General features: G+C 56.1%; 71 protein-coding genes (2 of these 71 cut by a window edge). All 71 read right to left on the bottom strand.

Annotation, left to right across the window (positions count from 1 at the left end; all coding sequences use genetic code 11):
* On the bottom strand, positions 1–324 hold the 5' end (the start) of the coding sequence (locus tag ACZ5IU_RS14590; protein ID WP_464418597.1) for an aldo/keto reductase. The gene continues 597 nt to the left of window position 1, outside the view; the window shows 324 of its 921 coding nt (coding positions 1–324); it begins with the start codon at positions 322–324; its stop codon lies beyond the left edge, outside the window.
* 18 nt (positions 325–342) lie between these two features.
* A complete protein-coding gene (locus tag ACZ5IU_RS14585) occupies positions 343–1,635 on the bottom strand; it encodes a glutamate-1-semialdehyde 2,1-aminomutase (protein ID WP_464421936.1) in 1,293 nt (430 codons plus the stop codon).
* A gap of 78 nt (positions 1,636–1,713) precedes the next feature.
* The gene (locus ACZ5IU_RS14580) at positions 1,714–2,481 is read right to left on the bottom strand and encodes a cytidylyltransferase domain-containing protein (RefSeq protein ID WP_464418595.1); all 768 of its coding nucleotides are present in this window, start codon (positions 2,479–2,481) and stop codon (positions 1,714–1,716) included.
* 3 nt (positions 2,482–2,484) lie between these two features.
* On the bottom strand, positions 2,485–2,994 hold the full coding sequence (locus ACZ5IU_RS14575; RefSeq protein ID WP_464418593.1) for a GNAT family N-acetyltransferase: 510 nt from the start codon (positions 2,992–2,994) through the stop codon (positions 2,485–2,487).
* 20 nt (positions 2,995–3,014) lie between these two features.
* Positions 3,015–3,773, bottom strand: coding sequence for an imidazole glycerol phosphate synthase subunit HisF (gene hisF / locus ACZ5IU_RS14570; protein ID WP_464418591.1), 759 nt, complete (start codon positions 3,771–3,773; stop codon positions 3,015–3,017).
* Complete coding sequence (gene hisH, locus ACZ5IU_RS14565) at positions 3,764–4,387, bottom strand: imidazole glycerol phosphate synthase subunit HisH (protein ID WP_464418589.1); 624 nt, start codon at positions 4,385–4,387, stop codon at positions 3,764–3,766. Before hisH ends, hisF begins: the two co-directional genes overlap by 10 nt.
* A complete protein-coding gene (locus ACZ5IU_RS14560; protein WP_464418587.1) occupies positions 4,384–5,550 on the bottom strand; it encodes an N-acetyl sugar amidotransferase in 1,167 nt (388 codons plus the stop codon). Before ACZ5IU_RS14560 ends, hisH begins: the two co-directional genes overlap by 4 nt.
* Before the next feature lie 19 nt (positions 5,551–5,569).
* A complete protein-coding gene (pseB, locus tag ACZ5IU_RS14555) occupies positions 5,570–6,562 on the bottom strand; it encodes a UDP-N-acetylglucosamine 4,6-dehydratase (inverting) (RefSeq protein WP_464418585.1) in 993 nt (330 codons plus the stop codon).
* 119 nt (positions 6,563–6,681) lie between these two features.
* On the bottom strand, positions 6,682–7,029 hold the full coding sequence (locus tag ACZ5IU_RS14550; protein ID WP_464418583.1) for a flagellar protein FlaG: 348 nt from the start codon (positions 7,027–7,029) through the stop codon (positions 6,682–6,684).
* Positions 7,030–7,086: 57 nt separating this feature from the next.
* Positions 7,087–8,397: a DUF4910 domain-containing protein gene (locus tag ACZ5IU_RS14545; protein WP_464418581.1), complete on the bottom strand. Its 1,311-nt coding sequence runs from the start codon at positions 8,395–8,397 to the stop codon at positions 7,087–7,089.
* Positions 8,394–9,455: a hypothetical protein gene (locus ACZ5IU_RS14540; RefSeq protein WP_464418579.1), complete on the bottom strand. Its 1,062-nt coding sequence runs from the start codon at positions 9,453–9,455 to the stop codon at positions 8,394–8,396. The genes ACZ5IU_RS14545 and ACZ5IU_RS14540 overlap by 4 nt, the downstream gene beginning before the upstream one ends.
* Before the next feature lie 11 nt (positions 9,456–9,466).
* Positions 9,467–10,180, bottom strand: coding sequence for a hypothetical protein (locus ACZ5IU_RS14535; protein WP_464418577.1), 714 nt, complete (start codon positions 10,178–10,180; stop codon positions 9,467–9,469).
* A gap of 122 nt (positions 10,181–10,302) precedes the next feature.
* Complete coding sequence (locus ACZ5IU_RS14530; RefSeq protein WP_464418575.1) at positions 10,303–12,717, bottom strand: flagellin N-terminal helical domain-containing protein; 2,415 nt, start codon at positions 12,715–12,717, stop codon at positions 10,303–10,305.
* A gap of 144 nt (positions 12,718–12,861) precedes the next feature.
* Complete coding sequence (locus ACZ5IU_RS14525) at positions 12,862–15,441, bottom strand: 6-hydroxymethylpterin diphosphokinase MptE-like protein (RefSeq protein WP_464418573.1); 2,580 nt, start codon at positions 15,439–15,441, stop codon at positions 12,862–12,864.
* Between the two features lie 278 nt (positions 15,442–15,719).
* Positions 15,720–15,956, bottom strand: coding sequence for a carbon storage regulator CsrA (gene csrA / locus ACZ5IU_RS14520; RefSeq protein ID WP_464418571.1), 237 nt, complete (start codon positions 15,954–15,956; stop codon positions 15,720–15,722).
* Positions 15,957–16,454 carry a flagellar assembly protein FliW gene (gene fliW, locus ACZ5IU_RS14515; RefSeq protein ID WP_464418569.1) on the bottom strand — a complete coding sequence of 166 codons (498 nt, stop codon included), beginning with the start codon at positions 16,452–16,454 and terminating at the stop codon, positions 15,957–15,959. It abuts the gene before it with no gap.
* 25 nt (positions 16,455–16,479) lie between these two features.
* A complete protein-coding gene (locus ACZ5IU_RS14510; protein WP_464418567.1) occupies positions 16,480–18,870 on the bottom strand; it encodes a motility associated factor glycosyltransferase family protein in 2,391 nt (796 codons plus the stop codon).
* Positions 18,871–18,881: 11 nt separating this feature from the next.
* A complete protein-coding gene (flgL, locus tag ACZ5IU_RS14505) occupies positions 18,882–21,926 on the bottom strand; it encodes a flagellar hook-associated protein FlgL (RefSeq protein ID WP_464418565.1) in 3,045 nt (1,014 codons plus the stop codon).
* 14 nt (positions 21,927–21,940) lie between these two features.
* Positions 21,941–24,490 (bottom strand): flagellar hook-associated protein FlgK, encoded by a 2,550-nt coding sequence (flgK, locus tag ACZ5IU_RS14500; protein WP_464418563.1) that lies wholly within the window; start codon positions 24,488–24,490, stop codon positions 21,941–21,943.
* 12 nt (positions 24,491–24,502) lie between these two features.
* Complete coding sequence (gene flgN, locus ACZ5IU_RS14495) at positions 24,503–24,949, bottom strand: flagellar export chaperone FlgN (RefSeq protein WP_464418561.1); 447 nt, start codon at positions 24,947–24,949, stop codon at positions 24,503–24,505.
* Positions 24,950–24,955: 6 nt separating this feature from the next.
* Positions 24,956–25,243, bottom strand: a complete 288-nt coding sequence (gene flgM / locus ACZ5IU_RS14490) for a flagellar biosynthesis anti-sigma factor FlgM (protein WP_464418559.1) — start codon at positions 25,241–25,243, stop codon at positions 24,956–24,958.
* 59 nt (positions 25,244–25,302) lie between these two features.
* Positions 25,303–25,959, bottom strand: coding sequence for a ComF family protein (locus tag ACZ5IU_RS14485; protein ID WP_464418557.1), 657 nt, complete (start codon positions 25,957–25,959; stop codon positions 25,303–25,305).
* A gap of 5 nt (positions 25,960–25,964) precedes the next feature.
* The gene (locus ACZ5IU_RS14480) at positions 25,965–26,396 is read right to left on the bottom strand and encodes a GNAT family N-acetyltransferase (protein WP_464418555.1); all 432 of its coding nucleotides are present in this window, start codon (positions 26,394–26,396) and stop codon (positions 25,965–25,967) included.
* Complete coding sequence (locus ACZ5IU_RS14475) at positions 26,386–26,640, bottom strand: alcohol dehydrogenase (RefSeq protein WP_464418553.1); 255 nt, start codon at positions 26,638–26,640, stop codon at positions 26,386–26,388. Before ACZ5IU_RS14475 ends, ACZ5IU_RS14480 begins: the two co-directional genes overlap by 11 nt.
* A gap of 15 nt (positions 26,641–26,655) precedes the next feature.
* Complete coding sequence (locus ACZ5IU_RS14470; protein WP_464418551.1) at positions 26,656–27,840, bottom strand: DUF3084 domain-containing protein; 1,185 nt, start codon at positions 27,838–27,840, stop codon at positions 26,656–26,658.
* 103 nt (positions 27,841–27,943) lie between these two features.
* Positions 27,944–28,381 carry a YkgJ family cysteine cluster protein gene (locus ACZ5IU_RS14465; RefSeq protein ID WP_464418549.1) on the bottom strand — a complete coding sequence of 146 codons (438 nt, stop codon included), beginning with the start codon at positions 28,379–28,381 and terminating at the stop codon, positions 27,944–27,946.
* Positions 28,378–28,689: a hypothetical protein gene (locus tag ACZ5IU_RS14460; RefSeq protein ID WP_464418547.1), complete on the bottom strand. Its 312-nt coding sequence runs from the start codon at positions 28,687–28,689 to the stop codon at positions 28,378–28,380. Before ACZ5IU_RS14460 ends, ACZ5IU_RS14465 begins: the two co-directional genes overlap by 4 nt.
* Before the next feature lie 18 nt (positions 28,690–28,707).
* Positions 28,708–29,823, bottom strand: coding sequence for a flagellar basal body P-ring protein FlgI (locus ACZ5IU_RS14455; RefSeq protein WP_464418545.1), 1,116 nt, complete (start codon positions 29,821–29,823; stop codon positions 28,708–28,710).
* A complete protein-coding gene (locus ACZ5IU_RS14450) occupies positions 29,823–30,401 on the bottom strand; it encodes a flagellar basal body L-ring protein FlgH (protein WP_464418543.1) in 579 nt (192 codons plus the stop codon). Before ACZ5IU_RS14450 ends, ACZ5IU_RS14455 begins: the two co-directional genes overlap by 1 nt.
* Entirely contained in the window at positions 30,398–31,282 is an 885-nt protein-coding gene (gene flgA, locus ACZ5IU_RS14445) for a flagellar basal body P-ring formation chaperone FlgA (protein ID WP_464418541.1), read from the bottom strand. Before flgA ends, ACZ5IU_RS14450 begins: the two co-directional genes overlap by 4 nt.
* Before the next feature lie 7 nt (positions 31,283–31,289).
* Positions 31,290–32,081: a flagellar basal-body rod protein FlgG gene (flgG, locus tag ACZ5IU_RS14440; protein WP_464418539.1), complete on the bottom strand. Its 792-nt coding sequence runs from the start codon at positions 32,079–32,081 to the stop codon at positions 31,290–31,292.
* A 20-nt stretch (positions 32,082–32,101) separates the two neighbouring features.
* The gene (flgF, locus tag ACZ5IU_RS14435) at positions 32,102–32,902 is read right to left on the bottom strand and encodes a flagellar basal-body rod protein FlgF (protein WP_464418537.1); all 801 of its coding nucleotides are present in this window, start codon (positions 32,900–32,902) and stop codon (positions 32,102–32,104) included.
* Between the two features lie 35 nt (positions 32,903–32,937).
* Positions 32,938–33,984, bottom strand: a complete 1,047-nt coding sequence (gene mreB / locus ACZ5IU_RS14430) for a rod shape-determining protein MreB (protein ID WP_464418535.1) — start codon at positions 33,982–33,984, stop codon at positions 32,938–32,940.
* 14 nt (positions 33,985–33,998) lie between these two features.
* Positions 33,999–34,760 (bottom strand): tRNA pseudouridine(38-40) synthase TruA, encoded by a 762-nt coding sequence (gene truA / locus ACZ5IU_RS14425; RefSeq protein ID WP_464418533.1) that lies wholly within the window; start codon positions 34,758–34,760, stop codon positions 33,999–34,001.
* Entirely contained in the window at positions 34,736–35,566 is an 831-nt protein-coding gene (locus tag ACZ5IU_RS14420; RefSeq protein ID WP_464418531.1) for an energy-coupling factor transporter transmembrane component T family protein, read from the bottom strand. The genes truA and ACZ5IU_RS14420 overlap by 25 nt, the downstream gene beginning before the upstream one ends.
* The gene (locus tag ACZ5IU_RS14415) at positions 35,554–36,435 is read right to left on the bottom strand and encodes an ATP-binding cassette domain-containing protein (protein ID WP_464418529.1); all 882 of its coding nucleotides are present in this window, start codon (positions 36,433–36,435) and stop codon (positions 35,554–35,556) included. Before ACZ5IU_RS14415 ends, ACZ5IU_RS14420 begins: the two co-directional genes overlap by 13 nt.
* Positions 36,420–37,250: an ATP-binding cassette domain-containing protein gene (locus tag ACZ5IU_RS14410; RefSeq protein ID WP_464418527.1), complete on the bottom strand. Its 831-nt coding sequence runs from the start codon at positions 37,248–37,250 to the stop codon at positions 36,420–36,422. Before ACZ5IU_RS14410 ends, ACZ5IU_RS14415 begins: the two co-directional genes overlap by 16 nt.
* Before the next feature lie 2 nt (positions 37,251–37,252).
* Entirely contained in the window at positions 37,253–37,606 is a 354-nt protein-coding gene (gene rplQ, locus ACZ5IU_RS14405) for a 50S ribosomal protein L17 (RefSeq protein ID WP_464418525.1), read from the bottom strand.
* A 24-nt stretch (positions 37,607–37,630) separates the two neighbouring features.
* The gene (locus ACZ5IU_RS14400; RefSeq protein ID WP_464418523.1) at positions 37,631–38,629 is read right to left on the bottom strand and encodes a DNA-directed RNA polymerase subunit alpha; all 999 of its coding nucleotides are present in this window, start codon (positions 38,627–38,629) and stop codon (positions 37,631–37,633) included.
* 23 nt (positions 38,630–38,652) lie between these two features.
* Positions 38,653–39,288 (bottom strand): 30S ribosomal protein S4, encoded by a 636-nt coding sequence (gene rpsD / locus ACZ5IU_RS14395; protein ID WP_464418521.1) that lies wholly within the window; start codon positions 39,286–39,288, stop codon positions 38,653–38,655.
* A gap of 28 nt (positions 39,289–39,316) precedes the next feature.
* Positions 39,317–39,709, bottom strand: coding sequence for a 30S ribosomal protein S11 (gene rpsK / locus ACZ5IU_RS14390; protein ID WP_464418519.1), 393 nt, complete (start codon positions 39,707–39,709; stop codon positions 39,317–39,319).
* A gap of 49 nt (positions 39,710–39,758) precedes the next feature.
* The gene (rpsM, locus tag ACZ5IU_RS14385) at positions 39,759–40,136 is read right to left on the bottom strand and encodes a 30S ribosomal protein S13 (RefSeq protein ID WP_464418517.1); all 378 of its coding nucleotides are present in this window, start codon (positions 40,134–40,136) and stop codon (positions 39,759–39,761) included.
* 6 nt (positions 40,137–40,142) lie between these two features.
* Positions 40,143–40,268 carry a 50S ribosomal protein L36 gene (gene rpmJ, locus ACZ5IU_RS14380; RefSeq protein ID WP_464418515.1) on the bottom strand — a complete coding sequence of 42 codons (126 nt, stop codon included), beginning with the start codon at positions 40,266–40,268 and terminating at the stop codon, positions 40,143–40,145.
* Positions 40,269–40,394: 126 nt separating this feature from the next.
* Positions 40,395–40,616, bottom strand: a complete 222-nt coding sequence (gene infA, locus ACZ5IU_RS14375) for a translation initiation factor IF-1 (RefSeq protein WP_464418513.1) — start codon at positions 40,614–40,616, stop codon at positions 40,395–40,397.
* Positions 40,595–40,906, bottom strand: coding sequence for a KOW domain-containing RNA-binding protein (locus ACZ5IU_RS14370; RefSeq protein WP_464418511.1), 312 nt, complete (start codon positions 40,904–40,906; stop codon positions 40,595–40,597). Before ACZ5IU_RS14370 ends, infA begins: the two co-directional genes overlap by 22 nt.
* A gap of 6 nt (positions 40,907–40,912) precedes the next feature.
* Positions 40,913–41,689 (bottom strand): type I methionyl aminopeptidase, encoded by a 777-nt coding sequence (gene map, locus ACZ5IU_RS14365; protein WP_464418509.1) that lies wholly within the window; start codon positions 41,687–41,689, stop codon positions 40,913–40,915.
* A complete protein-coding gene (locus ACZ5IU_RS14360; protein WP_464418507.1) occupies positions 41,686–42,336 on the bottom strand; it encodes an adenylate kinase in 651 nt (216 codons plus the stop codon). Before ACZ5IU_RS14360 ends, map begins: the two co-directional genes overlap by 4 nt.
* Positions 42,337–42,356: 20 nt before the next feature.
* Positions 42,357–43,652 carry a preprotein translocase subunit SecY gene (secY, locus tag ACZ5IU_RS14355; RefSeq protein WP_464418505.1) on the bottom strand — a complete coding sequence of 432 codons (1,296 nt, stop codon included), beginning with the start codon at positions 43,650–43,652 and terminating at the stop codon, positions 42,357–42,359.
* Positions 43,653–44,099: a 50S ribosomal protein L15 gene (gene rplO / locus ACZ5IU_RS14350; RefSeq protein ID WP_464418503.1), complete on the bottom strand. Its 447-nt coding sequence runs from the start codon at positions 44,097–44,099 to the stop codon at positions 43,653–43,655.
* 9 nt (positions 44,100–44,108) lie between these two features.
* Complete coding sequence (gene rpmD, locus ACZ5IU_RS14345; RefSeq protein ID WP_464418501.1) at positions 44,109–44,294, bottom strand: 50S ribosomal protein L30; 186 nt, start codon at positions 44,292–44,294, stop codon at positions 44,109–44,111.
* 14 nt (positions 44,295–44,308) lie between these two features.
* A complete protein-coding gene (rpsE, locus tag ACZ5IU_RS14340) occupies positions 44,309–44,830 on the bottom strand; it encodes a 30S ribosomal protein S5 (RefSeq protein WP_464418499.1) in 522 nt (173 codons plus the stop codon).
* Positions 44,831–44,844: 14 nt separating this feature from the next.
* Positions 44,845–45,213, bottom strand: coding sequence for a 50S ribosomal protein L18 (rplR, locus tag ACZ5IU_RS14335; protein WP_464418497.1), 369 nt, complete (start codon positions 45,211–45,213; stop codon positions 44,845–44,847).
* A 16-nt stretch (positions 45,214–45,229) separates the two neighbouring features.
* Positions 45,230–45,769, bottom strand: a complete 540-nt coding sequence (rplF, locus tag ACZ5IU_RS14330; protein ID WP_464418495.1) for a 50S ribosomal protein L6 — start codon at positions 45,767–45,769, stop codon at positions 45,230–45,232.
* A 15-nt stretch (positions 45,770–45,784) separates the two neighbouring features.
* Positions 45,785–46,189, bottom strand: coding sequence for a 30S ribosomal protein S8 (gene rpsH / locus ACZ5IU_RS14325; protein ID WP_464418493.1), 405 nt, complete (start codon positions 46,187–46,189; stop codon positions 45,785–45,787).
* A gap of 29 nt (positions 46,190–46,218) precedes the next feature.
* Positions 46,219–46,404 carry a type Z 30S ribosomal protein S14 gene (locus tag ACZ5IU_RS14320; RefSeq protein ID WP_464418491.1) on the bottom strand — a complete coding sequence of 62 codons (186 nt, stop codon included), beginning with the start codon at positions 46,402–46,404 and terminating at the stop codon, positions 46,219–46,221.
* A 13-nt stretch (positions 46,405–46,417) separates the two neighbouring features.
* Positions 46,418–46,960 carry a 50S ribosomal protein L5 gene (gene rplE, locus ACZ5IU_RS14315; RefSeq protein ID WP_464418489.1) on the bottom strand — a complete coding sequence of 181 codons (543 nt, stop codon included), beginning with the start codon at positions 46,958–46,960 and terminating at the stop codon, positions 46,418–46,420.
* Positions 46,961–46,978: 18 nt separating this feature from the next.
* Positions 46,979–47,302 (bottom strand): 50S ribosomal protein L24, encoded by a 324-nt coding sequence (gene rplX, locus ACZ5IU_RS14310; protein ID WP_464418487.1) that lies wholly within the window; start codon positions 47,300–47,302, stop codon positions 46,979–46,981.
* A gap of 13 nt (positions 47,303–47,315) precedes the next feature.
* A complete protein-coding gene (rplN, locus tag ACZ5IU_RS14305; RefSeq protein ID WP_464418485.1) occupies positions 47,316–47,684 on the bottom strand; it encodes a 50S ribosomal protein L14 in 369 nt (122 codons plus the stop codon).
* A 3-nt stretch (positions 47,685–47,687) separates the two neighbouring features.
* Positions 47,688–47,984: a 30S ribosomal protein S17 gene (gene rpsQ / locus ACZ5IU_RS14300; protein WP_464418483.1), complete on the bottom strand. Its 297-nt coding sequence runs from the start codon at positions 47,982–47,984 to the stop codon at positions 47,688–47,690.
* A gap of 6 nt (positions 47,985–47,990) precedes the next feature.
* A complete protein-coding gene (gene rpmC, locus ACZ5IU_RS14295) occupies positions 47,991–48,233 on the bottom strand; it encodes a 50S ribosomal protein L29 (protein ID WP_464418481.1) in 243 nt (80 codons plus the stop codon).
* Positions 48,234–48,235: 2 nt separating this feature from the next.
* The gene (gene rplP / locus ACZ5IU_RS14290) at positions 48,236–48,658 is read right to left on the bottom strand and encodes a 50S ribosomal protein L16 (RefSeq protein ID WP_464418479.1); all 423 of its coding nucleotides are present in this window, start codon (positions 48,656–48,658) and stop codon (positions 48,236–48,238) included.
* A 6-nt stretch (positions 48,659–48,664) separates the two neighbouring features.
* Positions 48,665–49,333: a 30S ribosomal protein S3 gene (gene rpsC / locus ACZ5IU_RS14285; protein WP_464418477.1), complete on the bottom strand. Its 669-nt coding sequence runs from the start codon at positions 49,331–49,333 to the stop codon at positions 48,665–48,667.
* A gap of 13 nt (positions 49,334–49,346) precedes the next feature.
* Entirely contained in the window at positions 49,347–49,679 is a 333-nt protein-coding gene (gene rplV / locus ACZ5IU_RS14280; RefSeq protein ID WP_464418475.1) for a 50S ribosomal protein L22, read from the bottom strand.
* Positions 49,680–49,691: 12 nt separating this feature from the next.
* Positions 49,692–49,973 (bottom strand): 30S ribosomal protein S19, encoded by a 282-nt coding sequence (gene rpsS / locus ACZ5IU_RS14275; protein WP_464418473.1) that lies wholly within the window; start codon positions 49,971–49,973, stop codon positions 49,692–49,694.
* 19 nt (positions 49,974–49,992) lie between these two features.
* Positions 49,993–50,820, bottom strand: coding sequence for a 50S ribosomal protein L2 (rplB, locus tag ACZ5IU_RS14270; protein ID WP_464418471.1), 828 nt, complete (start codon positions 50,818–50,820; stop codon positions 49,993–49,995).
* A gap of 21 nt (positions 50,821–50,841) precedes the next feature.
* The gene (rplW, locus tag ACZ5IU_RS14265; RefSeq protein ID WP_464418469.1) at positions 50,842–51,138 is read right to left on the bottom strand and encodes a 50S ribosomal protein L23; all 297 of its coding nucleotides are present in this window, start codon (positions 51,136–51,138) and stop codon (positions 50,842–50,844) included.
* Complete coding sequence (gene rplD, locus ACZ5IU_RS14260) at positions 51,135–51,758, bottom strand: 50S ribosomal protein L4 (protein WP_464418467.1); 624 nt, start codon at positions 51,756–51,758, stop codon at positions 51,135–51,137. The genes rplW and rplD overlap by 4 nt, the downstream gene beginning before the upstream one ends.
* A gap of 26 nt (positions 51,759–51,784) precedes the next feature.
* Entirely contained in the window at positions 51,785–52,411 is a 627-nt protein-coding gene (gene rplC / locus ACZ5IU_RS14255) for a 50S ribosomal protein L3 (RefSeq protein WP_464418465.1), read from the bottom strand.
* Between the two features lie 30 nt (positions 52,412–52,441).
* Positions 52,442–52,747, bottom strand: coding sequence for a 30S ribosomal protein S10 (rpsJ, locus tag ACZ5IU_RS14250; RefSeq protein ID WP_464418463.1), 306 nt, complete (start codon positions 52,745–52,747; stop codon positions 52,442–52,444).
* 13 nt (positions 52,748–52,760) lie between these two features.
* The gene (gene tuf / locus ACZ5IU_RS14245; RefSeq protein ID WP_464418343.1) at positions 52,761–53,963 is read right to left on the bottom strand and encodes an elongation factor Tu; all 1,203 of its coding nucleotides are present in this window, start codon (positions 53,961–53,963) and stop codon (positions 52,761–52,763) included.
* Positions 53,964–53,990: 27 nt separating this feature from the next.
* On the bottom strand, positions 53,991–55,139 hold the 3' portion of the coding sequence (gene fusA, locus ACZ5IU_RS14240; protein WP_464418461.1) for an elongation factor G. Its footprint extends 915 nt past the window's final position; only the last 1,149 of its 2,064 coding nucleotides appear in the window; its start codon lies off the right edge, out of view; its stop codon occupies positions 53,991–53,993.

The raw sequence follows: 55,139 nt of genomic DNA, 5'->3' as shown, positions 1-55,139 counted from the left end.
GACTATCGGAATCTCGGAAAGCCCCAACCGCTCCGAGGAGATTTCAATAACGCGCAACACTTCGGAAACCGACTCCGCACCGGAAAGCATGATCTTCGTGGAGACTACGGCGCGATGTTTCTCATCCGAAGGAAGAGACGCGAAAAAATCCCCCAATCGCAACTCGCTCTCGCCATACGCCTGCGCCGTATCGAATCGCGCGATTCCCAGCGACCATGCCGTTTCCAGGAGTTCACGCGACTCTTTCGCCGTTGGAGAACGACCGAGACGGTTCGTCGCACCGTAGGGCATTCCAAGCTGAGCCGTACCAAGAGCGAGGTGCATCCCTGAGCCTGATTTCCGCTAGTCGTTGCGTGGTCGAAAAACCGGTTTCATCGGATTCCCCACGAGATAATTCCCGGTCCCTTCGTCCAACGCCTTTGCGTATATATCAAGAGCTTCGCCGGCAGCTTTGAATACCAGGTTCATGTCATCTTCCGACATGGACCACGACGGAGCGACCTGCGGAATGAGCACCCCACGGAATGACATTTCCTGCATGAACAACGTCCGCAAGGCGGCATCGTTCTCGCCGCTCCTGTTTCTGGTGACGAACAAAGGGCGGCATCCCCTCCCCGTGACAAAGAAGCAGTCGGCTATTCCCTTCGCGTTTGCCAGTTCGTTCATACGCGATCTGAATAGATTCCCAATCCTGTAAAGATGATCCTGCACGGGATTTTTTTCCATGAATTCAATGGTTGCAAGGGCGGCCGCTATCTCATGCACCTCGCCGCCATGAGTCGTTGACAACAGAAAAACTTTCGGACCCTTTTTCCGCGTTCCACCGAGCTCCATGATGTCGCGTCGTCCGACCAGCGCCGAAACCGAATAGCCATTCGCAATAGATTTCCCGAAGCAGCTCAGATCGGGTGTAACGCCAAACACATGTTGCGCCCCTCTGAGATGCCATCGGAAGCCGGAAATCACCTCATCGAAGATAAGGAGGGCGCCATTCTTTCTGCAGAGAGTCTGGACTCCTTCAAGATATCCCGGAGCCGGCTCGTCGAATTCCATCGGCTGAAGCATCACGCAGGCGATCTCCCCGGGATTCTCCGCAAACATCCTTTCGACGGATGCAAGATCGTTATATCGAAACTTGACGGTCAACGACTTGACCGCTTTCGGAATCCCCGTGTCGCAGGGTGTTGTGCCGATGAACCAATCGTTCGTGCTGAAGAATGGCTGATCCGCACACACGGCGATTTTATCGCGCCCCGTAAACGCGCGGGCCAGCTTGACGGCGCCCGTCGTCGCATCCGAGCCATGCTTTCCCAGTTTGACCATTTCGGCGCTTGGAATAAGGGAAATCAGCTTTTCGGCAAGTTCCATCTCGATGACGTGCGGAAGTGAAAAACCGGCCCCAAGTTCCAGCGCCTCCCGGATCTTCGCGAGGACGGGCCCGAATGCGAACCCCAGCACCCCGGACGTAAGCGCCATCCCCATATCGATGTACTCGTGTCCATCGACATCGGTAATCCGGCATCCACTTCCCCGAACGACGTAATGCGGCCCCATCCTAGGGAAGCAATCGTCACCCTTGCTATACGTATGCGCACCGGCCGGAATCAGAGTATGAGCTCTCTCGAGACATTCCATGTTTTTCGAAAATGATTGCGAAAGCGACTCCAATGAAAGGCAATGCATTTTTCCCCCGCTCCCTCCAGAAACAGACATCTACGGAACCAACCGGCCATCCTTCTCCAGAGACCGGAGATACCCTTCATTGCGACGATGCGATGCGTTGATCTCCTGAATCTCCGGATGAACTTCCAAAAGGCGAAGAACGTGATTCATTGAAAAAAAACTTTCTTGTGGTAACAACGAGGAATACACTCTCTCCACAAACTGCAGATCATCGGGCTCATCCACTGTCCAGCGAAGTTGCGACAAATCACGTCCGGACGCGACGTTGAAAGTCGAAAATCGTTCGGGGTGATTTCGTATAAACGATGTCACATGTTCCCGCTCCGAAGGAAGCGTCGCCTCTTTCCATGCGGTCTCCAGGCTTTCGAACCGCAGAACTTCCACATCGAGCCCATCGGGAAATGTCGGAGGATTGACGTTCGATGTGTAATCGAATCTTCCATCCAGATGCACGCCTATTACAGTGTCGATGACATCAGGATCCGCGAGGGGACAGTCTCCGGTGAGTCGAACGATATGTTGCGGTCTCACTGCCTTTGCGACACAATAGAATCTGTCGAGGACATCTTCAAGCGATCCTCTGAAGCATCTGATTCCGATCCGGCGGCAGAGCGATTCGACCGCATCGTCGGTCACATCTGTCGACGTCGCCACGACAACCTCAGTAATTTTCCCCGCCCTGAGAACCCGCTCGATCTGGCGGTGCAACATCGGTCGGCCAAGCAGCGGAACAAGGATTTTCCCGGGAAACCGGGATGACGACATCCTTGCCTGCAAAACCGCCAGAACCGGGAGCACGGTTCATTCCTCCCGGATCCGCTCGACGAGAATTTCGTCGACGTAGACACCCTCGCAGAACCTGTGCTTCTGCAAACGGCCGCATTCCCTGAAGCCCGCCTTCAGGAACGCTCTGTACGAACCGGTATTGCACGCGTATATTCCCGCGATGACCTTGTTGAGATTGAGATCTTCGAACGCATACCTGGATGCGAGGTCTATGGCGACGCTTCCGATTCCCTTCCCCCAGACCTCTTTGGCGCCTATCAGAAGGCCAATGTCTGCATACCGGTGGATACGTTCGACATTGCCTATCTTGATATTCCCGATATGTCTGTTCTCGTCGGAAAGAAAAATTCCCAAAAGAATATCGTCAGCGCTCTCGTTCACCGTTTTCACGTACGAACGCAACTCGTCGAGCGAATACGTCCTCCAGCGGCATTCAAGGTACCGGTTGACTTCCGGGTCTCTGAGCCATCGGACATAATTCTCCGACACATCGTCCGGAGCAAGAATCCGAAGAAACACGTCCATGCCGTCCACCTCTCGAGGCGTCACGCATCCCTGACCGGAACCATGCGTCCGGTCAGGTATGCCTTGATCTTCACGATATCATAATCCCTCAGGCAGAGCATCTTGCCAATGCAGCATCCGTCGCAGTTCGTCTCCCTGAAAAGGCTGACGATATGATCGTATGTTCCGGCCCCTCCCGAAGCTATTATCGGAATCGGCACCCTGGAAGCGTACGATTGATAGAGTTCGACATCAAACCCGCTCATCGATCCTTCACGATCGACGGAAGTCACAAGCAACTCTCCCGCACCTGCTGCAACAAGAGAAACGATGACATCGGACAGCGGATTGGCGACTTCCTTCGTACCGCTCTCCACGACAACGGAAAAACCGTCAGGCTTGCGAACGACGTCGACGGAGACAAGGACGGATTGGGAACCGAACTCGCGGGACAACTCTCCCACAAGCTCCGGACGACGTATCGCCTCAGTGTTGACGACGATTTTATCCGCTCCTGCGCGAAAACACTTCCGGGCGTCATGAACGGATCGGATCCCTCCTCCCGCCGCAATGGGAAGTCGACATGCCTGAATGATTCTGGTTATTATCTCCGTTTCGATACAACTTCCGCGTCGCGTGGCGTCAATATCGACCAGGACGATCTCTTCCGCTCCCTGGGCATCGCAGATCATCGCCTGAGAGACCGGATCTCCCACATCGACAAAATCGGAAAAGCGCGTCCCCTTTACAAGTCGTTTCCCTCTGAGAAGAAGCTGCGGGATCAGGCGTTTTATCTGCATACGAGTCCCTCCACGACATTTCTCAATATCCGCAACCCGTCCCCCTGACTCTTCTCTGGATGAAACTGCAATCCGACGACATTCTTATTGCGAACGCCGGCGACGAGAGTCATGTCGCCATACCCGGTCGTCGCGATGACATGATCCGGGTTTTCGGGAATGAAGTGGTACCCGTGCATGAAGTAGAAGAAACCGCTTCTGATTCCGCGGAAATAAACGTCATTTTTCGTCACGGGAGACACGCGGTTCCAGCCGATATGCGGCACTTTCACCATTGTGTCCGGGATTCTGACGACTTTGCCGGGAATCCATCCCCATCCCTGAGTGTGCCCATCTTCTTCACCCCACGAGGCCATGAGCTGCATCCCGAGACAGATGCCGAGAACGGGTTTATGCTCCAGGCAAACCGCGTTATCGAGATGTTTCCATAACATTCGCTTCCTCAACTGCTCCACGGCGGTACGGAAGGATCCCACTCCGGCAAGAATCAAAAGGTCGGCGCCGTCGATGTCGGCATACTCATGTATCAGTCGCACGTCGTAGCGATAGAATTCAAGAGCGCTCTTTACCGATCCCGTGTTTCCGAGACCATCGTCTATAATGGCAATTCTCATGCGTGGCCTTCCTTTTCCTTCAGGGAATCGTCACGAAACCATATATCCTGGTCCCAGAGTTTATCTCCGACCGGAAGAGAAGCCGGATCGATGCGTTCGGCGGGAGGAATGAGATGGAGCGAAACGATCTCGTAAAACTCTTTTTCCGTCATGCCGATGTACTCCAGAAAGATCCCGAGGCTTTCCGGCCTTCTGCCGTCGTACTTCCTGACGAGTTCCATTGCCTCCTCGCGTGACATCCTTCCGTGTCGGATATCCAGCGTAGTCAGATGCGTTATTCGGGAAAAACCGCGTTTGAGATATTTTACATAATCCCGGATTCCATCGAACATGCACTCTATTTTTTCGTACGTCAGGCCGGGGAGTCCGCTTTCAAGCTCGTCTTCCCTCCAGTCGAGCTCATCCCTGATAATCCGGACATGCTTCTGGACATCCCAGGACTCATATTTCCCCAGAGGCAGACTCTTCACTCCGACGCGCTCCAGGTCCTCCCGTCTCGGATAGACGAACGGCGAAAGATCGCGGACATCCTCTCCGATGAAACCGGCCATATCCTCGGCCCGCATTCCGAGGATGATACGCCGGTTGAATTTCCACTCGTCCGTCTCTTCGAGATCCGCGAATCTGAAATACGCCTCATACTCGCCGCCGCCTTCTCCCCAGATAATGAGCGGGATTCCGAATTTGACGGCGATCTGCATCGGATACGAGAAAACGCCGGCGTGACAATGCCAGCAGAAATCCCCCTTTCGGAGAAGAGATTCCCGCATGATCTTCCGAACGATCCTCCAGTTCGGCGTAAAGGTCAGAACGTCAACACCGAGGCGAAGAAACGTTCTCCTTCTGTTTTCGAGCATACGAGGACGATAGAACCAGTGATCGAACGAAACAACCAGCGGCTTCATCCCATATTTCCGCACGATGGCCCAGAGCGTATACGTCGAATCCTTTCCCCCGCTGAACGGAACGATGCAATCGTACTCTCCCTTTCGGGCCACCGCATCCGCGACTATTCCCCGAAACATGGTTTCGCGTTCGGGCCAGTTGATGTCCTTCTGCTTCACATCCCAGTTCTTGCAGATATTACAGACGCCCTCTTCATCGAAAAACACCGTCTCCCATGTTATCGGAAGGGTGCAGCGACTGCAGCGCTGAAGCTCCATGGTTGTCCCCGCTCCTCCTCTACACGTTTGCGAGCATTTCGCGAATGTCACGCACGCTCATAAAGACCGGATTCGTTCCCGAACTGTATTCGAATCCCGAAGAAACCGCACAGCCGGCTTCTCCGACAGGATTATTCAAATAGTCAACTGGCGTCTGGAACGTTATCGCGGGAGAGATGACGAAGTGGTCCCGATACTCGAGAACCAGATGCGAATCGTCCGCCGGGCACATGACTTCGTGAAGCTTCTCTCCCGGACGAATTCCGATGATTTTCACAGGAATGCCTGGGGCCACGGCCTCGGCGATGTCCGTGATCCGGGCGGAAGGGATCTTCGGCACGAAGATCTCTCCCGATTGCATCCGTTCAAAGGCTTTCAGAACAAAATCGACTCCCTGCGGCAACGTAATCCAGAAACGGGTCATCCGGGAATCGGTAACCGGAATTTCGGACGCATGTTCTCGCACGAGTCGCCGGAACAACGGGATGACGGATCCGCGTGACCCGGCGACATTCCCATATCGCACGACGGCAAACCGTGTTCTCAGATGTCCCGTTATGTTGTTCGCCGCTATGAAGAGCTTGTCGGAACAGAGCTTCGTCGCTCCATACAGGTTGATCGGATTCGCGGCCTTATCCGTCGAAAGTGCGACGACCTTGCGAACTCCGTTCTCGATCGCGGCGCCGATGACATTCGAAGCTCCAAGGACGTTCGTCTTGATACACTCCATCGGGTTGTATTCGGCCGCCGGCACCTGCTTCAGAGCGGCGGCGTGGACGACAAAATCAACATCGCGCATAGCGACGCGAAGTCTCTCCGCGTCACGGACGTCACCGATGAAATAACGCATGCATTCGCTGCGAAACTCCTGTTGCATCTCGTATTGCTTCAATTCGTCGCGGGAATACACAATCAGTCTTCTCGGGCGAAACCTCCGGAGCGTCTCCCGAATGAATTCCTTGCCGAACGACCCGGTTCCGCCGGTGATCAGTACCGAAGTTCCGTCGAACATATACGGTCCCCTCATCTCATCTTCAGTTAGACCTGCCTCTGTACTAATCGGCACAAACGGGAGAGAAAAAAAGCGACTTCCGGAAGGAAGTCGCTTTCTGGAGAAAAAACCGGATCGTTTCATAACGTCTTGTCAAACAATGCCCCCAGGAGTTCGCCGATATGTTCAATGAATCGTACGATTTCGTCAGGAGGAATCTTCCGTATGACTTCGTCTTTTCCTGAGTCGATGACCTCCACCTGGTAGATATCCGCATCCTTAAGATACCGGAATCGCAACGAACGATCGAAAATACGGGCCATCTCTCCGGCTTTCTCAACAGCCTTCGACACTTCATCGGCGTGAATGGAAGAATATGCAGTTTCCTTACCGGCACACATCAGCCCTGCGTCGCGTCCCTTTTCGGACAGATTCCCCTTCTCGCCCAACTGCAAAGCATCCACACTCGATACACCATACGCCTTCAATGGCCCTCACCTCACAATGGCTATTTCGGTTCTTCCGCTCGAGAAAAACCGCTCACTTTACGATGTACAAGGATATAGAATACGGATGAGTCCCTTCGACTCAAATCTGCCGACATATGATCGCAGCTTAAAATAATCAATTTTTAGTTTTTCAGCAATATCCAAAAAACTTGTCCGGCCATCAAAGTACCGCGGGAGGCAGGTCATCATGTAATGCCATTTCTTCTGGTCCTCGGAGACAGACACTCGAATGCTCGGATCCTCGGTGGAAATGTACAGATCGTATTTAGGGTTACTCAGCGCGATGAGCCCCGTGAAACATCGCTCCGCAACCCCGTTCGTCTCAAGAATCTCAATGGTCGAAAGGACCGCGTCCACGGCATCGTCGAGCATATCGGCATGAATGATGTCTTCCGTATCCATGCTCGAGTGATATTCCGGATACGGAAAGCGGGACAGGGAAACACAGGGGATTTCTATTCCGGGTGCTTCCCATACAGTCTCGTCATTCCCGACGATGGTCCTGAACGGACCTTCCACGGCATCAGGCCAACCGTGTCGCAACACATTGCCCATGGCGGTATCGATAATGGAATCGCCCGTAAAGGAATGCTGCAATGCCATCCTGTTCCTGTTTCCGAGCATTTCCAGAAAAATCGCGCCTTTGACGGAAGGCAGGAAAGACGACTGATTTTTCGTAAAGAAAACCGTTCCGAGATGTTCAGGCGCCACGACGAGCCGATACGTAAACCGTCTCCGCGCGAGTTTCGAAAGGCGTCTCATGACCTCTATGCCGACGACGACGCCGCTTATATCGTCGTTTGCCTGCGCGGCATGACAGTCATGCGCGTTCAGAAGATAGGATTCGTCCGATTCTCCCGGCAGTACGTATTCGAGCACTTTCATTGTCCCGGGGTATTCGCGGGTTACGATATCGACGTCGTACTCCCCGTCTTCGATTCCCCGATAGAAATTCAATGGGACGGAGAAACCCCAATCGCGCTTCCACGGTTTATAAAAGTAGTCGCAATGATATACGAAAGCGTTCGGGAAAGAAGCGTTATAGAAAAGATGTCTCTTCAGTTCTTCCGCGCCAACCCGCCCGGAAAACGAAACGCCATAACCGACAACGGCAAGCGGGTGTCGCATTCCGTCGAAGATAACGCGCCCGTCCCTTCGTATCTCGGCGCGTTCCGGTTGCCAGCTGAGCGGGACATTCCAGCCGTTATGCTCTTCGCCGGAAGCGTATTCATGCACACGAAAGGGCAACTCGCCGCACAATATCCGAACGGCTTCGTCGGTTTCCTCCGAAACCGGCGCCAGACGAAGAGGAGCGATTGCGCCGATGAGCTCCAGCATACGTTTCATGAAACCGATCCCCCTTGATGCCGGACATCTTGCGAAAGGCCGCGGGCATCGTAATTCGCCTCGAAGGACAGCGCCTCGTCAAGAAAAGACCGGGGAGTGACGAAACGGCTCCCCGGAAGGATCATTTCCGAAATGTGCGTTCCGCTTTCGTCCCTGACATCACGGACGACGAGCGCCTCGTCGCGACACGCGACGAAAACGCCGCGGGCGTCGATCCGATATACAAGTCCCGACATGAACGGATGGAATCTTCCCTCCGTGGGATCGCGCGACACGTTCTTGAAGAAGACTCTTTTGCCGTGAAGAAACGTCGACGCCCCCGGATAGGGATCGTCGAAAGCGCAGACGAAGCGCTCCAGCTCCTCCGCCGTCCAGCTCCAGTCGATCCACGCGTGCGCGGACGTATACAGCCTCGGGAAATAGAGCGAATAGCCGTTGTCTATTTTCCTCGGAAAGAACGCATCCTTCGAACGCAATCTGTCGAGAAAGCCGGAAAAAAGCTCCTCGCCCTCTCTGTCCGCGATCTCGAAAAAGTCCGCAGGAATTCTCGCTGAAGGAGGGATGAAATATTCTCTGGTCATCACGACGGACCCCTCATCCCGGACCCCGGGAATCATCCGTTCGTCGATCTCCTGTATATTCCACGCTCCGAGCCTCGAGCCCCGGAGTATCTGCCACGAGAAATGCGCGCCTCCCCGATACTGGGGCAAACGAATGACCATCATATCGAACAGGCGATGCTGAAAAACGGCCACCGTTTCACGCGAAAAGGTATACGTCTCTCCAAAACCGATTCCCGTCGCGCCCCGCGTCCCGAGCGAAAGAAAATCATCGCATCCGTTGATGTCTTCGACGACGTGGAAGGGAAGGCCACGCGACTCCAGCCAGTCACCGAAGCGTCCCGGCGAGTCCCCGGGAAACGGGGCGACGATTTCCGCGGAATGACGCGGAGCCGCAAAAACGGTTGCCGAATACCCGCGCGCCCTCGCGCGCTCGACACACCGAAGCAGGAGATTTCCTCCGCCGAAAAAAACAAGGGTTTCGCACTCCCGCGACATCGGGATACACCTCAATTCTCGCAGGACATTCGTTCGCAAAAAACGATGAGACGCCTGTATTCTTGTGTGGTCCCCCGTGCGGCGTCAAGTTTATTATAATATGTTCCGTCATTGAATATACTATAAAATGTAGTGAATTTAGGTATGTTTCTTAACTCGGCACATCCATCAGTATTATCATTTGGTTTTGACGAAAAGAAATCTCTATGGGTACGAAACATCTCGATGGTAGTCTCCGGATATCTGAAAAACAAAGGATATTCGTCATCCACGGTTTTTAAAATAAAACGTTTCTCATCCAGTTCAAACATCGGGAGGTCGACGGGATGAACGTTCCAGACGCCTTCGGAATCAAGAAAGGCCACGGAAAACGATACTCCGCACTCGATTGCGACCTTTATCGCACCGACGTCGGCACATCCGTCGGAGTCCCATAACACCCTGTTTACATAATTATTTATAATCCACTCGTGCTTCTTATATCTATATTTACTCATGAACATTACGGCAGAATCATATTTCGTAAAGCTACAAAACATATTCTCTATGTTTGTATAACAAAACATCGTTGTGTTGCACATCGGAGGTTCTCCGAAAATATGAGGGTAATGCGCCGTCCCCGAAAAAGCCCAGAACAGGGCGTCATGCGCGACCAGATGCGGAAGCCGGTATGTCTCGACATGCATCGGCCTGTTCGTCGGAATCGACGGATCGGGGATCATCACCGTGCGAAGAGAGCCTCCTGCCAGAACCTTCTCGACTATCGTCCTGTCGTCCTGGATAAACGTCGCTGCAACCTCCTTGAAAAAAGGGGAGAGGTTCCCCTCTCCCCTTCGTGGAAACGCAACTACCGGAGCAACTGGAGCACGGCCTGGGGCAGCTGGTTCGCCTGCCCGAGCATCGAGTTGCCCGCCTGCATGAGGATATTGAGTTTGGTGAAATTCATCATTTCCTTCGCCATGTCGAGGTCGCGGATCCGGCTCTCGGCAGCGGACAGGTTCTGGCTGGCGACGGTGAGGTTGTTGATCGTGTGGTCCAGCCGGTTCTGGTACGCGCCGAGGCTCGCCCGCTGCGACGAGACCCTGTTGATGGCGCTGTCGATGACCGTGATCGACCGGGCGGCCGACACCCTGTCGGTCAGCAGGACGCTCTGAAGCCCAAGCGCCCGGCTCCCCATGGCCCCGATGTCGATCCCCATGTCCTCGCCCTCGTTGGCGCCGATCTGGAAGACCGTCGTGTTGTCGGCAAGGTGGACGTACGTCTCGTAGGTCGACGTCTTTTCGGCGTACGTAAAGCGCTTGAGCCCTTCGTTCCACGTAACGTCGATATCCGCCATCGGATCGAACGATACGTCGACGTTCGAGTGAATCACGCCGATAAGCTCGTTGCCCGTGATCTTTTCGTTGATGACCTTGCTCGACCCGGTATGGGCGTCGTAGATATTGACCGTGAACTCGTTTTCCTTGGCGTTGCGGATGTTCGCGAGGCTGAACGCCTTGATGAGATCCTCGTCGCCGATGAAGTTGAGCTCCCCGGCCTTTCCGGAGATCGCTGTGCGGATGACGAACGTTCCTTCGACGGATTCGTCCGTGTCGTCGACCCCGGCTCCGCGCTCGACGTACGACACGAGCTCCTGGACATTGGTGCCGACATACTTCGCCTGTCCGAGATCGGTTCCGATCGCCGACACGAGCTTCTGACGCACCTGTTCGAGCGTATCCGTCCCGTAGAGCGTTATCGACGCCTTCGATCCGTCGCCCTGGACGATGCTGATCGTCTGGGGATCGGTCAGCATGAAATTGCCGTTCGCGTCCCAGAATTTGTCCAGATCGCGGAGCGCGACGTCATTGTACGCGCGCTCGCCGACAAAGGCGGCGTGGAAGGTGGCGGCGTTCGGGTTCGGCAGGGCGTCCGGGTCGCTGCCGAGCGTCACCTGGATCTGGCTGTCGTACAGCGTTCCGTTCGCGCTGTTGACGTAGAACTGCCGGAAGGTGACGACCTCGCTTCCCGTGAAGGCATCTCCCCTGAAGTTGAACTGCTGGTTGACGCTTCCGTTCCACCCGAGCTGCCAGTCGGTCGTGTTGACCGAAAGCCGGATGTTCCACTGCGTGGGGGACGAGCCATCGGTCACGTGCGCAGCAACAGCCGACGAACCCGCCTTGAGACCGAACACGAACTTGTCGCCCTTCTGCATCGCGACAAGCCCTGCCGTAGCCAAACCAAAAGCGGATCCCCGGAACGTAAGAGTACCTATCGTGAAAGTATCACCAAGAAAGGCCGATGTAGCACCTGCATGGGCATTGAGGACGAGGTTCTCGAGGACGTATTGTCCCGTTCCGCCGGTCCGCGTGATCTCGTAGCTCTGCACCCGGAGGGATACGGACCCGGCGGCGGTATCGACGCCCGTCACTTCGAAAAGAAGCGAAGCGTTCTGTCCGATAGCAGTGGCGGCGACCCCAAGAACAGCGCTGGCCGCGGCGAAGTTGAAATGCGCGAACGTCGCGGCGCTCTGGGCGTAAAGCGACAGCCCCGAAAGATTTCCGGAAGCAGCCGGATTAGTCGTAATCGCGGTCGTCCCGACGACATAGTTCCCCGACGGCAGGCCGTTCACCGTGACGTCCTTGAAGCCATTCGTCGTCGCGATCGAGACGTTCATGATCACGTTCTCGTGCTTGACCTTGAAGATATCGCTCTTCTGGACCTGGTTCTGCCCCGGATCCGCCTGGATCGTGATCCGGTAGTTCCCTTCGTTGACCGCCTTCTGGCCGAACTGGTCGATCTGACGCAGACCGCCGCGGATGTTCAGCCTCGTCTCCAGCTTGTCGGTGGACCACAGAATGGCGTTCGATCCGTCGAGAAGCTTCTTCTTGTTGAACTGCGTCGTGTTCGCGATGCGGTCGATTTCCGTCCGAAGCTGATCGACTTCGAGCTGGATATACTGCCTGTCGTTCGACGTGAGCGTATCGTTGGCCGCCTGAACGGACAACTCGCGCATTCGCTGAAGGATGGAGTGCGTCTCGTTGAGCGCGCCTTCCGCCGTCTGGATCATCGAAATGCCGTCCTGCGCGTTCGCGACGGCCTTGTCGAGGCCGTTGACCTGGGCGCGCATCTTTTCGGAAATCGCGAGCCCGGCGGCGTCGTCTGCGGCGCTGTTGATCCGTAGTCCGGTCGAGAGCTTGTTGATGGACTTCTGAAGGGCGCCGTTCGTATTCGAAAGTGCGTTGTACGCAAAAAGCGCGGGGATGTTGTGGTAGATTCTCATGGTGCAAACCTCCTCCTTGAGGTATCGTCGGGCTTTTCCGTCAGCCCGATCTCTTCATGATCATTCTCCGCGTATGACGTTTCGGAACGATGTATTTCGCAGTCCCCTGTCATCACCTCCATATTGTTTCTCTATTCGTTTTTTTTATCGGCCGTCGATCCCGACGTCTTGAGGACCAATATGTCCGACGTCTTCTTCGACCATCGCCCTGTGCCGCACCGCAAGGTCCTGAAGAGCAGGCAGCGCCGACATCCGTTCGAGCAGCGCGACGTAAGGCTCCCATCTCGCGTTCCTCGCGTAAAAACTGAGGAGATTCCAGATGGCGTACGGATACGCTTTGTTCCCCGCAAACAGGGTCCCATGCAAACGCTCCGCCCACCGCGACGCGCCGTCGATATCCCCTGATTGTTCGAGACACATGACGTAATTGACGAGACGTTCGGGGTCGTTCCGATTGCCGGCATCGCTCTTTTCAAAGACCCTTCCGTAGTACCCGACGGCTTTGTCGAATCGACGCAAAACGCCGTAACAGTCCGCGATGTTCAGATACATCGCGAGTTTCATGGAGTCTCCGATTCCCAGAGATTCTTTGGACTCGAGCGCGCTCTCGTAGAGATCCACGACGCGGCGCGCCAGAGCTTCCAGGGCATCCCGCGCACGCGCATTCGCCGGGTCTATGGAAAGCGCGGTGTAGAACGACTCCATGGATTTCTGGATCTCCAGATCCCTGAGAACGTCGTAATCTCCATACGCCACTCCGAGGTCGATCCACACGTCGGGGATATCGGGAATTTTCTCGGCCGCCTTCTGCAGAACCTGCACGGCAAGTTCGTATTGTCTCCATCGTAAAAAAGCCTTGCCGATCACATGGAGGCGATCTCCGTCTTCGACCCTTTTCCACCAATCCGGAGACAGATGCCTCGGTTCCTCGAAATAGGTTCTGTCTTCCTCATCGAAGGAACGCATGAGGGCACGCCAGAGGTCTTCGAGCGGAATCTCCGATCGTGGCGTCGTCCAGTCCCGCTTGTACTCGAGAGCTCGATACAACGCGGGATCCTTTTCTTCCCCGAGCAAAGCCTTCTCGCATGTCTCCGCCGTCCTGCGCATCCAGGAAACGTATTCCAGCAGGTACCGGACCGCTACGCGGGAGGTCGCCACAAACTCCCTGTTGAGACGGCCCCAACGCTCGCGAAATTCCGGATCGGAAAAATCGAAGTCCATCTTCGTGAACTCGACGAACATCGAAAAGACATACGATTGCACCAGCTGAAAAATATCCGGATACCGCTTCTGCAATTCATCAAGCGCTTGCCCGACGAACTCCGCAAGACTCCGACGCCGGTTTTCGCCGAGTCCGGGAGCCAACGCCTGTTCGACATGCGATTCCACGTCGTCGAAAAGGCGGTACGAGTCTTTCATGTTGTCTTCGAGTTCACGCACTCTGCTTGCGAGACGCTCGAGCCTGTTTCGCGCCATACGAACCGTTGGGGGCGAAAGGCGGTTCTTTATCGAAGAAAACGTCGACTCGGGCAGATACTGATCGAGAACATCCTTCAACGGACGAACCGAAGTTCCGTGGATCAGGGCGCCCCCTTCCGTAGCGTCGATGACTTCCGCCGGACAGTTGGCGACAAGCGCCTCGAGCTGCCTCAGAAACATGAGCCACCAGTGATTGGTCTTGACGACTCCTCCGAGGCTCCCCGGGATTTCGGTGATGTTCACATTGTCCCTGTACATGGAAGCGACTTCCTGTGTCGTCGTTCCGGTCACGTCGGTCGAATGCGTGAGTCCGTCCGTGCCGTACGCCAGATCCTGACCGATGAGGATTATCGGGTCGCATCCGAGCAGATGCGCTATATTGAAACACATGTGGGCAACCGATGACCCAGTATGCATCTTGTCCATATTGAAAAGATCCGCAAAACGTTCGTCCAGGGGAAGTCCTTTTTTTACCACGACAAATTTCGGCCCGAGGAATGTGCCGAAAATTTCCGGCGAAACGACGGCAGGGGCTACGAGGATAATATCCCGAGTCTTATCCCGCACTTTCGAAAACCAGTGCTCGTATACCATATACCCCCGTTCCAGGGCACAGACGATATCCGGGACGATCCCCCTCTCCAGCAATTTCGGCAGGACGACATCGTTGCAGACGATCGGCACTTTTCTCTGTGCATCGAGAAGCATGTCGATATTTTTATCAAGGCTTGGTCCCGCCGACACGACGATCCCCGGATTCCCAATCGCCGCATCCTTCAGGGATTCAAGCGGAGAAGAGATCGCGATATTCGCGGTGTTCACGGCGAACTGCTTGATTCCGAGCAGCGTATCTTCGACGCTGTTTCCGAGGTTTTTGAAGAACATATCGATTGCCTGTTTCGCGCTCTTAATCGTCTCGGCATACTCTTCGGCGAATGCCTCGAACGCCCCCTCGTGGGCGACGACGCCAAGGGCCCCGGCCAAAGCGAGCGTGCTCAACGGCATCGCCTCGCGAAATTGCATCGTGACCTCGACGGGAACTTTTCCGAGCACGAAGGAGAACCTGCCGTCCAGAAGGATTTCCTTCTGGTCACTCTCCGCCATGGCGAGAATGAAAATATCGATATCCGGTTCAAAAACGACGATGCGCCGCGCTTGCGCATACTTTCGTGGAAGTTCCGCAACGCCGGCTCCCAATCCATACCCCAGCGCCAGCAGAAGCCACGGAGAATCCGCTCCTCCCATAGGAACGTAATTTTTGCGTTCCGGGAATGCGTATTCCGTCCCCCTGATCCATTCATAGTTTCCAGACCGAACTTTATGGATCGAAGGCGCCCCGTTTTCTTCAAAACGTCGTAAAATGAGACGAAACTGGATCGGGCGCGAACGTTCAAGCACGGTCATATTGTCCAGAAAACGCCGGTTCTCGTTCCAGATTCCAAATATGGACAACGTATCACTCCGCTCTATCGTCGATAGTCCTCCGATGCACGATATTTTCAGGACCTCGCGGACTCAAACCTTTACTGGTTTTTTTTGATCTCCGACCACGGGTAGTCCGACGTCAGGGAAACACTCCTTGTCGCGGCACGAAGATTCTCTGCCGAGATTTCCTCGAAAAGCTCATTTCTCCAGATTGAAAGATTCTTTGGAGCCACGATCCCTATTTTTATAGTATCTCCCTTGATCTCAAGGATCTTGATCTCGACATCGCTTCCTATTCGAATACCTTCTCCGATTTTTCTGCTGAGGACAAGCATTCATCTATCCTCACACGAAGAATGCACTGCGGGATCATCCTTCCGTCGCCCAGTCAGATTCTTTTCCACTTCTTCACTCCATAAGCGCTGTCGCACCGCGTACTCTTCATTCTCTGCGATTATCTGTCGTCCTATGCGTTTTTTCCTGTGAATCACAAGAGGGGCGCGAAGATTCACCGTCATGTCCCGCGGAGAAGACGGTATGGAAACTACCAGAAGCAATACAAGATCATCAGGAGTTTCCATTCCGATGGACTCGAGTTCCTGCTTCGATATCCTTGCGTTGTATCCGTTCATGATAACATCCGGGGGTATCACCGGCAAAGCAATGGCGCCATCATGCAGACTCTGAAGCCATTTTATTGGATTTTCATCATTACCTATAAGAATCCATTCCTTGTGCCCTTCGAAAGCAGGGATACCTTCATTAAAAATAAAAATGTCGTTGTCGTCTATGTGCAAATCCCCAAAACGCGTTGTCGAAAAATCGCGAGTCATATTGCGCATCTCCTTTGATTTTCAACTAATTTTTAAAAATAACCCCTAAAACTTTATCCGGATGATGCGGCAGGCGACTTTCAAGAGATTTAAAAAATGTTATTTTTGCATAATCAGCTGAGGTTCCATAAGTCTCCAATATATTTAATTGCGTATGAATAAGTAAGGATGTCAACTCTAGGAGTTTTTTGTTTTCTGGGGAGAGACTGTATACCTCAGCCAACGTATCGTGAGCTTTCGACAGTTCAGGTTGCCTGCACAAATCGGGAGAAAGCAAACATTCCGCAGCGTCGAGATTCAACCGCACGTAATCTTCAGGTCCCATTTCAACAGATTTCGCGTTTTCAGTTGCGGTTTTTAGCATATCCGATGCTTCCGTGAAACGTTTTTCAACGATAAAGTGACTGGCAATTGACCATAAACCATCCACACTCCACGAATTCTCTATAATATCGGTTTTTGCGAAAAGAATATCCACAAGAATAGCATCTCGAAATGATTCGTTCGTTCCTGCACAATGTTTCACGATGTCAGCTTCAAGAACTTCCTCTTCTGAAAATAAAATCCTGAGAATTTGTTCTCTCATTTGCCTGACTCCATCTATATATATGAGCCATCCTTGCGCGGATTTGATAACCTTACGCGCATCTTCGAAAAATATCTTATATATATTGGCCCATTTTCGCACTTCAACAAGTCCGACAGGCAGAGCTTCAGAAAAGGTTTCGGCAATGATTTGTCCAATCCGAAACTGAAGAATAAATGCCAGATAAGGATTTTTAGCTATAATTTCGTTAAAATATTTATTAATCATATAAGCGCCATTAGTCAAACGCACATCTGAAACAAGTGACAAATTCAGATTATAAATATATTTTAAGCCATCTTCTACGCAATTCAGACTCTCAACAAAGTTGCCTTGGATATGATCATATACATCGTCATATTCGTCCAGATGAACCTTATCGGATTTATATCTTATCTTTTCTATAAAAAAAACCCTTAAATCAATGTTTGTATTCGATGGTATATGACTCTCTGCAAATGTCTGAAGCGGAAGGACATCGGTCTGGGGAATAAAAGCTCCTCCTTCAGTGCAATCAGAGACGGGTACACCCAACCTGGGAATCATTGCTGAAAAAACATCCCGAAAATACTTCCACCAGCGATTGGTGCTTACGGGGAAGCCTGCGATTCCTTCGACCACCAACCGCTCGCTTTCCGGAATTCCCGCCTCGTATGTCTCCTGTCCTAAAAACGTGTAGTCCCTCGCGTGACTCTCTCCCATATCGCCATAAGCCAAATCCTGCCCGACAAGAGCGGCAGAGGAGACTCCGAGATACCACGCAAGCCCCAAACACATGTGCGAAACCGAAGCCCCGGAAGGTATGACTGTTCCACCCAAAAGATGCCCCACTATCGCTTTCTCCAGATTGATGTCATCCTTGCCCACGACGACAACGGGGCCAGGCCATCGACCAACGATCTGAGGCGTGCATACTGATTGGGAGACTAAAATAACGTCACTGAGTTCTTTTCTCCAATCTTTAAAAAGCGGACGGAAACACTCCAGATACAGTGCATAAACTCGCTCCAAAACGCATACAAAATGAGGCTTTATTCCATTAATTAAAAGCTTCTCAACGATAGTATCGACAGCAATAATTATATATTTATCCTTATTTTTTTTCAATATATTTATATTTTTATCAAGCGAAGGACCCGCGGAGACAATAATCGCGGAAAACCCCGAACACGTGTCCCGAAGCGGTTGCAGACGAGCTCCAAAAAGCGTCCAAGGTGAAGACAAGGCCATTTGCCTCAATCCGAGAAGACTGTCGTCAGGAGAGTTTCCCATAAGGGAAATGTAGTATTCAAGTCGCTCTCCAAACAGGCGGAACAAGGAAGGAATTGCCTCTCCCGTTGCTTCATTCTCCTCTTTATGCAAAATTTTAAGTTGTTTTCTTCCAACCAGGAATCCCCTTGATGCAAAGGCAACTTTAATGGCTTCGTCTATAACAGACGCGCTGTCAAAGGCAATAAAAACCAACAAAACCCGAGATAAAATATCATGTAGCGAAATTTTTTTTAGCAAATTAACTATAAGAGATAGATGAGGATCAATTATAATAACAATTCGAATCCATTTAGGCAAATGCTTTAAAATATTGGAAAAATATGCGGAGCTACCAACCCCCTGAATTATTGCGACTGGCAGCCTGGGCTCAAATAAGCCAGATAAATCGGAAAGCTCCTCAGTAAAGGGGGGTATCGTAGCGCCAGCAATCCGCGTTTGTCCTTTTATTTGTACTTTTTCTATCGCACCGATGCAAGAAATTTTATTCCTAAGACATTTGACAAATTCAGGTTGATATCTTTCCAGAACCAAGAGATTCTTTTCCAGAAGATCGTCCATACGTACCTTCGTCAACGCAAAAAGTCCACAAGCGTGGGCTGGACGATCTTCGCGATCACGGCGAGGCTCGCCTGATAGACCGATTGCGCCATGGCGAACTGCGTCGCGGCGTCTGCGAGATCGACGTCGCCAACTTTGCTGTAGAGTTCCGTTATCGACGTGTTGTTCTGCTTCATCCGCGATTCGTCGGACTGGTACCTCTTGAGGAAGGCCCCTTCCTGTGTCCGTCGCTTGAGGAGATTGTCGAGGAAGTCGTCGACCTTCGCGAGCATCGAGTCGGACAGGCCTTTTCGGTCCTCCGCCCTGACCGCTCCCGCAAGATCGTTGAGAAGACCGAAGAAGTCCGTCTTTTCGCGGCTCGCGGCGGATCGCGTCACGACGTTCTGGTTGAAGGGAGAACCTGTTGTACCTCCACGCGAAGGAGAGTCCACCGGCCCGCCTGATCCGCCCGCGAAGAACGCTCCGCTTCCGGCGGCCGCTCGGGTTTCCTGCATCGTCACAACATTCCCCTTCGGCGACCACAGAACGAGACGTTTTTCCGCGCCGTCCTGTACGACTTCGGCCTGAACGTCGCCGCCCTGGAATCGCGCGTTGATCGCTTTCGCTACATCTTCGACGGATGTGCATCCGTCGATGTCGATCGTGTGGGAGTATCCTTCGACCGATATGACGATCTGGTCTCCGCCTCCCGCGCTCGGGCTCCAGGCGGCTGCGTTCGCGCCGCGCAGGGCCGTGTCGATCGTGAGCATCTGGGACGAATTTCCGGTCACGTCGTAGAGCGATACGGCGGAACCGTCCTTCGCGGAAACAGACATCAATACATCCGAGCCGGGTGTCGTGAGGTCGCCGTCGAAAAAGGTTATATCGAGCCACGACCCCGCAGCCGCGCGGATCTTGTCGGCGACGTCCTTCATCGTGTCGGTTGAAGCAAGATCCACATCGACCGTTTTTCCGGCGGATCGAATGCGGATTGTTCCGGCGGTCCCGCCGAGGGTATTGATCGTATCGGTATCCTGAATGGCGCCGCGTGTCGAAGATATTCCGGCCGCAATCCCCATCTGGAGCGCGACGCCGCCGCTGTAGGACGGACTCAGCGCGGGATCCGGGACGGGAAGGTCCGTGATCCGCAGGGCTTCGCCGGTCTTCGCGACGAGGACGGTCTCTCCGGTCGCCACGTTCACGACATCACTCGCGAGGAGTTTCTCTCCGGCCTGTTCGTTGACCTGCTTCACGATCTGCGCCATGACTTTCGCGCGGTCGACCGTGCCTCCCGCGTTCCGGACATCGTCGAGATAGAGCTTCACTTCGAATTTGTGTTCACCGACTTCGATCTTCATGAGAGACGGAACGTTCGGGTCGACACACGGAAGCGTCGGGAAGACGACATCGCCGACACCCGAACCGTTGCACCTGATCTCGGTGCTCATCCCGAGCTGCGACGCGTAGGTATTTTGATTGCGGTCGTAGATTACGAGCGGCGCGTTATCCTTCGGCCTGAGGAGGAGGCGCTTCGTCGCGTCCTCATGGTTGACTCCGGGTTCCCACGCGGTCGCTTCCGTCTCGTCGGTTTCGACGGTCACTTCGAGCCAGTCGCCGGCGACCTGCTTTATCCGGTTCGCGAGGTCGTCCGCGGTGAGCCCTGTGATGTCGCTGATCTTGAGGTCGACAACATGATCGCCGCTCTGGAGGCGCCACTGGAGTTCATTCGTCGCTCCGGGCGTCAGGATCGCTCCGCTCGTCGGCATCTGGACGCTCTTGACGGTCGTTTCCATTCCGAGGAATGACGCGAGGTCGATGTGGCTGTGGTCCACGGCCCGCTTGACGGGTGTCGACGCCGTGTTCTCTTCGGTGAAGAGATCCGTCAGTCCAGCGGAACGCGTCAGCGTGAATTTCTTTCCCTCAGTCGACGCCGAAATGACGAGGCGTTCGCTCGCGCCTTCCGTGTTCACTCGCGCATGAATCCCCTGGATGCCTGACAGCGCGTCGGCGACGTCCTGCAGCGTATTCCCGGCCGGGATAGCGACCGTCACGGGATCTCCGCCGTCGAACTGGATCGTGATCGTCTCGTCGGCGGCGCTCGTCCAGCCGGGCGCGACGTTGTTTCCGATAATACCCTGTTTCATGTCGGCGCGATCCGTTTCCGGCCAGCCGGTCACCTGGATCGGCTCTCCCGTTCTGCTCGTGAACACGAGCCGCTGGACGCCGCGTCCGGCGTCCTTCACGACCGAGACATCGACGATCCGGCTCACGTCCCCCATCGACATCGAGTCTCTGATCAGTTTCGCGATGTCGTCGATCGACAGTCCCTGCGATTCAGCGGGATCGCGGAAGCGGTTGAAGTCGGTGCCTTCGATGTTCCCGTCAAGGTTGTCGTCCTTCCACGTCTCCGGGATATGGACTTTGACCGCCCGGTCGCCGACCCTGATCTGCAGGATTTCGTCGCGTCCGGTCCATTCGAAATCGAGTGGGAGCTCGACGCTCCCGAGCGTATATCGCGTATAAGCCTCGGGGAATACCTCGCGTCCCGTGAACGACACCTGTCCGACGACGCCCTTGTCGATTTCGAATTCCATGTGTTCGTCGCCGCCGCGATAGCAGACCTTGCCCGAGGCGTCGCGGTAGAACGGAGCCTGACACACTTTCTTTCCGCCGAGAAGGTATCGTCCCTCGACGGAATAGTTCGCGATGTTCCTGAGTTCCTCCTGAAGTTCGGCGATCTCCGTGGCGATCGCGTCCACCTCGGCGTCGTCGAGAGCCCCGTCGCCGGCATATATCGTCAGTTCCCGGACCCGCTGGACGACGCTCGTCATCTGGTCGAACGCCGTGTCGGTGTTCGCGAGCCATGCCTGTGCGAAGTCGAGGTTCCTCGTGTACTGGACGTTTTCGACGAGCGACGTCTCGAGCGACATCTCCCGGGCGACATCGGCGGGCGCATCGCTCGGACGCGAATGCTTCTTCCCCGTCGCCATCTGGCTCTGCATTTCGAGCAGCCGCGAGAGGTTCGAATGGAGATCCGAAAGCAGGGTCTTTTGGATCGTCAGGTTGCTGACGCGCATCGGCTCTTCCCCCTTTAGCGTCCGACGACGCCCATTCCGTTGATGATCTTGTCGAGCATTTCGTCGATTGTCGTGATGTATCGGGACATTGCGTTGAAGGCCTGCTGGAACTTGACGATGTCCAGCATTTCCTCGTCGATGTTGACGCCCATCGTCGATTGTCTCTGCGTATCGATCTGTCCGGTGAGCGCCTTCTGGTTTGTGTTCATCTGTTTGGCACGTGACGCATCCGTCCCGAGACGCGCGGTGAAGGACTCGTAGAACTGGTTGAACGTCGCGCTGTCGCTCGTCATCACGCGAGCCTGCTTGAGTTGCGCCATGAGAAGGGCGTTCGACCCGTCGCCGCATCCGAGACTGTATCCCTTGCCGTCGTCCCGGGCCGCTCCGATCAGGCTGGGGTCGTTTGCGATCGCCGTATTGATGTCGAGCGAGCGTGAGGCGCCGTATCGCGTCGTGATGGGGGCAAAGAATGCGATGCCCGTCGTGGATGTGTTGTCGCCGATGCCGTGTCCGCCGTAGTGGATCGCGTTCATCTCGGTTACGAGCGTATAGGCGAGTTCATCGAACGAGTCGAGATAGCTCAAAATGAGGTCGTCCCGGGCCGTCATCGTTCCGGCGATGGCCCCTCCCTGAACGTGGTGCCGGATGGTGATGCCGGACTCCGCGCTCGCCTTTTTGAGCTTGAGCGTGATTCCCTCCTCGACGTCGCCCGTCCTGGTCGCCGTGTAGTCGTCGTAGGCCTGCGTGATTTCGTTCTTCGCCGGAACGAGCCGCGCTTCCCGGAACGTGTTGGACGATGAGAGATATCGTCTGTCGTCGAACGTGAACGAGGCGTCTTCCGACTGCTGCATATAACTCGTGCTCGTCCCTCCGGCCGCGTCCGTGGAAATGAGCCCGAGTCGCTGCACGACGTGCAGCGATCCGCTTTCCTCGCCCATGACGTTGATCCGCTGGGCTTCTCCCACGACGTTGCTTTCGAGGACGAGATAGAACGTGTCGTCCGTCGCCTTTTCGATGCTCGCGTGAAGCCACTGCTCGGGTTTGTCGAGGATCGCGTTCCCGTCGGCGTCCGTAATGCCGTACGTTCCGTTGATCTTGTTCCGGATCGTCTCGAGCGTGTCTTTTTCAGTGACTTCGATGGTCATCTTCGGCGAATCGTCCGTCATCCCGAGTTTCGAGATGATATTTCCCTTCACGTCGACGATCGAAAGGAGGTGGAAGTCGTTTGATGTCAGTGTCATCTGGTCTCCGGACGCCGTCGTCGCAAGCGTCGCGGAGACGTTCATCGACGTCAGGCTTGCGGAGAGAAAGTTTTGGATGTCGGCCGCCCCCAGAGTGGCGCCTGTCGTCGTATAGGTTGGCGTTCCCGCGTCATCGTTAATTTCCCAGTTGGCTCCGTTCCACGAGACCGATACGTCCCGTTCGTTGGTTCCGGCTGAGACCCTGAACGAATACGTATCTCCCGTCGCTCCGGCAGTCAACAACGGAGCGGAGAGCGATTTCGACATCGTCCGGACTCCCTGGCTCCCAACCTGAAGCGTGATGCTTCCCTTGAGGTTGAGCGCGTCGCTCACAGAGGTCGGACGGACACGCGGAGGACACGCCGGCAGAGTCGCATCTCCCTGTCCGACCTTCCATGTCGTTTCTGACGCGAGGCGGTCGATCTCGACGTTGTGAACCGCTTCCGAGGCCCCCTGTTCGGCGATGATCTCGAGAACTTCGGGTTTGTCGACGAGGTCGAAGAGATTGTCTTCGACCTGAACGTCGTGCATTCCGGCGTTCCCCTGGACTTCGACGGCCACGAGATGCCGGGTCTGGTCCCCCTGGACGAGGATCTTGCCGTGAAGGTCGATGATGAATTCGTCGGAGATGCTGCAGCTCGGGTTGACGTCGATGTCGATGAGCTTCGAAAGTTTTTCGACGAGCAGGTCGCGCCGGTCGTACAGGTCATTGGGGTTGGCGCCGACACCTTCGATTTCCTTGATCGTGACGTTGAGCGCGGCTATCTGGTCGATGCAGTCGTTCGCCTGCTTCACCTGCAGAACGAGATCCTTGTCGAGCGCCTTACGGTATTCGTCGTAGTTTTTGACGATCTGGTCGAGTTCCGCCGTGAATGTCTTGATCTGGCTCGCGACGACTTCCCGTACGCTCGTGCTGTTGGCCTGCGTGTGAAGGTCTTCGAGATTCGCCCAGAAAGCGTCGAGGCTTGCCTTCAGCCCCTTGCCGCCGGGTTCGTTGACGTAGAGTTCGACGGTGTTCAGCGCCGATGATATGGCGTCCCAATACCCCTGAACTGTCGTCTCCTCGCGGTATTGGATATCCAGAAATTCGTCTCGCAGGCGAACGATCGCGTCGATCTTGACGCCGGTTCCGATTTGACCGGGAAGGGCGGGGCGGTTCAGGCCGGGATCGGTGTACGGGTCGGTCGTCGAAGCTTCGACGCGCTGACGTGAATACCCCTCGACGTCCGCATTCGAAATGTTGTGGCCGGCGGTCTCGATGCCTCTCCGGAAGTAGTCGAGAGCTCGTTTCCCAAGTTCAAGGCCGAAAAAGCTGTTGATCATCGTCGTTCACTCCTATCCCTTGAGATCGAACCCGCCATCCGGGGAAAACGTGGATTCCAACCGGCGCCACTCGGAGAGCATCACTTCCCCGAGTCTTCTCGACTCATCGGCGAGTCGCGAAAGGATCTTCATCTCCGCCTGCAGCTTCCGGACCACGAGCCCGAAACTCCCCGCTACCGACGAGAGGGCTTCGCGCTCCCCTTCGTTCAGCTTTTCGAGAATTTCCGACAATCTCGGATGAACCCCGAGCGTTCGCGCCAGCGACTCTGCCTCGGCTTCCCGACGTCGGTCCAGCGCCTGGGCGCGAAATGAAGCGTCGTGAAGCTCCTTCATGAGCCCCTGTAACGAATCGAGGCGCCCCGTCCTGAGCGCCTCACGCTGCCGTACCGCAATATCCAACGTCTCCTGCAGTGCCTGCGTCTGCTGCAGGAGAACGTCGACGAGATTCCGGGACCTCACGGGATATCACTCCTCCTGGTCGAGGATACCGGCAACGATAAGACTTCGCGCAACCTTTTCGGGATCCGGCGAATACGTTCCGCTCTGGATTCGACGGCGAAAGTCTTCGACGAGTTCTTCCCGGACGTCAGGCAGTTTCCTGATCTCCTGCGACGCCTTCGCGAGCTCTTTCGCGAAACCGCTGAACTCGATGCCGTCGGACGCCGTTGATGAAGAAGTCTCGTTTCTGCCTTTCCTGGCGGTGACCTTGTTTATGGCGGACGCGCCGTAAACGCCGGAAATTTTATCGATCATCGGACTCACCCCTGTTGGTACTGCCTCTGGATTGTGTATCGGCCGGAAAGATCGCTACTTTAGACGCTTCGGCTCCATGTTATCGCTCCGACAACACGGCCGCCGGAGGAACGAATCGCTTCCGCGGCGCAGCGGAGCGTCGATCCGGTTGTACAGACGTCGTCGACGAGCGCGACGCGTCCCGGGCACGCGCTCACGCAGCGGATCGAGTCTGGCGAAAGACGGCGTCGCTGTTCCGACGATTTCTTCGTCTGGGCGCCGCACCCCGCGGACCATCGGAGCACCGGTGCCACCGGCAGATTCCATATGTCCCCCATCGCTTTCGCCAGAACGAACGCCTGGTTATAGAAACGTCTGCTGCTCACGTGGAGCGGTATCGGAACGAGTGCGTCGACATCCGGTCTCGGGAAAACCAATGCGAGCGCCCGCCCCATCTGAACGCCCAGCCGACGCGAGGCGCCGTACTTGAACCGGAGGACAAGTTCCCTGCGGAGATCTTCGTGAACGCCTCCGGTCCGCAGGAACGAGGCATTCGGATGATCGGGACAGGGGGTTCTTCCTCCGCATTCGAGGCACTCGTCGAGCGGCGGATCGAGCGTTTTGACGAGGCATTCGAGACACGCGACGACTCCGACCGCTCCGCAGACGGGACACGAAGATGGCCAGACGAGGTGGACGCAGGACGCGCCCAGGTCGCGAAGGAGTGCGGAGATCATCGCATTCAGGAATATTCGATCGGAACGCGGAGAAGCATCAGAGTCCCGTCCTGAGAAGCGAAGCCGAGCTGCGAGAGGAACGGAGCGAGTTCGCTCGTGTACGTGATGACGAGGGGGATCGGACGGACCGCAGGGTGTTCGAGCGCATACCTGAGAAGCGAGGTGCCAAGCCCCTTTCCCTGATGATCGGGATGGACCATGATATCCCACAGGGAGGCGCGAAAGACGAAATCGGTGAGGATGCGGCAGAAGGCAACCATCCGCCCGTTTTCGGCGTAACGGGCGGAAAAGCATAGCGACGTCCCTGCAATCATCCGCTCGATATCCTCGAGCGAACGACTGCGTCCCCAACGCGTGAATCGATACAGAGTCTGCAATTCACCTGCGCTGATACCGATCTTGTTGTCGTAGAACAGGTATTCGGAGTTAACCGGCATACCCGGCTCCGGGTTCCGCCTCCGTCATCGCTCCTTCCTCCGGAGCGCACGCGTGAACGAGAGCCATCCCGTGGACGATCTTTCTGAGGTCCGAATTCCTGGCGTCGGACGATACCGGAAGCTGGATGATCTGTCCTGTGCCGCACCGCGGGCAGACCCACCACGCCCGCGCCATTCCGTCCGAATCGGGAGCTCCGGCCAAAACTTTCGACTCGCCGCAAATCTGACACGCAACAATCAACATGAACGGATCTTCCCCCTATGGTGCAGGCGCGCCTTCGGAGCGCACCGTGATGACGATCTGAACGGGCCCCTCCGTGTAGAGATCGTCCGCGGCGGATATGACGATCCGGAGCGTTCCCCTGCTTTTTCTGACCTGCTCGACGGCGTTGAAAAACTCGGTCGCACCGAGCGCTCCGACTTTTCCCGTCGCTGGATTCGGCATGATACCGTCCTTGACGGCCTTCTGATTCACTTTTTGGAGTATAGTATACAACAAAGCCTCGCCATCGGGGCCGTTTTCTCCTACATTCACGGTTTCGTCGTGGAGAACGGTGTCTTTCGCATAGACGAGTGCGCTGTCGGCGATCTCGTAACGGATTCGGACATCCTCACCCGCGACGACGTTCGAATCGGCGAGCGCCCGTACGATTTTTCTCTTCGAAGCTCCGGCGCACTCCGCTATCTTCTCCTGCTCGTCCCGGATATCGACCGCAAGGATGACATTTTCGACACGGACGCCAAGCCGCGTCGCGAGAACGAATTCGGTCCGCCGACGCAGTTCCGAGAAGGCTCGCTCGACCGTATCGCGGGCACTTTCCGGCAGAACTTCCTTCTGCGCGAGGAGTTCGTCCGCGAAGACTGAAATTCGCCCGCTTCTGATCTGGCTCAGACCCGCACGAAGCGTTTCGGCTTCCGAACGAAGTCCGGCAAGCGCTTCCTCGAGCGACGTCTTTTCCTGTTCGAGCTGCGTCCGTTCCGTCCGAATCCGTTCGAGCTCGTTCCGAGCCTTTTCAAGCTCCGGAGTCACGGCGGCAAAACGTTCCTCGACCTCGCCAAGCAGTTTTTTCTGCACTGAGAGCCGCTCTTCGCTTTTCACGAGTTCGAGCGCGGAAAGTTTCGCCTCGTCGCGGCTCGCCTGAAGGTCGGCGGTCAGTTTCGTGATCTGCGTCTGGATGAATTTCATGCTGAAGAGTGCGGTTCGGACGCTTTCCGAGATGAAGGAAAAACTCACGAGCATCGCAATGGAGATCAGTATTCCCGTGAGAACCGTAATGATCTGGCTCGTATGGCGCGGACGGAGCGTGAGGAAGGAGATTCGCTTCTTGCCGTAGTGCATCCCGACTTTGTCGCCGATATAGGCAAGTACGCCGCTCATCAGCACCATGGTGATGATGAGCCGCCAGTTCATTTCGGAGAGTAGTTGCATCTGCACGTCCGTCACTCCTCGGATCTCCGTGCTGTTCCGTTATCGTTCCGACGCTATTATAGTCTCGGGAACGACAATTATCCAGAAAAGAACGCACAGTATCGAAGAAAAGGAAGGGTTACAGGAACGGAAACGGGGCGACTGCCAGGATCCCGTCGATCTCCTCTCGCGCGTACAAACGGCCGGAGTTCATTCCCGGACATGATATCGCGTGATCGTCCCAGTTTTCGCGGCTCTTCATGAGAGACGGCCAGAACGGGAAGAGGGAGCACTGCGTGGGACGGACGGAATAGATCGTGCATCGCGCGGTCGGTTCGTCATAAAAAAGGCAGGACCCGTTCTCACGTTCGCGGATGCTCGGAAATACCCACCTCCGGGTCAGACATCCCCTCCATGCAACGGCATTCAGCGACAGGTATTCCGCAATCTTTTTTCCCTCTCCGGGCGTGACCCAGATCGCCCCCGGCTCTCCCCTGCAGCACCTGCCGCATCCGAGGCAGGTGAAGCGGACTCCACCGGCGTACCACGGGAGCGCTTTTTCACGCGTATCCTTCAATCGCCGCTTTCCCCGTTCTGTTTCGAGACCTGTTCGTACAACATCTTCCAGAGGCCGACCCCTCCGGACTCGCAGATTCGCTCAGCTGCCATTTCGACCGTGAGATCCTCGAGAGGCGCGAACGGACGGGTATCATTTCCCCCCCTGCTGATACGCCGCGACAGGGCGAACGAATCCTTCATCATCTTGCCGACGAGAACCGCTTCGAAGTCCTGGCACGCTCTTTTCAGTTTCTTCCTGTCCGTCGCGGAGAGAGAGCGCGCGTCAGCAAGTTTCGAGGCCGGATCCGGCCCGACGATCGGGTTCATTGGATCATCTCCTTGCATCTACATCGTGACGAGCTCGCCATGGAGAGCTCCAGCTTCCTTCACAGCCTGAAGAATCGCGATCACGTCCCGCGGCGTCGCGCCGATCGCATTGAGAGCGTCCGCCAGATCCTTGACCGTCGTGTTTGCCGGAACCGTGACGAACTGCCCCGCGCTCTCGTGCGCCTGGACATCCGTCCTCGGTTCGACGGCCGTTTGTCCGCCGGAGAAGGCGTTGGGCTGAACGACATTCGGGGTTTCCGTCACGCGGACGGTCAGATTTCCGTGCGCCACCGCGACGGGCGAAATCCTGACGCTCCCGCCCATGACGACGGTTCCCGTTCTTTCGTTGACGACGACTCGAGCCGTCGAGTCCGGAACGACCTGCAGCTTCTCGAGTTTCGCGATGAACGATGCAGGCGAGGTCGCGTACTTCGCGGGAAGCGAGACGCGAATCCTTCCTGCGTCTTCCGCTTCGGCAACATTGCCGAACGCCGCGTTCACCGCATCCGCCACACGACCGGCGGTCGTGAAATCGGGGGTGCGAAGGAGCAACGCAATCGAAGAGTGATCTCCGAGAACCGTCTCGACGTCGCGTTCGACGATCGCCCCCTGAGGAATCCGCCCGACCGTCGTGGTATTCTTGGTCAGCGTCGCGGCAGCTCCTCCCGCGCTGAAGCCTCCCACCATGACGGGCCCCTGGGCAACGGCGTATACATCGCCGTCGGCGGCTTTCAGCGGTGCCTGAAGCAGAGTTCCTCCCTGAAGGCTCTTTGCGTCGCCGAGTGCGCTCACGGTGACGTCGACCCGTTGCCCCGGCCGGGCGAACGCGGGAAGATCGCAGGTAACGGAAACGGCGGCGACGTTTTTGCTCTTGACGGCCTTTTCGTTGAGCGTCACCCCGAACTGTCGCATGAGGTTCCGGACCATCTGGAGCGACATCGTGGCCTTGTCGCCCGTCCCCTGGAGACCGATCACGAGCCCCACGCCGACAAGCTGGTTCGATCGGACGCCTTCGACGTCGGCAAGATCCTTGAGTCGAACGAGCGGCCCATCGGCTGCGATCCCCACAAGCGGCAGGATTGCCGTCGCAAGAAGCAAAAAAAGCGCGAAAACCGCGTTCCTCACGTGTCGCATCAGAATATCGCCTGGAGAATCTGCGTCAGCAGGCCGGGCTTCTGGATCCGGGTCAGAGTCCCGCGTCCCTTTATTCCGATTTCAGCATTCGCGATGCGGTCGCTGAGGATGTTGTTGTTCGCGTCGACATCCTCGGGACGGATCACGCCGACGATCTTCAGCTCGAGGGTTTCGTCGTGCGTCGCCACGTCGCGGGTTCCCTCGATGATGAGATTCCCGTTGGGGAGCGTATCGGTAACGAGACACGTGATCGAGGTCTGGGCGACGTGCGTCCGTTCGGTGGAACCGTCTCCCGTCATGTCGCTTTTCGAGTTGAAGCCGAACGCCTTCAGAAAACTGAAGATTCCGGTTCCGTTGCTCACGGAGTTGTCGTTCGTTTTCTTGACGTTCGTTTTGCCCTTGTCCTTCGTTTTGGTGTTCTCGCGGACGAGCACCGTCACGATATCGCCCACCTTGCTAGGTTTCCTGTCGCCGACCAGATTGGTTCCGTCCTTCCAGAGGGAGGCCGCCGAAACGGTCCCGAAGTCGGCAGCGAAACACAGCAGTGCCATCAGTATCACGCAGGCGCATCTCTTCACGGTATCCGCACCTCCACTTCTTCCCCGGAAACGACCGACGCTTCCAGGATTCTTTTGCTCTGAACGTTCCGAACCCGGACCTTATCGCCGACCGCGCCGTCTTCCAGAACCTCTCCCGGAATCCTGAGGGAGAGGGTCCCCTTCCGCACGACGATGGAAACGGAATCCCCCCGCCGAACGACGGGAACGGCCGAAAGGAACGAACCCGATACGCGTTCCCCCTCGCCGAGCCGCCTGCCGGTCATCCGCCCGACGGCCTGGGACACATCGGAAAGCGCGTTGAGCGGGGTCGTGATCTGTACCTGCTTCACTTCGAGGTCATCCGCCGCGAGAACTACGCCGCTCTCGATGATCCTCCGCGTCACCACGATCCGTTGCAGCCATTCGAGGGAGACGGGAATCTCGCGTACACCGTCGTTCGTTCCGATTCGAAAGGTAACCGAAGAGGCGCCGGGACGGATTGCCTTCGGCGAAACCAGATCTCCTGCCGGAAGCGTAACCGCCCCCCGGGCCCTGACGATTCCATCCCATCCCGAAAGGCGCTTCACGAGGCTCTCGAGTTCCGGGAGCGACTCTCCCTTTCCGGCGGCGATCTTCGGCGGCATCAGGAGGCGGAGCGTAACCCCGCCGACGCCGCGATCGACGAGCGCAGCCACGACGTCCGATCTCCAGAGATACCCCCTCCGGACCTTCACGCGCGCGTCTCCGGCCAGTGAGACGACATCCGCGGGACCGGAAAACCGCGCGATATCGCGGAGGAGAAAAGAGGATGCGGCACTTTCGGGGAGGCGGTCTATCTCTACCGTGAGCTCTTCGGCCGATGCGCCCCCAGCCGATAACAGCAGCGCGAAAACGCACCCGACGAGAAACAGCTTTCTCATCGGATCCCTAGCGCTTGATGCCGTTCGCGATCCTGAGAAGTTCGTCCGCGGTCTGGACGCCTTTTGAATTCGCCTCGTACGCACGCTGGGCGATGATGAGGTTGACCATTTCCTCGACGACTTCGACGTTCGATATCTCGAGAGTTTTCTGCGCTATGTGCCCGAGCCCCTCTTCGCCAGGATTCCCGACGATGGGCGCTCCGCTCGCGGCGGTCTCTTCATACAGGTTCTTGCCGATTTTGCGGAGTCCGGCGGGGTTGACGAACCTCACAAGCTCGATCTGTCCGATTTCCTCGGTATCCGTCTCTCCCTGTGCGCGAATCGACACGATCCCTTCCGGACTGACCATGATTTCCTCCGCATCCTGCGGGATCGTGATCGGCGGCTCGAGGAAAAGCCCGTCGACATTGACGAGCTGCCCGTCGTCGCCGTTCCTGATCCATCCTCCGGCGCGCGTGTACGCGACATCGCCGTTCGGTTTGAGGACCTGGAAAAAGCCCTCTCCTTCGATCGCGAGATCGAGAGGATTGTCCGTAACCTGGAAGTTTCCCTGCCCCATCATCCGCGTCGTCCCGACGACACGTGTCCCGAGTCCGACCTGAATCCCCGTCGGAAGCGAGGAGCCCGGTTCGACGGGCGCACCGGGCTCGCGATCTATCTGATACATGAGATCGGCGAAATCGGCGCGTTCCCGCTTGAACCCGACGGTGTTCACATTCGCAAGGTTATTGGACGTCACATCGAGATTCGTTTGTTGCGCTATCATTCCGGAAGCGCTCGTCCACAGTGCCCGCAGCATTTATTCTCGCCCGCCTTCCATTACGTCTTCGTGAAGGAGCTGATGAGGCGCCCAGTTTCATCGTCGTGCGTCATCAGGGCCTTCGAGGCCGCTTCGTATGCCCGGTGCGCCTCGATCATTCGCGACATTTCGGAGACGACGTCCACATTCGATTGCTCAAGGGTTCCGGATACGAGGGACGGGGTATCGACGGGCGTCGGCACGCCCGTCTGTTCGTTCGCGGCGTGCAGCGACCCTCCGATGTGTTTCAGGTATGTGGGTTCCTCGAAAGCGACAACCTGAAGCGTGTCGACAACCTCTCCATCAGCGACGACCTGTCCCTCCGAATTGATGCGGACATTTTCCGCCTCGCCGATTTCTATGGGACCGCCGTCTCCCTGCACAAAGAATCCGTCATGCGTCAGAAGCTGTCCTTCCTGGTTCACCTGGAACTGTCCCGACCTCGTGTAGAATGTGTTTCCCGCTCCGTCGCGCACGACGAAGAATCCAACACCGTCGATGGCGACATCGAGAGGTGCGTTCGTGACGTTCATCGCGCCGCGCTTCATCGTCATCGTCGTCTCTGAAAGGACGTTCGCGAGCGCGAGATTCCCGATCGGAATCTTCCCGCGAAAGCGGATCTGATTCGGTCCGGTCGTGGCTCCCGGCGTTACCGGGATGTTTTCGATCCGGTCCGTCAGAAGATCTGGAAACGTCTTGTTTACGGGAATCCGTCCCCGGAATCCGGCGGTGCTGACGTTCGCCAGATTGTTGGCGACTACGTCGTGCATGCTTTCCTGGACGAGCATCGCCGATGCCGCACAGTAGATTCCTTTGTTCACCGACGCGACCTCCTCTCCCCGAAGCTACAGGGGATTCAGGATTTCCATTTCCGGCCCTTCCTGCTCGTCGCAAGGATTCCACTTCGTCCGAGCCTGTTGAGCTTGTCGATCTCGGCGAGGGCTTTCCCTGTTCCGCGCGCGACGCTCTCCATGGGTTCCTCCGCGACGAAACAGTTGATCCCCGTCTGTTCGGAAATGAGTTCGGGAAGTCCCCGAAGGAGGGAGCCTCCTCCGGTAAGGACGATCCCTCTGTCAATAATATCGGCGGATAACTCGGGCGGCGTTAGTTCCAAAACGTTACGGACTCCATCGACAAGGGACTGAACCATCTCACCGATCGCCATAGAGACGCACGAGCTGCTGACTTCGATCTGCCTCGGCAATCCCTGGACGAGGTCACGCCCCTTCAGGATCATCGTCATTTCCTCTTCCTGCGGGATGCAGGTTCCGATCATAATCTTGAGGTTCTCAGCCGTCTGTTCGCCGATCGCGAGGCTGTATTGCTTTCTCAGGTAGCGCATGATGGCTTCATCGAATTTATCGCCGCCTATTCGGAGCGATTTCGATACGACGATGCCCCCGAGGGAGATGACCGCGATGTCCGAGGTTCCGCCTCCGATATCGACGACCATTTTTCCGCGCGGTTCCTCGACGTTGAGATCCGCACCTATCGCGGCGGCCATGGGCTCCTCTATGAGGTAGGCTTCTTTGGCGCCAACCTCGATCGCCGCCTCGAGAACAGCCCGGCGCTCGACGTCCGTCGCTCCGGAGGGAACGCAGATCATGACTCTGTTCCGGAAAAAGCGGCTGAATCCGTGCGTGACGCGTTTCATGAAATGATGCAGCATTGCTTCGGTCATGCTGTAGTCGGCGATAACTCCGTCCCGAAGCGGCCGGACCGAGACGATGCTTCCGGGCGTCCTTCCGACCATACTCTTCGCGTCGTTTCCGACGGCGAGAATTCGTCCGTTTTCCAAATCGACGGCAACGACCGAGGGCTCTCGGAGAACAATCCCCTTGCCCTTGACGTATATGAGCACAGTTGCGGTTCCAAGGTCTATTCCGATATCGCTCCCGAACACTCTGGTGCGCCCCCTTACTCGATCCATTCAAACATCTTATTATACCCGACCCGCCAGAGATACAACCCTTCGGGAGGAGCTGTCGCATCCGAGGAATCACGGGACAAACCCGACAAAAGTTCTTTCATCCATTCTGCGGGACGTTTCCCGCGACCGACCGAGTCGAGATCTCCCACGATGATCCGGACCATGTTCATGAGAAAGGCGTTCGCGCGGATCGTGATGATCCCTACCTTCCCGCGTCTGCGGAATCCCGCGTGAAGAACGGAGCGCCGGCTGTTCGCGGGACACTCTCCGGTCTTGCAGAACGCCTTGAAGTCGTGAGTTCCGCGCAGCAGCGCAATCGCGCGGCGAACCGCGGCGTCGTCCCAGGGGAACCGGTTGATCCAGCAGAGCCCCTTCATATGAGGGAGAAATCCCCTTCCGTTCCATAGAAAGTACCGGTATTCCCTCCAGATTGCGTGTCGTCTCGGATCGAAATCGTCCGGAACCGGTGCGATTTTCCGGATCCTGATCGTTTCGGGAAGATGCGCGTTGGCGGCGGCGAGGAAACGAAATGGCGTGATCCCGTCGTCGAGGACGAACGAGATCACCTGTCCGGTCGCGTGAACGCCCGCATCGGTCCGTCCGGCGGCGAGGACCGGGATTCGATTTTTCCCCCGCGCGGCTCCGATCGCGATTTCGACGGTTTCCTGTACGGTTTCCCTGTCCGGTTGTATCTGCCATCCCGAGAATGCCGGACCGAAATACGCTACGAGAGCGGCATACCTGGCCACGAGAGATACCTGTCGGCGAATTCCGCGAGAAGAATGAATGCGGCGACGCAGAAGAGCGCGAAGCTGTCGTTTCCTTTCCATGCCAGCGGATTCATGCGGCTTCGTCCGCCACCGCCCGTGTAGCAGCGGGACTCCATCGCGACGGCAAGATCGTCGGCGCGTTGGAATACGATGACGAAAAGCGGAACGAGGACGGGGAGAAACGATTTCATTCGACAGAAAAAACTGCCTTGATCGAACTTCGCTCCCCGTGCGACCTGCGCCTTCGTGATGCGATCCGTCTCGTCGAGCAGCGTCGGGATGAAACGGAGAGAAATCGTCATCATCATCGCGAGCTCGTGTGCGGGAAACCCGAACCGCACGAACGGAGAGAAAAGGCGCTCGATGCCGTCGGCGAGTTCCATCGGACTCGTCGTGAGCGTCAGGAAGGAAGCGAACAGAACAAGGAAAACCAGTCGGGTACTCATCATCGCCGCGAGCCGTATTCCCTCGCGGGTGATCTCAAGCGGGCCAAACGAAGCGACGGGAGTCCCTCCGGTGAAGAAGAGGTGCAGAATGCCGGTAAACAAAACCAGAATCAATACAGGTCGCGCACCTGCGAGAACGAGTCTGACCGGAAGACGCGACATCGCCGCAAGAATGAGGAGAGCCCCGCCCCACAGAATAAAAACGGGGAAATGCCCCATCAGGAAGATCCCTGTGAGAAGCAGCGTCGTCGAAAGGATTTTTCCGCGGGGATCGAGCCTGTGGATGAAAGAGTCGACCGGAATGTACTGGCCGAATGTCATGTGGTTCATGAAACGCATGACGGCACCTCGCATTTTCGTTCGATGGATATCGCCGAGCGCTCCAGAGCTTTCGCGAGTACTTTCCAGTCCCAGGTGATCGGAACATCGCATCTCTGCGCGGCGATCCGCGACGAGAAAAGTAGGACATCGGGCGGAACGAGTCGGGGAAAGCGCCCCGCGACAAGCTCAGGCGCGAGTCGCTCCGGACTTCCCCAGAAGACATGTCTGCCCTCGTCGAGCATGAGGATTCGCGTGCTCATCTCCAGAGCGATTTCGAGGTCGTGAGTTATGAGGATAACGCAGATCCCTTCGTCCGCGCGCAGTTCGGTCAGAAGCGAGAGAAGCTCTCTTCTGCTCCCGGCATCGAGCCCCGCCGTGGGTTCATCGAGGACGAGATACCGTGGAGATGCGGAAAGAACAGAAGCAATCGCGATCTTTCTCTTTTCCCCTCCCGAAAACAGGAAGGGGCTTCTCGAGAACGAATCTTCCGGGATCCCGAGACGTCCGGCTGCGCGCGCGACGCGGCCCGGAATCTCCTTTTCGGGGCACGACCAGTTCCTCGGAGCGTACGAGATCTCGTCGAAAACGGTTTCGGCGAACAATTGCTGCTCCGGGTACTGAAAAATGAGACCGACAATGCGACGGACGTCCCGAAGGCGCTTTTCCTTCCTGACGCACGGGATTCCGTCGACCGAGACGCTCCCCCGCTGCGGCAGCAGCAGACCGTTGAGATGCTGCGCGAGGGTGGATTTTCCGCTCCCGGTATGTCCGACGATCGAGATCCACTGTCCTGGCTCTGCCTGGAAAGAAATATCCTGCAAGGCCGTTGTTTCGAGAGGCGTTCCCCGATGATACGTATATCCAAGACCGCTTACGACAAGCGACATAGTGCTGCCTCCATGCATGAACGGACGGGCTTCGTATCCGGGGAGATGATTCCCGAATCGACGAGCGATCTCCAGAGAAGAAGAAGCGGGGGAGGTTCGATTCCCCATTCGCCGCAATCCTTCCTCGTCAGGATATCGACAGCGCTTCCTTCGGAGACGATCTCGCCGGAATGAAGTACGACGACCCGGTCGCAGCGAAGCGCTTCCTCCAGCCTGTGCGTGATGTAGATGATCGAACGTCCCTGACGGTGCAGGGAAGACAAAACGTCGAGGACCTCGGATCTGCCCGCGGGATCCAGCATGGCTGTCGGTTCGTCGAGAACGATACATGGGGTGTCGAGGGCAAGCGCTCCGGCAATCGCGAGGCGCTGCTTTTCCCCGCCTGAGAGAGTGTACGTCGGTTTGCCGGCCTTCGCCGACAGGCCTACGGTAGAAAGCGCGGTTCGGACACGGGAACGGATCGCCTCGGACGAAAGGCCGATGTTTTCCGGACCGAAAGCCGCGTCATCCTCAACCGTCGTTCCCACGATCTGGTTCTCCGGGTTCTGAAAGACAAGGGATACCGTGCGGCGAATCGCCGGGACGCACGAGGCGGCGGCGGTGGAAAGGCCATCGACAAAACAAGCGCCCTGCGTGGGAATCAGCAGGGCGTTCATCAGTCGTGCCAGAGTCGATTTCCCGGATCCGTTGCTTCCCAGAATCCCGAGCCATTCGCCCTTCCGGACCCTGAGCGAGACGCCCCGAAGTGCGGGAGCGCGTGCACCGGAGTAGGTGTACCACACGTCCCGCAAATCGCAGACGAACTCCTGGGGCATCGTCAGTCGACCAGTCGAATGACGGCGAGAGGGGAACCGTCTCCCACGCGATATCCGGTCTTGATGATCCTGGTGTAGCCGCCGGGTCTGCTCGCAAATCTCTTGGCGATATCGTCGAAGAGCTTGATCGAGGCTTCCTTGTGCGGCATGCGCGAACGAATGATCCGGCGATCATGGATGGTGCCGCCCTTCGCGCGCGTAATGAGTTTCTCCGCAACGCGACGCAATTCCTTCGCGCGCGTCAGAGTCGTTGTGATGCTCTCTTCCAAGAAGAGGCTCGCGGCCATGTTCGCGAGCATCGCCCTCCGGTGGCTTCCGTACCGACCGAGGGTTCTGTGGTCCATTTGGTGTCGCATGGGACCGAGTCCTCCTTTACAGGGTTATTCTTCCGCTTTGTCGCCGGACTTCTCGTTTTTCAGCGTGATGCCCAGCTTTTCGACCTTCTCCTCAATCTCGCGCAGGGAGATCTTCCCGAGGTTACGGATCTTGAGGAGATCCTCTTTGTTTTTGCTCAGCAGATCGCCGATGGTGTGAATCCCGCCGCGAAGAAGACAATTTTCGCTTCGAATAGAAAGCTCGAGCTCATGCACAGGCTTCGAAAGGAAGTCGTCCTTTTCCGGATCTCCGGTACGCACGCCTTCGGACGGAGTTTCCAGCGGTCCCAATGCGGATTCTTTCGACATGGAGCTGGGATGCGCCTTTTCGATCTCGTCAGCGACGATTCCGAAATACCCCTTGATGGTCGTCGCGGCTTCGCAGACCGAAATGTCGGGTGCAACGACGCCGTTCGTCCACACTTCGAGAACGAGGCGCTCATAATCCGTTCTGTGACCGACGCGTGCCGCCTCGACCTCGTAATTCACCCGCTGTACGGGGGAGAACAGAGCGTCGATCACGAGTCCGTCGGCAGGAAGATACGGAGGTCGCGGTCGCTCGGACGTCCCGTATCCGGTTCCCTGCTCGATATACAGATCCATGGAGAGCTTCGCTCCGTCTTCCATCGTACAGATATACGCATCTCCGTCCACAAATTCAACCTCACTGTCGGGCTGGATGTCTGCCGCGGTCACCTTCTTAGGACCTTCGACCTCGAGACGGAGTACGCGTACCTCGTTGCTGAAGCTGCGAACGGAGAGCTTCTTCAGGTTCAGGAGCATGCCGATGACGTCCTCCCGAACCCCCGCAACGGTACTGAACTCGTGCAGAACCCCGTCTATCCGCACCGACGAAATGGCGGCACCCCTTATCGAAGATAGGAGAACCCGACGAAGTGCGTTTCCAAGAGTCACTCCATAACCCCGCTCGAGAGGTTCGATCGTGATCTTGCCGTAGGTAGAGCTGCACTCTTCGATTCGGATTTCAGGCCGCAACAGTTCCAAAATCCCCAACACCTTTCGGGACGTTATCGGGCGTAAAACTCGACGACGAGCTGTTCGGTAACCGGCACGTCAATCTGTTCACGCGTTGGAATGGACAGGACTTTCCCTTCCATATTTTCCGCGGAGTACTGAAGCCACTCGGGGATGTGACGCGACGAGGCCACTTCCGCGTTTTCCTTGAGGAACTGGATCTCGCGGCTCTTTTCCGCAATGGAGATGCTGTCGCCTCCCTTGACGAGATAACTGGGAATGTCGACCTTCTTTCCATTGATTCGGAAATGCCCGTGCATGACAAGTTGTCTGGCCTGACGGCGGCTTATGCCGTATCCGAGACGGAAGACGACGTTGTCGAGCCGTCTTTCGAGAAGCTGGAGGAAATTATGTCCCGTCTGACCCGGCATGGCGTTCGCCTGCTCGAAGAATCGGCGGAACTGCGCTTCGTTCATGCCGTAATACCTCCGGAGCTTCTGCTTTTCCCGAAGACGGATTCCGTATTCACTGACCTTGGTACGCATCTTGCCGCCGCCGCCCGGAGTCTTTTTGCTTTTCTCCCGTCGCGTAATGGCGCACTTCTCGGTGAAGCACCTGTCTCCCTTCAGAAACAGCTTGCCTCCCTCCGCCCGGCACAGGCGGCACGCAGGACCCGTATATCTGCTCATGAGATTCTCTCCTCCTCCCGTCCCGCGACTACACCCGACGCCGCTTCGGCGGTCGGCATCCGTTATGCGGGATGGGCGTCGCTTCTTTAATCATATTGACCTGCAGACCCGCAGCCTGAAGGGATCGTATGGCCGACTCGCGACCGGGTCCCGGTCCCTTGACGACGACGTCTATCTCCTGGACCCCATGTTCCTGAGCGGCTTTCGCAACCTGCTGCGCAGCGATCTGCGCGGCGAACGGAGTCGATTTTCGCGTTCCCTTGAAACCGACGTTTCCGCCCGAAGCCCAGGCGAGCACGTTTCCACCCTTATCCGAAACGCTTACGATCGTATTATTGAAAGTGGAATAGATATGCGCCACACCATAGCTGACATTCTTTCTTTCCTTGCGCTTTCCGCGCCTTTGCGTACGCTTCGCCACGTGCGTAATCCTCCTTGTCCTCGTTCAATGCCCGTCGGAAACCGCCCGGTTACTTTCCGGCCTGCTTCTTGTTCGCAACAGTCCGACGCGGTCCCTTTCTCGTACGGGCATTGGTTCGCGTGTGCTGGCCACGTACCGGAAGGCCGATACGATGCCGTATTCCCCTGTAGCACCCGATATCCATCAATCTCTTGATATTCATGGATATCTCGCGGCGAAGGTCGCCTTCCACCTTGTAATGCTCTTCGATCTCGCGCCGGATCTTCTGTTCTTCTTCTTCGGTCAGGTCCTTCACGCGTGTATCGGGGTTCACTCCTGTTGCTGCGAGAATCTTCTTCGACACAGGCAGACCAATACCGAAAATGTACGTCAACCCGATCTCGACCCTCTTGTCACGCGGGAGATCGACTCCTGCGATTCGCGCCATATCCGACTACCTCCTTGCTCCCTGTCGCTGTTTGTGCCGGGGGTTGCGGCTGCAGATAACCCGGACGACCCCTTTGCGCCGGATGATCCGGCAGAATTCGCAGATCGGCTTAACCGACGGTCGTACTTTCATAGTGTCCACGCTCCTCCAGAAAATCATCCGAACAGGTCTCCCATCCGGATAAAAAAAGAGAATTTCAGAGTGCTCTTCAGGCTTCCGCCGGGAGAAAAACCGACGGATACGAGGTAGTATTTCGAGCTATTTATATCTATAGATTATGCGTCCCCGTGTCAAGTCATACGGTGAAATTTCCACAAGAACCTTGTCGCCGGGAAGAATCCGGATAAAGTGCATCCGCATTTTTCCGGAAACATGGGCAAGAAGCTTGTGTCCATTCTCGAGCTCAACCCTGAACATAGCGTTGGGTAACGGCTCAAGCACCTTCCCCTTGACCTCGACTACCTCGTCTTTGTTCGCCATGCGGTCACGTCTCCCTCCCTGCAATTTATCGAATCCGTATTCCGGCAAATGACGTTTCGGATCCTTCCGCTGTCTATCATCTCTCCGCGCGCAAGCGCGGCTGCGATGTCTTCGTCTCTCCATCCCGTAGGCTGAAGGTGAATCGGATTCTTTGCCTTCAGCCGGTCCATGGGGAAACGCTTTCCATCACTGACAAGGATCCTTCTTTCCCGGAACCCCATGACGATGTACCATGTTCCGGCGTCCTTGCCCTGCAGGGAGCGCACAATCTGCCCCAAAGTGAATTCCATACGTTCTTACTCCCATGTCCACGGGGTAAGTATTTCAGGTTCATCGCAGGTAACAAGAACCGTTCGTTCGAAATGAGCTGCGTCCGAGCCGTCCGCTGTGAGAACCACCCAGTCGTCCGGTCCGGTTACGACATCTTCCCCGCCTGCCATCACCATTGGCTCGATCGCGAGGACCATTCCCGGTTTCAGGGTGATTCCACGCCCGGGATGGCCGTAATTCGGCACCTGGGGCGGTTCGTGAAGATGCCGGCCGATCCCGTGTCCCGTATAGTCCCGCACGAGTCCGAAGCCCTCGCCGAGAATATATGCCTCCACGGCATGCCCGATATCTCCGATCGTATTCCCCGGGTGGGCCTTTTCTATCGCCCTTTCGAGCCCTGTCTGAGTCGCGCGGAGAAGGTGCATTCTCTCCTCGCTCACGATACCGACGGGAAACGTACACGCCGCATCGCCGTAATACCCTTCGTAGCACGCGCCGACATCGACGCTGACGATATCGCCTTCCTCGAGAAATCGCTCTGCGCTTGGTATCCCATGTACGATTTCACTGTTGATCGAGACACAGACGGCTCCAGGAAATGGAATCGATATTCCGGGAACCCTGTATCCCTTGAACGCAGGTGCCGCATCCGACTTGCGTATGACTTCCTCGGAAAGAGCGTCAATTTCGGCGGTCGTCATCCCCGCGCGGATTACAGTCCGGATCTCGTCCAGGACATCGGCGACGATTCGGCCTGCCTGTCGCATGAACCGGAGATCCCGTTCCCCTTTGAGACTTATCATGACCTGTTTGCGCACATGGTCTCGATGGCTTGCATAACGACACTGCTGGATGTCGCCGCATCGACCGAACGAAGAAGGGCCTTTTCCCTGTAAAATGAAATCAGGGGGGCTGTCTGCAGATGATATACCGCAAGGCGGTTCCTTATGACCTGTTCCGTGTCGTCGTCCCTCTGATAGAGTTCCCCTCCGCAAAGCTCGCATTGGGATCCCTTCTTCGAAGGCTTGAACGAAACATGATAGATCTCGCCACAGGAACGGCAAACCCGCCTTCCGGAAAGACGGCAGACCACTGTTTCGTCGTCAACGTCAAGGAGAACAACTCCGTCAAGCTGCATGTTCTTCTCAGTCAGATACACGTCGAGCGCTTCCGCCTGAGGTAACGTTCTGGGAAAACCGTCAAGCAGAAACCCCGAAACACAATCCGGCTTTCCCAGACGATCCGCAACCATCGACACGACAAGGCCATCAGGAACAAGCTGTCCCGCATCCATATACTTTCTCGCTTCAATACCGAGGGGAGTTCCGGCACGAACGTTCTCTCGGAAAATGTCCCCCGTCGAAATGTGCGGAATTCCGAATTTCCCCCTGATTGCAGCCGCTTGCGTTCCCTTCCCCGCCCCAGGAGGCCCGAGGAGAATGATCTTCATCGTTTTGCGTCACCGTCCGTCTAGAATCGGAGCAACCCGGCGGCCTTGCCGTCCCGACGCTTCAGAATACCCTCGTAATGCCGCATGAGGAGATGACCTTCGATCTGATGAACCGTGTCGAGAGCGACACCGACAACAATGAGAACTGCCGTCCCCCCGAAATAGAAGCTCGTCAGGCCCATCAGCGATGTCATCATCGTCGGAATCAGGGCGATGATCGCAAGAAAGACGGCGCCACCGAGAGTGATCCGCGACATGACCTTTTCGATATAATCGGACGTCGGCTTCCCGGGACGAATTCCGAGGATGAAGCCTCCGTACTTCTTCATGTTGTTCGCTACATCCGCCGGGTTGAAGACGACGGCAGTGTAGAAATACGAGAAGAAGATGATGAGCGCTACATACAGCCCTTCGTACACAATCCCCCCCGGAGCAAAAATCCTCTGGAGAAGTACCGCGAGATCCCCCGAGAAAAACCGCGCGATCGAGTACGGGAACAGGAGAACCGAGGACGCGAAGATGATCGGTATGACCCCGGCCTGGTTCACGCGCAACGGGATAAACGTGCTCTGTCCTCCATAGACCCTGTTTCCCACGACCCGTTTGGCATACTGAACCGGAAGTCGTCTCTGGCCTTCCTGCAGAAGAATGCATCCCGCGATTACGACGACCATGAACACGATCGCCACGAGCAGAAGGAGGACATTCATTTCGCCGAGCATCAGCATCCGCCAGCTTTGAATGATCGATTCTGGCACACGGGCAACAATACCGGCAAAGATGAGCAGAGAAATCCCGTTCCCGATTCCGTGGTCCGAGATTTCCTCTCCGAGCCACATTACGGCAAGGGATCCCGCCGTCACCGTCGTCACGACGATAATTCCGTCGAAGAGGGCTCCGCTGAAAACGCCGAGCCCTCGAAGCCAGAAGGTCATCCCGACAGCCTGGACAAGAGCGAAGAAAATTGTCCCGATCCTCGTGTACTGGACAATTTTTTTCCGCCCTTCCTCAGTGTCTTTCTGCATCTTCTCAAGAGAGGGGAAGACGACGACAAGAAGCTGCATGATGATACTGGAGTTAATGTACGGCGCGACGCCAAGCGCGAAGACGCTGAAGCGACGCAGAGCGCCACCGGCGAATATGTCGAGGAACCCCAGCACGCCGCCCTGTTCGAACAGCTTTGCCATTGCATCCGCATCAATTCCGGGGGTGGGAATGTGGGCCCCGAGCCGGAAGACGAACAGTACGCCGAGGGTGAAGAGAATTCTCCTCTTAAGATCCGGCAATCTGAATGCGTCCCGGAAGGAGTCCAGCACTTAGATCACCTCTGCCTTCCCACCTGCGGCTTCAATCTTGCTCTTTGCCTGGGCGCTGAATACATGCGCTCTGACCGTCAACGGCTTGTCGATCTCGCCGCGGGCGAGAACCTTCACGGGCGAATCGGTTGCGTGAACCAGGCGTGCCTTGTAGAGCTCGGCGAGTCCGACAACCTGATTGGCTTCGAAACGGGACGAAAGAGTATCGATGTTGACAACCTCATACGTCGTCGCGAACCGGGCGTTATTGAACCCCCGCTTGGGGATTCTCCGCGAAATCGGCATCTGTCCACCTTCGAAACCTGGACGAACACCGCCACCGCTTCTCGCCTTCTGTCCCTTGTTTCCCTTTCCTGCCGTCTTGCCCGTTCCACTGCCGATACCCTGTCCCAATCTCTTGCTCTTTTTCCGCGATCCGTCGACGGGACGCAAATCGTGCAAATTCACGAAATCCACCTACCCTTCAACGACAGACCAGCGGACAAGGTGATGTACCTGAGTGACCATGCCCCTGATCTGCGGCGTATCCTCGTGTTCGACTACATGGTGGAGACGCTTGAGTCCAAGCGCCTCGATCGTCCTTTTGTGGCGTTCGGGGCGTCCGATTGCGCTCCTGATCCACTCGATACGGAGTTTCGCCATGATGCGTCTCCTCCTTAACCGGCCGTTGTATCGTTCTGCGCGGCTTTCTTTCCGCGCAGCCTGAGGATTTCGTCGGGAGTGCGAAGTCCCTGAATCGCCTGAATCGTAGCCCATGCGACGTTGATCGGGTTCGACGTTCTTCCCACGACCTTGGTCAGAACGTCCTTGACGCCGCCCAGTTCCATGATTGCGCGCACGACTCCTCCCGCGATGACTCCGGTTCCGGGAGCTGCGGGACGAAGCAGGACCGAAGCCGATCCGAAATCGCCGATTATAGGATGAGGAATCGTGCTCCCGACCTTCTTGAGCTCGACCAGGTTCTTTCCGGCCTTGTCGATTCCCTTACGGACGGCCTCGGAAATTTCCTTCGCCTTGCCCATGGCGACGCCGATATACCTCTGGCCATCTCCGACGACAACAAGAACACTGAACTTGAATCGTTTCCCGCCTTTGACGACCTTGCTGACTCTGTTGATGGCAACGACACGTTCGCTGAGTTCGACTCCCTTGATGTCGTCCGCTTTTCTGGTATTCATCCTCGGCATCCCTCCTAGAACGTGAGGCCCGCTTCACGGGCGGCATCAGCGAGAGACTTGACCACTCCGTGGAACATATGGCCGCCCCGGTCGAAGACGACCTGGGCGATCCCCTTTTCGAGGGCCTTCCGAGCCACGAGAGCGCCGACGGCCTTCGCCGCTTCGATGTTGCCCGTGCTCTTCATCGTGCCTTTCAGCGACTTCTCGAGTGTCGACGCGGATACAAGCGTGTGTCCCTTTGTATCGTCGATGACCTGAACGTATACATGATTCAGGCTGTGAAAAACAGCCATCCTCGGCCGTTCGGGTGTTCCCGAGACCGTCTTCCGGAGTCGCTTGTGGCGGATGACCCGCATTTCGTTTCTGCTTCTTCTCTTAATCATGCCCGTTCACCCCAAGCTACTTAGCGCCGGTCTTTCCGGCCTTACGGATAATATGCTCATCGGCATATTTGACACCCTTGCCGAGATACGGCTCGGGCGGACGGAACCCGCGGATTATCGCGGCGACCTGTCCGACAGACTGTTTATCGATTCCCTTGACAGAAATCTTGTTCGGTCCGTCGGTCGACAGTTCGACTCCCTTCGGAGCTTCATACTCTACAGGATTCGAATAGCCGAGATTCAGCACAAGTTTCTTTCCCTGCATCTGGGCGCGATATCCCACACCAACGATCTCAAGTTTTTTTTCGAATCCGACGGTGACACCGGTAACCATGTTCGCAAGAAGCGCGCGAACCATTCCGTGAAATGCGCGCGTCGGTTTCTCATCATTCGCGCGTGAGACGACGACCCGCCCCTCTTCAAGCGCGACCGTGACGCCTTCGACGAGTCCCATCGAAAGCTCTCCCTTGGGTCCTTTGACAGAAACACCGTTTTCTTCCAGGTTTACTGTGGCGCCTTTCGGGAGCGCTATCGGTTTTCTTCCGATACGTGACATTCGCGTTCCCTCCCGTTACCAGACGTAGCAGATAACCTCTCCCCCGAGGCCGAGACGGGACGCTTCTCCGTCCGTCTTGATTCCCTGCGAGGTCGAGATCAGTGCGATTCCGAGACCGCCCATAACCTTGGGCAGATTTTCCTTGCCGACGTACATACGCCGTCCGGGCTTGCTGATTCTCCTAAGCCCCTGGATAACCCGTTCCCTGTTCGGTCCGTAAGAAAGGAAGAGTCGAACGGACGCGAACGCTTTCTTGGGATCGTTGATCACCTTGTAATTCCGTATGTACCCTTCGTCTTTGAGAATTTTCGCGATACCAAGCTTGATCCGGCTTAACGGGATATCAACACTCTCGTGATACACCATATTCGCGTTCCGGATTCTCGTCAGCATATCTGCGATAGGATCAGTCATATACATGCAATGGACCCCCTTCCGACCCTCACGCGCTACCAGCTCGACTTCACAACGCCGGGGATCTTCCCCTCCCGCGCAAGCTTGCGGAAGCAGCACCGGCACATGTTGAAGCGACGGATAAATGCGTGAACGCGTCCGCACAGCGGACAACGGTTATGCTTTCGTACCTTGTACTTCGGGGGCTGAGTCGCCTTGTATTCCATCGCCTTTCTCGCCATGCGTCTTTCCTCCCTAGCGGTTGAAGGGCATGCCCAAGCTCTTGAGAAGGGCGTGCGCTTCCTGGTCGGTTTTCGCGGTCGTAACGATAGAGACGTTCATCCCACGAGGCCGTATGACTTTGTCATAGTTGATCTCCGGGAAAATAAGTTGCTCCCGGAGTCCGAGATTGTAGTTCCCACGTCCGTCGAAACCGCGTGGAGATACACCCTGAAAGTCTTTGATCGTCGGCAGAGCAAGCGAAACGAGGCGATCCAGAAACTCCCACATACGGCGTCCCCGTAGCGTGACCATACACCCGACCGGCAGTCCCTGGCGTAGCTTGAATCCAGCGATGGATCTCTTGGACCGCCTCATAAGCGGCTGCTGGCCGGAAATCGCACGAAGTTCAGCAATCGCGACGTCCATGAACTTGATATCCGTTTTCGCCTCGCCCGCCCCGATATTGACGATAATCTTGTCAATCTTCGGGACTTCCATGATGTTTTTATATCCGAATTCTTTTTCGAGGCGGCTGGCGATCTCGGACCTGTACTTCTCAAACAAGCGTGGAATCATTTTTTACGCCTCCCCGAGCTACGCCTGATCGATAATTTCTTTGCACTGCTTGCAGATGCGGACTTTCTTGCCGCTCTCAAGAAACGCGTGCCCCACACGAGTCGCCTTCCCGCAGGATGGGCAGACGAGCATAACCTTCGAAGCGTAGATCGGTGCTTCCTGTTTTACGATACCAGCCTGTGGGGTCTTCTGGCTGGGACGCACATGCTTCGTCACCATATTGACTCCCTCGATAACTATAGTGTCTCTTGCGGGATCGCGACGAAGGATTTTGCCCTCTTTCCCCTTGTCTTTGCCGGAAATGACCTTTACGCGGTCACCCTTTTTTATTCTCATAGACATCCCATGGTCCTCCTTAGACGACCTCTGGGGCGAGAGAAAGAATGCGCATATACTTCTTCGCCCGCAGTTCACGGCCGACGGGACCAAAAATGCGCGTCCCCTTCGGATCGCCGTTGTTATCGATAATCACGGCCGCGTTGTCATCGAATCGGACATACGAACCATCCTGTCGCCGGACTTCCTTTTTCGTACGGACGATGACCGCCTTGACGACCTGTCCCTTGGGAATAGAACTGTTCGGCATGGCTTCGCGAACCGAAGCGACGATTATGTCACCGATCGAACCATACTTTCTCTTGCTTCCTCCGAGAACCTGTATGCAGAAAAGCTTTTTCGCGCCCGAGTTGTCCGCTACGTTCAGTACGGTCGTAAGTTGTATCATTGCCTAGACCTCCGCGGAATCCTCGACGATGCCGTCGAAGACGGGCGCTTTACGCACGATTTCAAGGAGTTCCCATCTCTTCGTCCGGCTCATCGGGCGAGTTTCGCCGATCGTCACGATGTCCCCGATGCAACACGTATTGTTCTCATCATGGGCGACATAGTTTTTCGCCTTGATGATCTTCTTGCCGTACAGGGGGTGTCTGTCATGTCGCGTCACTCGAACGATGATGGTCTTCTCCATCTTGTTGCTGACGACAGTACCGACCCGGATTTTCCGGTGGGGTGTTCTCTCGTCCATCGGCCCTTACCTCCCTCGTCCGCCGGAAGATACGGACATGCCACCGGCAGAAATGCTCGTTCCCTGCTGCTTCTCACGAACCACCGTCAATATCCGTGCGATCGTCTTCCGCACAACACTGATACGGCTCGTGTTTTTCAGCTGCCCCACCGCGTTCTGGAATCGAAGGTTGAAGAGTTCTTCCTTGTACTGACGGTGTTTTTCCTGAAGTTCCTCTATGGTCAGGTCACGCAGATTTTTCGTATCCATCGTCATTCACCACCGACACCCTCGCGGGCGACTATTCTGACTTTGATCGGGAGCTTGTGTGCGGCGGTCCGAAAAGCGTCTTCAACGACATCCTTTGATACCCCAGCGATTTCGAACATGATCCGGCCGCGTTTCACGGGAGCCACCCACCACTCAGGGCTTCCCTTACCTTTTCCCATTCGAGTTTCGAGGGGTTTCTTCGTGAATGGAAAATCCGGGAAAATCCGGATCCAGATCTTGCCGCCCTTTTTCATCTTTCGCGAAATAGCGACACGAGTCGCTTCGATCTGACGAGCCGTAATCCAGGCGCATTCAAGCGCCTGAAGTCCCCAATCCCCGAAACTGACCGTCTGTCCTCCCTTTGTCATGCCCTTGAGAGGCGCTCTGTAGGGTTTGCGGTATTTAACCCGCTTCGGCATCAACATGACTCTTTACCCCCTCGCTTTTCTTCCCATCCTGGGGGAAACCGGGCGCTCGTGTTCCTTGTCGCGGAAAATCCACACTTTCACGCCAATGACTCCGTACACCGTCTTCGCCTCGAAAAAACCGTAATCAATGTCTGCACGAAGCGTCGAAAGCGGGAGCCTTCCTTCGTTGTACCACTCGGAACGCGCGATTTCCGCGCCGCCCAAACGTCCGGAGCACTGGATCTTGATTCCCTTTGCTCCAGCTTTCATGGCACGGAAGATCGACTGCTTCATCGCCCTCCGGAAGCTCACTCTCCGCTCGAGAGCGGAAGAGACTCCTTCGGCCACAAGCTGCGCCTCGACGTCGGGATTCTTGATCTCCTGAACATTAATCATCACTTTCGCGCCGGAAACTTTCTGAAGCTCTTCTTTGACAACCTGGATCTCGGTGCCACCCTTGCCTATAACGACACCAGGCCGGGAGGTCCAAACAGTAAAGCGAATAACGTTTCCGATTCGTTCGATCTCAATCCTGGAAATCCCCGCACCGTTCCATTTTTTGCGGATCCACTCGCGAAGCCTGAGATCCTCATGGAGGTTCTTTGAGTAGTCCTTTTTATTGGAGTACCACTTGGACTCCCACTCGCTCATGACGCCGAGTCTATACCCTACGGGATGTACCTTCTGTCCCATGAGCTACCCTCCCTTAACGTTCCGCGACAACGACGGTGATATGGCTCGTCCTGTGGCGAAACGGATGGGCCCTTCCCATCGAGACGGGGCGAAATCTTTTCATGCACGGGCCATTATCGGCCATAGCCGCAACGACCAAGAGCTTGTCGGTATCCATTCCGAAATTATGTTCGGCGTTCGCAACCGCGCTCTGGAGAACCTTTCCAACAAGGCGGGCGGGCTTCTGCGGGCAATACCGAAGAGCCATTATCGCGTCGCCGACCTTCTTTCCCCGTATAAGCTCCAGAACCCTGCGGACCTTGATAGGAGAGACCCGAACCTGTCGAGCCATTGCCTTGGCTTCCATGTTCATCCCCTCCTATCGAACCTTGGAAGAGCGTTCCTGCCCGGCGTGTCCGCCGAACTTGCGCGTCGGTGCGAATTCACCGAGTTTGTGCCCAATCATATTTTCATTGATATAGATCGGAATATGAATCTTCCCGTTATGAACGGCAATCGTATGGCCGATCATCGCAGGCACTACCGTGGAACTCCTCGACCAGGTCTTGAGGACCTTTTTCGCGCCGGAGTCGTTCAATTCTTCGACGCGACGCAGGAGTTTCCGGTCGATATAGGGCCCCTTTTTAGCAGAACGAGCCATCTTCGTCCCTCCTCAAGCCTTATTTCTCGTACCGACGCCGAACGATCATCCGGTCCATCGGCTTAGATTTGCGAGTCCTGTATCCTTTCGCGGGTGTTCCCCACGGCGATACCGGATGCTTGTTTCCCTTGCTTCGGCCTTCTCCGCCGCCCATCGGGTGATCGACCGGATTCATGACCATTCCGCGAACTTCGGGGCGCTTCCCGAGCCACCGGGTTTTTCCCGCCTTGCCGAATTTCTCGTTCTCATGGTCCTCGTTGCCGACCTGCCCAATCGTCGCCATGCACTCGACGAGAGCGAGACGGAGTTCTCCGCTCGGCATCCTGATGTAGGCGTATTTTCCTTCCTTCGCCATCAGCTGCGCCCCCGCGCCGGCCGCACGAACAAGTTTTCCTCCGCGCCCCGGCTGAAGCTCGACGTTATGGATCATCGTTCCCACAGGAATGTCCCTGAGCTTCATCGCGTTTCCCGGACGAATATCGGCGTCCGGTCCGGAAAGAATGTTGTCTCCGACTTTGATTCCCGAAGGGGCGAGAATATATCTCTTCTCACCGTCTGCATACGTTACGAGAGCAATACGACATGTCCTGTTGGGATCATACTCGATCGTCGAAACCACGCCGGGAACCCCGAATTTCTCGCGTTTGAAATCGATGACACGGTAGAGTCTTCTCCCACCGCCGCCGATATGACGCATCGTGATTCTCCCCGTGTTGTTGCGACCTCCGCTGTTCTTGAGAGGGACGAGCAGCGACCGCTCGGGGGCAACCTTCGAGAGATCCGAATTGTCCTGGATGGTCATGAAGCGCCGTCCAGGGGTAAAGGCCTTGAATTGTTTCATCGGCATTTTCAGTCTCCTCCTTGCCCGCTAAACGCTCGCGCCTTCAAAGAACTCTATTCTCTGTCCCTCAGCCAGCGTCACGATCGCCTTTTTCCAGGCACGGGACATTCCGCGATAGGCTCCCATACGCTTCGGCTTCGGGTGAACGTTCATGACGTGAACATCGGTCACTTTCACTTTGAAAATTTCCTCGATCGCTTCGCGGACCTGAATCTTGTTTACCTGGCGGAGAACCTCGAAGGTGTACTTGTTATGCTCCATCATCCTGCTCGATTTCTCCGTTATGATGGGACGGACGATGACATCATGCGCCAGCAGACTCATCGGCTGTACACCTCCTCGAGGCATGCTACGGCTTCCGGTGTCACAATGAGTTCCTTCGCGTTCATGATGTCGTATACGTTGATGTTTCCGACATTGAGAACTTTGGCCCCTTGAATGTTACGCGTCGATTTGGCGACGGGCATATTCGGGGCTCCGACAATCAGAAGCGGCTTCTTCGCGTCGATCGACCTGAAGAACGCCATCATCGATTTTGTCGAAGGTTTATCGAACGGAAACTCGTTGATGACCGAAAAAAGCTCGTCACGCACCTTCAATGAAAGAGCGCTTCGAATCGCAAGTGCGCGAACCTTTTTGTTCACCTTCTGGCGAAAATCACGCGGCTTCGGCGGATGACTCACACCACCGTGTATCCAAAGCGGAGAACGCGTACTCCCCTGCCGAGCGCGTCCGGTATGCTTCTGACGCCAGGGTTTCTTCCCGCCTCCGCTGACTTCCCCTCTGCCCTTGGCGGCCTGCGTTCCCAAACGGCGGTTCGCAAGCTGCGCAAGAACGACCTGATGCATGGCGGGGACGTGAATCGGGGCGCCGAACACGGCGTCGGTCAGAGAAAATTCACCGACTTTTTCCCCGTTGATATTGACAACTTTTACCGTCGGCATTGAAACAGCCCTCCTTCCGTCCCTGCCTAGCTCTTTTTGTACACTGTGACGAGAGAGTTCTTCGCCCCAGGCACAGCACCCTTAACGAGCAGGAGATTGTTCTCAGAATCTATCCCCACCACCGTGAGATTTCTGACGGTCACCTTCTCGTTTCCCATGTTTCCGGGCATCCGTTTTCCCTTCATGACGTGACCGGGATAACTGTTCGAACCGGCCGAACCGGGGCGCCTGTGCGTTACAGACGTTCCATGAGATGCCTGTTGTCCTGCGAAATGGAAGCGCTTCACGACACCGGCGAACCCCTTACCTTTGCTGATTCCCGACACATGGACCGCTTCACCGACTTCGAACAGGGTCACATTGATCTCCTGTCCGACCGAGAATCCTTCAGCGGACTGCACTCGAAATTCCCGAAGGGTCTTTGTCGGTTCGATGTTTGCCTTCCCGAAGATTCCCTTGAGAGGCTTCGTAACGTTTTGGGGCTTCACTTCTCCGAACCCGAGAAGAACGGCCTCGTAGCCGTTCTTGTCCGCGGACCGGAGATCGACCACGGGACATGGCCCAGCCTGGATTACCGTCACGGGAACGGCTTTTCCCTCCTCCGTATAAACCTGGGTCATGCCCAACTTTCGCCCCAGTATTCCAATGGTCATTGTTTCCCTCTCCTTTCAGCTCAGAGCTTCCTACAACTTTATCTGGATATCCACTCCAGAAGGAAGGTTCAGCTGCATAAGCGCGTCCATCGTCTTCTGCGTCGGATTGATGATATCGATGAGGCGCTTATGAGTGCGCATCTCAAACTGTTCTCTCGCGTCCTTGTCCTTATGAGGGGACTTCAGAACCGTTACCTTGTTGATCTCCGTCGGAAGCGGAATCGGACCGGAGACTTTCGCACCGCTCCGTTCCGCCGTTTCAGCTATCTGAGAAGCGGAACTGTCGAGCACCCGATGATCGAAAGCCTTGAGACGGATCCGGATCTTCTTCGCCATGCCCGCGCACTTCCTATTCCAGGATTTTGGTGACGACGCCGGCGCCTACCGTGTGGCCACCCTCACGAACTGCAAAACGCAGCCCCTCTTCCATCGCTATCGGCACTATCAGATCCACCTCGAACGTCGCGTTGTCTCCCGGCATCACCATCTCCACTCCATCCGGAAGCTTGATTCCACCCGTCACGTCCGTCGTCCGGAAGTAAAACTGAGGCTTGTATCCCGCAAAGAACGGCGTGTGCCTTCCGCCCTCTTCCTTCTTCAATACGTACACTTCCGCCTTGAATTTCGTGTGCGGCGTGATCGATCCCGGCTTCGCCAGTACCTGCCCCCGCTCCACTCCCTCCTTGTCGATGCCGCGAAGCAGGATCCCCACGTTGTCTCCTGCCATCGCATCGTCAAGAAGCTTCCGGAACATCTCCAGCGACGTCGCTACCGTCTTGATGATGTCACGCTTCATCCCCACAATCGCCACTTCTTCTCCGGCCTTGACCATCCCTCGCTCGACCCTGCCCGTCACGACCGTCCCTCGTCCCGTGATCGTGAATACGTCCTCTATCGGCATCAGGAACGGCTTGTCGACTTCACGCACAGGCGCCGGGATGTAGCTGTCGCACGCATCCATCAAGTCCCAGATGCACTTGCTCACAGGATCGTCCTTCGTCCCCTTCCCCTCTTCCATGACTTTCAACGCAGATCCGCGTATGATCGGAATGTCGTCTCCGGGGAATTCGTATTTGCTCAGCAGTTCCCGGACTTCCATTTCCACCAAGTCCAGCAACTCCGGATCGTCCACCTGGTCCGTCTTGTTCATGAATACCACGATCGCAGGCACGTTCACCTGACGCGCAAGCAATACGTGCTCCCGCGTCTGCGGCATCGGACCGTCCGCCGCCGATACCACCAGGATCGCTCCGTCCATCTGCGCCGCACCCGTGATCATGTTCTTGATGTAGTCCGCGTGACCAGGGCAGTCGATGTGCGCATAATGCCGGTGCTCCGTCTGATACTCGACGTGCGAAATGTTGATCGTTATCCCCCGCTCACGCTCCTCCGGCGCCTTGTCTATCTGATCGTACGCCGTGAATTGCGCCATGTTCGCCGTCGCCAGACACTTCGTGATCGCCGCCGTCAATGTCGTCTTACCATGGTCGATGTGCCCGATCGTCCCTATGTTCAGATGCGGCTTCGTCCTCTCAAACTTCTCCTTCGCCATAATGCACCCTCCTATCCGTCTCGATTCCTATGCTTTCAGTACCTTCTCGGCAGTTTCATCCGGAACCCGGTCGTAGTGATGGAACTGCATCGAATACGACGCTCGTCCGGAAGTCTTGCTTCTGAGGTCCGTCGCATACCCGAACATTTCCGCAAGCGGGACGAAAGCACGTATGACTCTCGTGTTCGCCCTCATTTCCATTCCTTCGACATGACCTCGCCGCGAAGAGAGGTCACCGATAACATCGCCAACGTAATCCTCCGGTGTCACGACCTCGACACTCATGATGGGTTCCTTGAGTATCGGACCGGCCTTTCGCATCGCTTCCTTGAAACCGATGGAAGCGGCGATCTTGAACGCCATTTCTGAGCTGTCGACCTCGTGGTAACTCCCGTCGACGAGCCTTACCCGAAGTCCGATAACCGGATACCCGCCAAGAACGCCATTATTGATCGCTTCGTCGAGCCCTTTCTGAACCGCCGCGATATATTCCTTCGGAACCGTTCCTCCGACGATCGCGTCGACGAACTCATACGACTTGCCATCTTCAAGCGGCTCCATTTCAAACACCACGTGACCGTACTGTCCTCGTCCGCCTGTCTGTTTGACGAGTTTCCCCTCGGCGCGTGAAGCACGCGTGATCGCTTCGCGATACGACACCTGGGGACGACCGACCCTGACATCGACGCCGAATTCCCTCTTGAGGCGATCGACGATAATTTCGAGATGAAGCTCTCCCATCCCGGAGATAATCGTCTCGCTCGTTTCCTCGTCGGTCCGAACCTTGAACGTCGGATCTTCTTCCGCGAGGGAAACAAGTCCCTTCGTCAACTTGAGTTTGTCGTTCTTTGTCGCAGGTTCGACAGCCAGAGATATGACAGTATCGGGGAACTCGACCTTCTCAAGAACGACGGGGGCATCTTCGATACAAAGAGTATCGCCGGTCCGGGTTGCCTTTAATCCCGGCAGAGCGATGATCATTCCGGCTTCGGCTTCCTCGATCTCCTCACGCTTATTCGCGTGCATCCGGAGAATTCGGCCGATACGTTCGCGGGTTCGCGTCGTAGGGTTGTAAACCGTCATTCCCTTTGTCAGAAGTCCGGCATAGATACGTGTGAAAACGAGACGACCGACAAAGGGATCGACCATGATTTTGAACGCAAGCGCCGTCAACGA

This window comes from Lactivibrio alcoholicus (assembly GCF_055390895.1).
The sequence above is the reverse complement of the archived record's forward strand: the minus strand, read 5'-3'. Positions and strand labels throughout refer to the sequence as shown.

Bases quoted from the DNA above. Each gene is read 5' to 3' on its own strand.
- fliW (WP_464418569.1), bottom strand. From the start codon at position 16,454: ATGACTCGCGATTTTTCGACAACGCGTTTTGGGGATTTGCACATAGAC.
- flgK (WP_464418563.1), bottom strand. From the start codon at position 24,490: ATGATCAACAGCTTTTTCGGCCTTGAACTTGGGAAACGAGCTCTCGAC.
- ACZ5IU_RS14455 (WP_464418545.1), bottom strand. From the start codon at position 29,823: ATGCGACACGTGAGGAACGCGGTTTTCGCGCTTTTTTTGCTTCTTGCG.
- ACZ5IU_RS14410 (WP_464418527.1), bottom strand. From the start codon at position 37,250: ATGCCCCAGGAGTTCGTCTGCGATTTGCGGGACGTGTGGTACACCTAC.
- ACZ5IU_RS14540 (WP_464418579.1), bottom strand. From the start codon at position 9,455: ATGTCGCGGGAGTGCGAAACCCTTGTTTTTTTCGGCGGAGGAAATCTC.
- csrA (WP_464418571.1), bottom strand. From the start codon at position 15,956: ATGCTTGTCCTCAGCAGAAAAATCGGAGAAGGTATTCGAATAGGAAGC.
- rplN (WP_464418485.1), bottom strand. From the start codon at position 47,684: ATGATACAACTTACGACCGTACTGAACGTAGCGGACAACTCGGGCGCG.
- infA (WP_464418513.1), bottom strand. From the start codon at position 40,616: ATGGCGAACAAAGACGAGGTAGTCGAGGTCAAGGGGAAGGTGCTTGAG.
- ACZ5IU_RS14560 (WP_464418587.1), bottom strand. From the start codon at position 5,550: ATGGAGCTTCAGCGCTGCAGTCGCTGCACCCTTCCGATAACATGGGAG.
- flgM (WP_464418559.1), bottom strand. From the start codon at position 25,243: ATGATCGATAAAATTTCCGGCGTTTACGGCGCGTCCGCCATAAACAAG.
- ACZ5IU_RS14525 (WP_464418573.1), bottom strand. From the start codon at position 15,441: ATGGGAGGAGCGGATTCTCCGTGGCTTCTGCTGGCGCTGGGGTATGGA.
- rplV (WP_464418475.1), bottom strand. From the start codon at position 49,679: ATGGAAGCCAAGGCAATGGCTCGACAGGTTCGGGTCTCTCCTATCAAG.
- ACZ5IU_RS14370 (WP_464418511.1), bottom strand. From the start codon at position 40,906: ATGGAATTCACTTTGGGGCAGATTGTGCGCTCCCTGCAGGGCAAGGAC.
- rpmC (WP_464418481.1), bottom strand. From the start codon at position 48,233: ATGGATACGAAAAATCTGCGTGACCTGACCATAGAGGAACTTCAGGAA.
- rplE (WP_464418489.1), bottom strand. From the start codon at position 46,960: ATGATTCCACGCTTGTTTGAGAAGTACAGGTCCGAGATCGCCAGCCGC.
- rpsH (WP_464418493.1), bottom strand. From the start codon at position 46,189: ATGTATATGACTGATCCTATCGCAGATATGCTGACGAGAATCCGGAAC.
- rpmJ (WP_464418515.1), bottom strand. From the start codon at position 40,268: ATGAAAGTACGACCGTCGGTTAAGCCGATCTGCGAATTCTGCCGGATC.
- ACZ5IU_RS14575 (WP_464418593.1), bottom strand. From the start codon at position 2,994: ATGGACGTGTTTCTTCGGATTCTTGCTCCGGACGATGTGTCGGAGAAT.
- rpsM (WP_464418517.1), bottom strand. From the start codon at position 40,136: ATGGCGCGAATCGCAGGAGTCGATCTCCCGCGTGACAAGAGGGTCGAG.
- map (WP_464418509.1), bottom strand. From the start codon at position 41,689: ATGATAAGTCTCAAAGGGGAACGGGATCTCCGGTTCATGCGACAGGCA.
- rplX (WP_464418487.1), bottom strand. From the start codon at position 47,302: ATGTCTATGAGAATAAAAAAGGGTGACCGCGTAAAGGTCATTTCCGGC.
- rpsS (WP_464418473.1), bottom strand. From the start codon at position 49,973: ATGGCTCGTTCTGCTAAAAAGGGGCCCTATATCGACCGGAAACTCCTG.
- rplB (WP_464418471.1), bottom strand. From the start codon at position 50,820: ATGCCGATGAAACAATTCAAGGCCTTTACCCCTGGACGGCGCTTCATG.
- rplW (WP_464418469.1), bottom strand. From the start codon at position 51,138: ATGAGTCTGCTGGCGCATGATGTCATCGTCCGTCCCATCATAACGGAG.
- rpsJ (WP_464418463.1), bottom strand. From the start codon at position 52,747: ATGGCGAAGAAGATCCGGATCCGTCTCAAGGCTTTCGATCATCGGGTG.
- rpsE (WP_464418499.1), bottom strand. From the start codon at position 44,830: ATGAATACCAGAAAAGCGGACGACATCAAGGGAGTCGAACTCAGCGAA.
- ACZ5IU_RS14475 (WP_464418553.1), bottom strand. From the start codon at position 26,640: ATGTTGATTGTTGCGTGTCAGATTTGCGGCGAGTCGAAAGTTTTGGCC.
- rpsC (WP_464418477.1), bottom strand. From the start codon at position 49,333: ATGGGACAGAAGGTACATCCCGTAGGGTATAGACTCGGCGTCATGAGC.
- ACZ5IU_RS14420 (WP_464418531.1), bottom strand. From the start codon at position 35,566: ATGCGTTTCATGAACCACATGACATTCGGCCAGTACATTCCGGTCGAC.
- rplF (WP_464418495.1), bottom strand. From the start codon at position 45,769: ATGTCACGTATCGGAAGAAAACCGATAGCGCTCCCGAAAGGCGCCACA.
- ACZ5IU_RS14460 (WP_464418547.1), bottom strand. From the start codon at position 28,689: ATGAACCCGATCGTCGGGCCGGATCCGGCCTCGAAACTTGCTGACGCG.
- hisF (WP_464418591.1), bottom strand. From the start codon at position 3,773: ATGCAGATAAAACGCCTGATCCCGCAGCTTCTTCTCAGAGGGAAACGA.
- flgL (WP_464418565.1), bottom strand. From the start codon at position 21,926: ATGCGCGTCAGCAACCTGACGATCCAAAAGACCCTGCTTTCGGATCTC.
- rplD (WP_464418467.1), bottom strand. From the start codon at position 51,758: ATGCCGACGGTAAAAGTTGTCAATATCAACGGGGAAAAAGTCGGTGAA.
- rpsD (WP_464418521.1), bottom strand. From the start codon at position 39,288: ATGAGCAGATATACGGGTCCTGCGTGCCGCCTGTGCCGGGCGGAGGGA.
- ACZ5IU_RS14510 (WP_464418567.1), bottom strand. From the start codon at position 18,870: ATGGACGATCTTCTGGAAAAGAATCTCTTGGTTCTGGAAAGATATCAA.
- ACZ5IU_RS14545 (WP_464418581.1), bottom strand. From the start codon at position 8,397: ATGAAACGTATGCTGGAGCTCATCGGCGCAATCGCTCCTCTTCGTCTG.
- ACZ5IU_RS14320 (WP_464418491.1), bottom strand. From the start codon at position 46,404: ATGGCGAGAAAGGCGATGGAATACAAGGCGACTCAGCCCCCGAAGTAC.
- ACZ5IU_RS14360 (WP_464418507.1), bottom strand. From the start codon at position 42,336: ATGAAGATCATTCTCCTCGGGCCTCCTGGGGCGGGGAAGGGAACGCAA.
- ACZ5IU_RS14485 (WP_464418557.1), bottom strand. From the start codon at position 25,959: ATGATCTCCGCACTCCTTCGCGACCTGGGCGCGTCCTGCGTCCACCTC.
- ACZ5IU_RS14585 (WP_464421936.1), bottom strand. From the start codon at position 1,635: ATGGAATGTCTCGAGAGAGCTCATACTCTGATTCCGGCCGGTGCGCAT.
- tuf (WP_464418343.1), bottom strand. From the start codon at position 53,963: ATGGCGAAGGAGAAGTTTGAGAGGACGAAGCCGCATCTGAACATAGGG.
- flgA (WP_464418541.1), bottom strand. From the start codon at position 31,282: ATGAGAAAGCTGTTTCTCGTCGGGTGCGTTTTCGCGCTGCTGTTATCG.
- rpmD (WP_464418501.1), bottom strand. From the start codon at position 44,294: ATGGCGAAACTCCGTATCGAGTGGATCAGGAGCGCAATCGGACGCCCC.
- rplC (WP_464418465.1), bottom strand. From the start codon at position 52,411: ATGACCATTGGAATACTGGGGCGAAAGTTGGGCATGACCCAGGTTTAT.
- rplQ (WP_464418525.1), bottom strand. From the start codon at position 37,606: ATGCGACACCAAATGGACCACAGAACCCTCGGTCGGTACGGAAGCCAC.
- ACZ5IU_RS14480 (WP_464418555.1), bottom strand. From the start codon at position 26,396: ATGCCGGTTAACTCCGAATACCTGTTCTACGACAACAAGATCGGTATC.
- hisH (WP_464418589.1), bottom strand. From the start codon at position 4,387: ATGAGAATTGCCATTATAGACGATGGTCTCGGAAACACGGGATCGGTA.
- flgG (WP_464418539.1), bottom strand. From the start codon at position 32,081: ATGCTGCGGGCACTGTGGACGAGCGCTTCCGGAATGATAGCGCAACAA.
- ACZ5IU_RS14415 (WP_464418529.1), bottom strand. From the start codon at position 36,435: ATGTCGCTTGTCGTAAGCGGTCTTGGATATACGTATCATCGGGGAACG.
- rplP (WP_464418479.1), bottom strand. From the start codon at position 48,658: ATGTTGATGCCGAAGCGGGTTAAATACCGCAAACCCTACAGAGCGCCT.
- pseB (WP_464418585.1), bottom strand. From the start codon at position 6,562: ATGTTCGACGGAACTTCGGTACTGATCACCGGCGGAACCGGGTCGTTC.
- rplR (WP_464418497.1), bottom strand. From the start codon at position 45,213: ATGATTAAGAGAAGAAGCAGAAACGAAATGCGGGTCATCCGCCACAAG.
- rpsQ (WP_464418483.1), bottom strand. From the start codon at position 47,984: ATGGACGAGAGAACACCCCACCGGAAAATCCGGGTCGGTACTGTCGTC.
- ACZ5IU_RS14530 (WP_464418575.1), bottom strand. From the start codon at position 12,717: ATGAGAATCTACCACAACATCCCCGCGCTTTTTGCGTACAACGCACTT.